General features: G+C 63.5%; 54 protein-coding genes and 1 pseudogene (1 of these 55 only partly in view). 31 read left to right on the top strand and 24 right to left on the bottom strand.

The features are described 5' to 3' along the window. The first annotated feature begins 83 nt into the window (after window positions 1-83). From XI03_RS28880 to XI03_RS28900, 5 genes are all read left to right on the top strand, one after another. Entirely contained in the window at window positions 84-977 is an 894-nt protein-coding gene (locus XI03_RS28880) for a DUF7947 five-stranded beta-barrel domain-containing protein (RefSeq protein WP_271594032.1), read from the top strand. A 419-nt stretch (window positions 978-1,396) separates the two neighbouring features. Beyond that, entirely contained in the window at window positions 1,397-1,891 is a 495-nt protein-coding gene (locus XI03_RS28885) for a hypothetical protein (protein ID WP_271594033.1), read from the top strand. 280 nt (window positions 1,892-2,171) lie between these two features. Next, window positions 2,172-2,822, top strand: a complete 651-nt coding sequence (locus XI03_RS28890) for a hypothetical protein (RefSeq protein WP_271594034.1) — start codon at window positions 2,172-2,174, stop codon at window positions 2,820-2,822. After that, window positions 2,789-3,802 (top strand): beta-ribofuranosylaminobenzene 5'-phosphate synthase family protein, encoded by a 1,014-nt coding sequence (locus tag XI03_RS28895; protein WP_271594035.1) that lies wholly within the window; start codon window positions 2,789-2,791, stop codon window positions 3,800-3,802. The genes XI03_RS28890 and XI03_RS28895 overlap by 34 nt, the downstream gene beginning before the upstream one ends. Next, window positions 3,799-5,400, top strand: a complete 1,602-nt coding sequence (locus XI03_RS28900) for a non-canonical purine NTP pyrophosphatase (RefSeq protein WP_271594036.1) — start codon at window positions 3,799-3,801, stop codon at window positions 5,398-5,400. Before XI03_RS28895 ends, XI03_RS28900 begins: the two co-directional genes overlap by 4 nt. Before the next feature lie 547 nt (window positions 5,401-5,947). Here the strand turns inward: XI03_RS28900 and XI03_RS28905 are convergent. Then, on the bottom strand, window positions 5,948-6,157 hold the full coding sequence (locus XI03_RS28905) for a hypothetical protein (protein ID WP_271594037.1): 210 nt from the start codon (window positions 6,155-6,157) through the stop codon (window positions 5,948-5,950). A gap of 94 nt (window positions 6,158-6,251) precedes the next feature. Further along, the gene (locus tag XI03_RS28910; RefSeq protein WP_271594038.1) at window positions 6,252-6,695 is read right to left on the bottom strand and encodes a TspO/MBR family protein; all 444 of its coding nucleotides are present in this window, start codon (window positions 6,693-6,695) and stop codon (window positions 6,252-6,254) included. 43 nt (window positions 6,696-6,738) lie between these two features. Here XI03_RS28910 and dinB point away from each other — a divergent pair, with 43 nt between their 5' ends. Continuing rightward, window positions 6,739-7,839, top strand: coding sequence for a DNA polymerase IV (gene dinB, locus XI03_RS28915; protein ID WP_038949392.1), 1,101 nt, complete (start codon window positions 6,739-6,741; stop codon window positions 7,837-7,839). A 105-nt stretch (window positions 7,840-7,944) separates the two neighbouring features. Next, complete coding sequence (locus XI03_RS28920; protein ID WP_271594039.1) at window positions 7,945-9,357, top strand: sensor histidine kinase; 1,413 nt, start codon at window positions 7,945-7,947, stop codon at window positions 9,355-9,357. A gap of 99 nt (window positions 9,358-9,456) precedes the next feature. Here the strand turns inward: XI03_RS28920 and XI03_RS28925 are convergent, their stop codons facing one another. The 7 genes from XI03_RS28925 to XI03_RS28955 all read right to left on the bottom strand — a co-directional run bounded on the left by XI03_RS28925 (window position 9,457) and on the right by XI03_RS28955 (window position 13,653). After that, window positions 9,457-9,750, bottom strand: a complete 294-nt coding sequence (locus tag XI03_RS28925) for a hypothetical protein (RefSeq protein ID WP_018319488.1) — start codon at window positions 9,748-9,750, stop codon at window positions 9,457-9,459. 202 nt (window positions 9,751-9,952) lie between these two features. Continuing rightward, entirely contained in the window at window positions 9,953-10,246 is a 294-nt protein-coding gene (locus XI03_RS28930; protein WP_028139571.1) for a DUF1330 domain-containing protein, read from the bottom strand. Between the two features lie 26 nt (window positions 10,247-10,272). Then, a complete protein-coding gene (locus XI03_RS28935) occupies window positions 10,273-10,959 on the bottom strand; it encodes a DNA-3-methyladenine glycosylase I (RefSeq protein ID WP_038949395.1) in 687 nt (228 codons plus the stop codon). Between the two features lie 284 nt (window positions 10,960-11,243). Beyond that, the gene (locus XI03_RS28940) at window positions 11,244-11,780 is read right to left on the bottom strand and encodes a GNAT family N-acetyltransferase (RefSeq protein ID WP_271594040.1); all 537 of its coding nucleotides are present in this window, start codon (window positions 11,778-11,780) and stop codon (window positions 11,244-11,246) included. Window positions 11,781-11,902: 122 nt separating this feature from the next. After that, complete coding sequence (locus XI03_RS28945; protein ID WP_271594041.1) at window positions 11,903-12,643, bottom strand: di-trans,poly-cis-decaprenylcistransferase; 741 nt, start codon at window positions 12,641-12,643, stop codon at window positions 11,903-11,905. A gap of 31 nt (window positions 12,644-12,674) precedes the next feature. Beyond that, window positions 12,675-13,049 (bottom strand): winged helix-turn-helix domain-containing protein, encoded by a 375-nt coding sequence (locus XI03_RS28950; protein WP_271594042.1) that lies wholly within the window; start codon window positions 13,047-13,049, stop codon window positions 12,675-12,677. After that, on the bottom strand, window positions 13,036-13,653 hold the full coding sequence (locus tag XI03_RS28955; RefSeq protein WP_271594043.1) for a hypothetical protein: 618 nt from the start codon (window positions 13,651-13,653) through the stop codon (window positions 13,036-13,038). Before XI03_RS28955 ends, XI03_RS28950 begins: the two co-directional genes overlap by 14 nt. A 201-nt stretch (window positions 13,654-13,854) precedes the next feature. Between XI03_RS28955 and XI03_RS28960 the strand changes: the two genes are divergently transcribed. Beyond that, window positions 13,855-15,102 carry a S1C family serine protease gene (locus tag XI03_RS28960; RefSeq protein ID WP_028139563.1) on the top strand — a complete coding sequence of 416 codons (1,248 nt, stop codon included), beginning with the start codon at window positions 13,855-13,857 and terminating at the stop codon, window positions 15,100-15,102. A gap of 55 nt (window positions 15,103-15,157) precedes the next feature. Here the strand turns inward: XI03_RS28960 and XI03_RS28965 are convergent, their stop codons facing one another. Together XI03_RS28965 and XI03_RS28970 are read right to left on the bottom strand one after the other, a co-directional pair. Beyond that, window positions 15,158-15,436 carry a DUF3551 domain-containing protein gene (locus XI03_RS28965; RefSeq protein ID WP_271594044.1) on the bottom strand — a complete coding sequence of 93 codons (279 nt, stop codon included), beginning with the start codon at window positions 15,434-15,436 and terminating at the stop codon, window positions 15,158-15,160. Between the two features lie 149 nt (window positions 15,437-15,585). Then, complete coding sequence (locus XI03_RS28970; RefSeq protein WP_028139561.1) at window positions 15,586-16,560, bottom strand: Bug family tripartite tricarboxylate transporter substrate binding protein; 975 nt, start codon at window positions 16,558-16,560, stop codon at window positions 15,586-15,588. Between the two features lie 125 nt (window positions 16,561-16,685). Here XI03_RS28970 and XI03_RS28975 point away from each other — a divergent pair, with 125 nt between their 5' ends. After that, entirely contained in the window at window positions 16,686-17,096 is a 411-nt protein-coding gene (locus XI03_RS28975) for a VOC family protein (protein WP_271594045.1), read from the top strand. 237 nt (window positions 17,097-17,333) lie between these two features. Beyond that, window positions 17,334-18,914: an AMP-binding protein gene (locus XI03_RS28980; protein ID WP_271594046.1), complete on the top strand. Its 1,581-nt coding sequence runs from the start codon at window positions 17,334-17,336 to the stop codon at window positions 18,912-18,914. 108 nt (window positions 18,915-19,022) lie between these two features. Here the strand turns inward: XI03_RS28980 and XI03_RS28985 are convergent, their stop codons facing one another. The 3 genes from XI03_RS28985 to XI03_RS28995 form a co-directional block, all read right to left on the bottom strand. Next, window positions 19,023-20,117 (bottom strand): HD-GYP domain-containing protein, encoded by a 1,095-nt coding sequence (locus XI03_RS28985; protein WP_038949405.1) that lies wholly within the window; start codon window positions 20,115-20,117, stop codon window positions 19,023-19,025. A 375-nt stretch (window positions 20,118-20,492) separates the two neighbouring features. Further along, a complete protein-coding gene (locus tag XI03_RS28990) occupies window positions 20,493-22,787 on the bottom strand; it encodes a xanthine dehydrogenase family protein molybdopterin-binding subunit (RefSeq protein WP_271594047.1) in 2,295 nt (764 codons plus the stop codon). Next, on the bottom strand, window positions 22,784-23,275 hold the full coding sequence (locus tag XI03_RS28995; protein ID WP_271594048.1) for a (2Fe-2S)-binding protein: 492 nt from the start codon (window positions 23,273-23,275) through the stop codon (window positions 22,784-22,786). The genes XI03_RS28990 and XI03_RS28995 overlap by 4 nt, the downstream gene beginning before the upstream one ends. A 365-nt stretch (window positions 23,276-23,640) precedes the next feature. On the opposite strand from XI03_RS28995, the gene XI03_RS29000 reads away from it, so the two are divergent. Both XI03_RS29000 and XI03_RS29005 read left to right on the top strand, forming a co-directional pair. Then, window positions 23,641-24,405, top strand: coding sequence for an alpha/beta fold hydrolase (locus XI03_RS29000; protein ID WP_271594049.1), 765 nt, complete (start codon window positions 23,641-23,643; stop codon window positions 24,403-24,405). 25 nt (window positions 24,406-24,430) lie between these two features. Beyond that, window positions 24,431-24,769: a hypothetical protein gene (locus tag XI03_RS29005; RefSeq protein WP_271594050.1), complete on the top strand. Its 339-nt coding sequence runs from the start codon at window positions 24,431-24,433 to the stop codon at window positions 24,767-24,769. 47 nt (window positions 24,770-24,816) lie between these two features. Here the strand turns inward: XI03_RS29005 and XI03_RS29010 are convergent, their stop codons facing one another. Continuing rightward, window positions 24,817-24,954 carry a hypothetical protein gene (locus tag XI03_RS29010; RefSeq protein WP_157158790.1) on the bottom strand — a complete coding sequence of 46 codons (138 nt, stop codon included), beginning with the start codon at window positions 24,952-24,954 and terminating at the stop codon, window positions 24,817-24,819. Window positions 24,955-25,014: 60 nt separating this feature from the next. Here XI03_RS29010 and XI03_RS29015 point away from each other — a divergent pair, with 60 nt between their 5' ends. After that, window positions 25,015-25,686, top strand: a complete 672-nt coding sequence (locus XI03_RS29015; RefSeq protein ID WP_095424957.1) for a dienelactone hydrolase family protein — start codon at window positions 25,015-25,017, stop codon at window positions 25,684-25,686. 228 nt (window positions 25,687-25,914) lie between these two features. Next, complete coding sequence (locus XI03_RS29020) at window positions 25,915-26,397, top strand: hypothetical protein (protein ID WP_038949410.1); 483 nt, start codon at window positions 25,915-25,917, stop codon at window positions 26,395-26,397. A 1-nt stretch (window position 26,398) separates the two neighbouring features. Here XI03_RS29020 and XI03_RS29025 read toward each other — a convergent pair whose 3' ends face one another. The 3 genes from XI03_RS29025 to XI03_RS29035 form a co-directional block, all read right to left on the bottom strand. Continuing rightward, window positions 26,399-27,133, bottom strand: coding sequence for a polysaccharide biosynthesis/export family protein (locus tag XI03_RS29025; RefSeq protein WP_271594051.1), 735 nt, complete (start codon window positions 27,131-27,133; stop codon window positions 26,399-26,401). A 153-nt stretch (window positions 27,134-27,286) separates the two neighbouring features. Further along, the gene (gene msrA, locus XI03_RS29030) at window positions 27,287-27,943 is read right to left on the bottom strand and encodes a peptide-methionine (S)-S-oxide reductase MsrA (RefSeq protein WP_271594052.1); all 657 of its coding nucleotides are present in this window, start codon (window positions 27,941-27,943) and stop codon (window positions 27,287-27,289) included. 151 nt (window positions 27,944-28,094) lie between these two features. After that, window positions 28,095-28,412 (bottom strand): hypothetical protein, encoded by a 318-nt coding sequence (locus tag XI03_RS29035; protein ID WP_271594053.1) that lies wholly within the window; start codon window positions 28,410-28,412, stop codon window positions 28,095-28,097. Window positions 28,413-28,790: 378 nt separating this feature from the next. On the opposite strand from XI03_RS29035, the gene rpsT reads away from it, so the two are divergent. From rpsT to XI03_RS29100, 13 genes and pseudogenes are all read left to right on the top strand, one after another. Next, window positions 28,791-29,057, top strand: coding sequence for a 30S ribosomal protein S20 (gene rpsT / locus XI03_RS29040; protein ID WP_018319466.1), 267 nt, complete (start codon window positions 28,791-28,793; stop codon window positions 29,055-29,057). A gap of 1,243 nt (window positions 29,058-30,300) precedes the next feature. Next, window positions 30,301-31,710, top strand: a complete 1,410-nt coding sequence (gene dnaA, locus XI03_RS29045) for a chromosomal replication initiator protein DnaA (RefSeq protein ID WP_028139548.1) — start codon at window positions 30,301-30,303, stop codon at window positions 31,708-31,710. A 260-nt stretch (window positions 31,711-31,970) separates the two neighbouring features. Continuing rightward, window positions 31,971-33,089 (top strand): DNA polymerase III subunit beta, encoded by a 1,119-nt coding sequence (dnaN, locus tag XI03_RS29050; RefSeq protein WP_018319464.1) that lies wholly within the window; start codon window positions 31,971-31,973, stop codon window positions 33,087-33,089. A 210-nt stretch (window positions 33,090-33,299) separates the two neighbouring features. Further along, window positions 33,300-33,663, top strand: a pseudogene (locus XI03_RS29055) (endonuclease domain-containing protein). Window positions 33,664-33,751: 88 nt separating this feature from the next. Then, entirely contained in the window at window positions 33,752-34,888 is a 1,137-nt protein-coding gene (gene recF / locus XI03_RS29060; RefSeq protein ID WP_212475298.1) for a DNA replication/repair protein RecF, read from the top strand. 119 nt (window positions 34,889-35,007) lie between these two features. Continuing rightward, window positions 35,008-35,751 carry a hypothetical protein gene (locus tag XI03_RS29065; RefSeq protein WP_038970644.1) on the top strand — a complete coding sequence of 248 codons (744 nt, stop codon included), beginning with the start codon at window positions 35,008-35,010 and terminating at the stop codon, window positions 35,749-35,751. Window positions 35,752-35,908: 157 nt separating this feature from the next. Further along, window positions 35,909-38,065: a hypothetical protein gene (locus XI03_RS29070; protein WP_095424958.1), complete on the top strand. Its 2,157-nt coding sequence runs from the start codon at window positions 35,909-35,911 to the stop codon at window positions 38,063-38,065. A gap of 72 nt (window positions 38,066-38,137) precedes the next feature. Beyond that, window positions 38,138-38,839: a hypothetical protein gene (locus XI03_RS29075; protein WP_442869753.1), complete on the top strand. Its 702-nt coding sequence runs from the start codon at window positions 38,138-38,140 to the stop codon at window positions 38,837-38,839. Window positions 38,840-39,122: 283 nt separating this feature from the next. Further along, complete coding sequence (gyrB, locus tag XI03_RS29080; RefSeq protein WP_028139542.1) at window positions 39,123-41,558, top strand: DNA topoisomerase (ATP-hydrolyzing) subunit B; 2,436 nt, start codon at window positions 39,123-39,125, stop codon at window positions 41,556-41,558. 196 nt (window positions 41,559-41,754) lie between these two features. Then, the gene (locus XI03_RS29085; RefSeq protein WP_028139541.1) at window positions 41,755-42,222 is read left to right on the top strand and encodes a hypothetical protein; all 468 of its coding nucleotides are present in this window, start codon (window positions 41,755-41,757) and stop codon (window positions 42,220-42,222) included. Between the two features lie 140 nt (window positions 42,223-42,362). Further along, complete coding sequence (gene murA / locus XI03_RS29090) at window positions 42,363-43,658, top strand: UDP-N-acetylglucosamine 1-carboxyvinyltransferase (protein ID WP_152102187.1); 1,296 nt, start codon at window positions 42,363-42,365, stop codon at window positions 43,656-43,658. A gap of 260 nt (window positions 43,659-43,918) precedes the next feature. After that, on the top strand, window positions 43,919-45,313 hold the full coding sequence (locus tag XI03_RS29095) for an MATE family efflux transporter (protein ID WP_271594055.1): 1,395 nt from the start codon (window positions 43,919-43,921) through the stop codon (window positions 45,311-45,313). Further along, window positions 45,310-45,798, top strand: coding sequence for a DUF2867 domain-containing protein (locus XI03_RS29100; protein WP_271594056.1), 489 nt, complete (start codon window positions 45,310-45,312; stop codon window positions 45,796-45,798). Before XI03_RS29095 ends, XI03_RS29100 begins: the two co-directional genes overlap by 4 nt. Window positions 45,799-45,834: 36 nt before the next feature. On the opposite strand, the gene XI03_RS29105 is transcribed toward XI03_RS29100, so the two are convergent. Together XI03_RS29105 and XI03_RS29110 are read right to left on the bottom strand one after the other, a co-directional pair. After that, window positions 45,835-46,329, bottom strand: a complete 495-nt coding sequence (locus XI03_RS29105) for a septal ring lytic transglycosylase RlpA family protein (RefSeq protein ID WP_028139537.1) — start codon at window positions 46,327-46,329, stop codon at window positions 45,835-45,837. 306 nt (window positions 46,330-46,635) lie between these two features. Further along, complete coding sequence (locus tag XI03_RS29110; RefSeq protein ID WP_152102184.1) at window positions 46,636-47,751, bottom strand: FUSC family protein; 1,116 nt, start codon at window positions 47,749-47,751, stop codon at window positions 46,636-46,638. A gap of 118 nt (window positions 47,752-47,869) precedes the next feature. Here XI03_RS29110 and XI03_RS29115 point away from each other — a divergent pair, with 118 nt between their 5' ends. Next, a complete protein-coding gene (locus XI03_RS29115; protein WP_271594057.1) occupies window positions 47,870-49,237 on the top strand; it encodes an MmgE/PrpD family protein in 1,368 nt (455 codons plus the stop codon). A gap of 7 nt (window positions 49,238-49,244) precedes the next feature. Here XI03_RS29115 and XI03_RS29120 read toward each other — a convergent pair whose 3' ends face one another. Continuing rightward, window positions 49,245-50,672 (bottom strand): serine hydrolase domain-containing protein, encoded by a 1,428-nt coding sequence (locus XI03_RS29120; RefSeq protein ID WP_271594058.1) that lies wholly within the window; start codon window positions 50,670-50,672, stop codon window positions 49,245-49,247. 146 nt (window positions 50,673-50,818) lie between these two features. Continuing rightward, window positions 50,819-51,880: a helix-turn-helix domain-containing protein gene (locus XI03_RS29125; protein WP_271594059.1), complete on the bottom strand. Its 1,062-nt coding sequence runs from the start codon at window positions 51,878-51,880 to the stop codon at window positions 50,819-50,821. A 322-nt stretch (window positions 51,881-52,202) separates the two neighbouring features. Between XI03_RS29125 and XI03_RS29130 the strand changes: the two genes are divergently transcribed. From XI03_RS29130 to XI03_RS29140, 3 genes are all read left to right on the top strand, one after another. Then, window positions 52,203-53,120 (top strand): pirin family protein, encoded by a 918-nt coding sequence (locus XI03_RS29130; protein ID WP_271594060.1) that lies wholly within the window; start codon window positions 52,203-52,205, stop codon window positions 53,118-53,120. A 63-nt stretch (window positions 53,121-53,183) separates the two neighbouring features. Further along, window positions 53,184-54,098: a phosphoribosylaminoimidazolesuccinocarboxamide synthase gene (locus XI03_RS29135; protein WP_095425334.1), complete on the top strand. Its 915-nt coding sequence runs from the start codon at window positions 53,184-53,186 to the stop codon at window positions 54,096-54,098. A gap of 256 nt (window positions 54,099-54,354) precedes the next feature. After that, window positions 54,355-54,630, top strand: a complete 276-nt coding sequence (locus XI03_RS29140; protein WP_080670069.1) for a hypothetical protein — start codon at window positions 54,355-54,357, stop codon at window positions 54,628-54,630. 51 nt (window positions 54,631-54,681) lie between these two features. Here the strand turns inward: XI03_RS29140 and XI03_RS29145 are convergent, their stop codons facing one another. Both XI03_RS29145 and XI03_RS29150 read right to left on the bottom strand, forming a co-directional pair. Then, window positions 54,682-56,175 carry an NAD-dependent succinate-semialdehyde dehydrogenase gene (locus tag XI03_RS29145; RefSeq protein ID WP_271594061.1) on the bottom strand — a complete coding sequence of 498 codons (1,494 nt, stop codon included), beginning with the start codon at window positions 56,173-56,175 and terminating at the stop codon, window positions 54,682-54,684. A 119-nt stretch (window positions 56,176-56,294) separates the two neighbouring features. Continuing rightward, window positions 56,295-56,356, bottom strand: the end of a protein-coding gene (locus XI03_RS29150; protein WP_271594062.1) for a hypothetical protein. The gene runs 259 nt beyond the window's last position; only the last 62 of its 321 coding nucleotides appear in the window; the start codon falls outside the window, past its right edge; its stop codon occupies window positions 56,295-56,297.

Raw genomic sequence — 56,356 nt, forward strand, 5'->3', positions numbered from 1 at the left:
CAATCGGATTCTAAGCCGATCATCTAAAGGTAGACGAAAGTAGGGGCGGCAACTATCATTCTCTAGGGGGAGGGACACAGGGAATGCAGGGGCCAATCTTCGACGCGATACCCGTAACTTACCGGGGTCTTCTCGCGGATCAGCATCTCGTTGACGCTCAACAGTTCGGCAAGTCGCTTATCGGGGTGACTAAGCTAGCTAACAGCGTTTGTCATGAGATATTTCACGAAGAGATCACCCATGATCCGCGGTCATATCAAATCCGATTTTGCGTGGGGCCCAGTAAGGAGAATGGCCTCGTCCAAGAGATATTCGCCGTCGTCACTTCCGGCCAAATGCCGCTCTATACCCCTATCTTACTGACGGTCGGCAAGAAGCTGACGGAGCTTTTAGTAGGCGCTGTGATTGAGAAGGCGCTTGGTAAAAAGAAAGATACCAGCAACGCTGTCGACAAAATTCACGAACTAGCGATGGCACACAACGACTTTGCCCAACAGGTCCTTCGCGGACAGATGCGAGACAAGGCGGCGCTGATCAAGATCATCAATGAACTTCATCGCGAAAATAGAGCGTCGTTGCGGCAGATACCGGAGCCCGTCGGAAGAACTGTGCGGTCGTTGCAGATCGGCAGCAGTCGCCATTCGTCGGTCATCGACGAACCAGCCGCCGAGGTGCTGCGCTCACCAGAGCTACTTACACTGGGTGAGCCGGTCACTTACGATGTGAAAATCCATGGCGTGTTCAAGACGAACGGCGCTTGCCGGATTGAGATCCTGGACCAAAAGAAAATTGTTTCTGGAAAGATCGCCGACGCTACTCTCGATGCGCCTCACAATGTCTATACGAAGGCGCTCGATGAGGGAGCGGTTCTCCGCGTTGTCGCTCAACCGACGATGAAGGACGGCACGCTGCACCGACTTTTTATTACTGGCGCGAAGATCGCGCCGAAGAAACGCGGCAAGACACAGGGACATTAGCGGCCCCCACGCGTTGCTCGTAACAAGCTTCCGAATTTGGGTGACGGACACGCTAACGACGCAAGAATGGAGCTACGCGGAATGGGACTGTTCGACAAACTTTTCGGTAGTGCCCGTACCACTCAACCATCTTCGGCAAGCCGTGAGCCAATCCCAAGAGGGGGGCGAGCGGAGTTCATTTCTCCAACTGATGGCTCGATAGTGCGCTCGGAGCACACTGCGTGGAAGATTGACACCCAACCTCACCGAAGCGCACCAGCTTCGGCTCCCATCGGCGACCGCAGCGGCCGCCCCAAAACTGGCGCCTGAGGTTGCCAATTTGCTATCTGCGCGTCGATTTGCTTAACGAACCAAATTGATTTGGCTTCTCTCGGGAGTAGAATGACGCTTTTCATGCAGCTTGTTCGAACGGAAGCACAATGGATTTGGCAACCATCAAGGCCGGGCTCGACCTAGCCAAGGCCGTGAAGGAATGGGTACCTAGCAACCGCGACGATCACACGGTTCGTCAACAAATCTGCGATGCTTTGCGCACTTTTTACTTCATGCCGCGCGGCATCGTTTTACTTTTGAAAAAGGTCGATGCAGATGAACGCATTTCAGAAGAAGAACTCTCACAGGCGCTACTAGACTTCAATGATCGCGAGCCAGCCGTCGCGAGAGCCAGCGACCACCTCCTGTTTGAAAGACTCATCAGAGAACGAGGCTTGAGCCTGCGAGCAATCCAAAACCTAGAATTGGTCCGTGCGGGTAAAATCAGTCTCCGCCGGGATATTCAACGGGAGATCAATTATTACGGGAGGGGCAGGACGAAACCTAATAAAGAACGGGTCAGACTTCTCTTAAGCGAAATAGACAGGCTAAACACACTAATCATTGAAGTCGAGGAAGCAGTTCGCGCGCATCAAAGATAAAGATAGAGAGATACGCTGACCGCCCTAGGAGTGACGATTTTCATAGTGGGCATCAGACCTAAGTCTAGATCCCCGCCTCGCAACTTTACGTCGCGTAGTTTATAGATACTCATTGTGATGGCCTCCTAAGGTACTGAGGTCGGCTAACTGAGGGGGCGGGACGGTGCTTAAGGCGGTGGGCCGGAGACTATGGTCGCGTCTCGGAGCCATTTGGATTTTGTCCCATACCGTTATGGTTCTACTGGGAGCGCTCTTTCTCGGGACCTGGTCGCGTTCTTGGATGGGAGCTGGGCTCGCCGAGGGAATAGGCGGTTCATTGATTGCCTCGGGTATAGCCGGCGTGTCGCTATTCCTCTACGTATCGTTCACCGACGCCCTGCGGACGCAACTCGAAACGATTAGTAAGGCTGGGCTTTTTGCTATTTACCCAGGCCGCTCCGTTCAAATTCGAGAGGCCTATCAGCATCGGCTCGATGTTGCCCGAAGGATTGACCTGATCGGCTATGGACTATCTTCCTTCAGGCAAGACTTTTTGGAGCATTTTGTCGATTGGTCACGACGTGCTCAAGTTCGCATCTTGCTAATTGATCCGGATTTTCCCACTCCAGCGCATAGTCTCGTAGATCAGCGTGACCGCGAAGAGCACCATTCTCCAGGCAAAACCAGAGGCGACATTCTCGCATTTGAAGACGCGGTCTCGAAGCTCTCCGGTCTAAGGCGAAGTCAGTTCAAGGTGCACAGGGTCGCCTGCATTCCTGCGATCAACGTGCTTCGCATGGATGATGAGATTTTTTGGGGGCCGTATCTGCTGCACCAACAAAGCCGTAATACTCCAACGCTCTTGGTGTCGCGCGGCGGCTTTCTATTTGATTCTCTTGAGAAACACTTTGAGGCGCTATGGAGTTTAAGCACGCCCTCACCTCTACGATGAAGCACGTTATCGCACGACCACGTGTTCATATCGGCTTAGCCGACATGGGGAACGCATCTCCTCGTTCGTTCGGTGGAGTTGGCTTCTCGCTCGACTGCGAACCGACCATCATTGAATTTGAGAAGTGCCAAACGGTCAAGATTGTCGGAACAGAGGCGCTCGACACAAGGGCTCAACATGAGATTTTCGCGCTTACTGAACGATTGAAGTCTGTTCGGCAGGGCATTGGCTTCAACGCAACGATTCGATCAGTTCCTAAGCAGCACGTTGGCTTGGGAAGCAAGACATCGCTCGCGCTTTCGATCATTGCTGGCGCAAACGCAATCAATGAACTCGGTTTCTCTAGTGATGAAATGCAGCGGCTTAGCGGTCGAGGAGCGGCTTCAGGTGTAGGACTTCATGCGTTCTTTCAGGGTGGCATAGTTTGGGATGTCGGGCATCGTTTTTCCCCAGGGATGCGCCTCTTGCCTTCAAGCACGAAGATCGCGACAGATATTCCGCCGCTGCTGGCGCGATTAGCATTTCCGACAGTGTGGCAAATTGCTCTCCTTTTGCCGGACGAGCCGACGATGTCGGGAGACGATGAGGCCACATTCTTCAGCGAAAATGCGCCAGTGCCAAAGGAGGAGGCGCTCGAAACGATGGCTATACTCTATCACGGAGTGCTCCCATCATTCGCGCTTAGCGATTACAACACTCTCTGCTCGTCACTACGAAGTTTGCATCAAGTAGGCTTCAAAATGCGAGAAGTGCAGAGGTGTAGCGCGCGAACTCAGTCTTGCTTAAGGACGCTTTTTGACCATGGTCTTGCAGCTGGAATGAGCAGCGTTGGCCCTTTGCTGTATATCATCCTGCCCTGTTCGGACCGCGAACGCCTCGGTTGTGTTAGATCAGTTAGTTCGGATTTTGGTGTTCCAATATTAAGCGTGGCGTCCGGCTGGAACGCAGGCTACGAGCTCCGGGCAGGGGCATGGCGATGAGACCTCAATACGGAAACGCCTTGCGATTTGATCGCGTGCTTACGGTCTATTTCTATACGTCGAACGCCGATAAGCTGCTCCAGGCTAAGCTGATGTTCATGCGGCACGGATATGCACTCCGTCACTATAGGGGCCGGCGAGAGCCATACGATGAGGACTATTCACTTGAAACAAGACAGCTGCTCGATCGCGCCATAGAGCAGGTTAACGCGGAGTTCGGTGTACGCTCGATATTTTTCGTTGAGGATACCTCTCTGAGAATCGAAGCTCTGAGCGAGGGCGCGACAGATTATCCCGGGCTAGCGGTTAAAGAGTGGTTCTCCTCAGCATCGTTTGAGGCGCTGGATCGTGAGCTTAGGAAGAAGGGCAATGACAGAAGAGTTGTAGTCAAATCCGACATTGCACTTTATTTGCCAACTCTTTCTCGCAAAGTCTTCTTTCATGGAGAAACGGAAGGGGCGATTGCGACCTCTCCGCCTGCATTTTCGCCCTCAGCTCAGTATCCCTGGCTAACGCCAGATACCTTTAATGGATGGTTCATCCCGCAAGGCGCCACAAAGCGGCTGGGAGAGATGGAGTTCGAAGAATCGTTGACCTTCGATTTTAGGGCGAAGTCGTTGTCTGCTCTCATCTCTCGTCTTGAAGAACTGAACTTGGCGCTGAACATTCCGCCCAACTTCTACATCGTTCGACGGCCCGCTTTGCCTCCTATTGCTGAGCAACAATTATTGTTCAAAGAGCTAATGCAGGAGGACAAGCCTTCTCAGGTGCTGGTCGTCATCGGCAACAAGTGCGCTGGAAAGACTACGCTGAGCGATTACCTCATCGCTAGAGACGACGTCATGGTTTTTGAAGCGAGCTCTGTACTGCGCAGCCTCGCAAGTGAAGCTGATGAGCAGGTCGAAACAGCGGATGACGCATATAGGTTCCTATTCGCTCATGGCTTGGACTGTGTCGCGCATACTATCGCAAAATACATTGAGCGCAGTCCGGCAAGTCTCAATGTGGTAACCGGTCTACGAACAGTTGAGGAGGTCTCGCTACTAGTCGAACGCTTCCCCAGCGCGCGGATCGTCTTCGTTGATGCTGACGTTCGGACCAGATTCGAGCGCCATGTTCGCCGGGCGCGGGACAAGGACGTAAAAACGTTCGTTGACTTTGTGAAGCAAGACGAACAACAGGCCCGCTTTGGCGTGCTGAGGGTTCCTACAGAGATAGCAACCGATGTGGTTCGCAACGATGGTACACTAGAGCTCTATAAGGAGAGGATTGATTCGCTGATCGTGACCATGACTGGTAAGCACAGGGCTCCTACTCAGTCGCGCAATCAGAAGAGCGAACTTTATCGTACATTGAACGCGCTTCGAGCCCTCGGCTCGGCTGCAACGTGCGCTGCAATTTCGGAGAAGGCGGCTGAATTGGGAACTCCTGTTCGCAAGTACAATACGAACCGTGCCCTCAAAGCAGTTCCAGAGTTCGCAGAGAGGGTAAAGCGATCAGAGGAATTGCTAAGGTACAAGTTGACCGCACGCGGAGAAGCGCTTCTTCAGCTATTGGAGAAATTCGATCATTTTCAAGGTCACCGGATAGCACTTTAATTCGCTATCGTCCTGAGCGCCAATTGTTGGTGTTACCCCGGGACCACGGCAAGATTGTTGCATATGGGCTTGAGCGCCATCGAAGCACTTTTCGCATTAGAGATATTATCGCAAAGGAATGCTGCCTTCCAAAAAGTAGCGGGTCGGATTGTCGGTACAGCTGGCTTTGCCGCGAACGGCGGACCAGTATTTGCACAGTTCCGGCCAGACTTCGCGCAAGAGTTCAGATGCCAGATTCGACGAAATTTTTCGTAGACGTATCTAATAGACCATTAGGGCAAAACTCCCCCGTACGGGCCTCCATCAGCTTGTCGCGGTCACAGCACGGTCACAGCAGTCACACCAATTCTGCCTTCCGTGACTTGACCTATGGGAGAGCATGCCCTTAACTCATTGTCGGTGATCGCCTGTCTTTCAAGGACTTTTGAGACCTAGCACCAGAGAGACGCCAAGCCCACCGAACCGGTCGAGTTGCCCTCCGAAGGCAAAGGTCACACGTTCGAATCGTGTCGGGTGCGCCAGTCTTGCGGCCGTTTCAGGCCGACGCTCACGTCAGCACCGCGATAATCGCCTGGATCTGATCGGAAGCCGACGTAACCAATCCGTCATATGACGTCTGGCCGTGTGCGGCGGCGTTCAGGATGCATTCCGCCACGGCCGCTTTCAGACCGAACACCGATTGATGGGCCGGTACGCTCGCCATCACGGTCTCCAGCGCTTGACGCATCGTGTGAATGAGCTCGGAGCTGTATTGCATTGGCTGTCCTCCGTGGGCTCATATTAGGTCGCGTGACCATGCTTGCCACTCACAAGCCTGAGATTGCTCTTTGAACTGGTTGAGGTTGAATGTCTCAATTCAAACGCCAGATGGCCGCATTGAGCACGCCGGCAAACGCGACCCAGGCGGCGTAGGGCACGAACAATGCGGCGGCCAGCCTGTCTCGTGATGCCTCGAGACCGATATAGGTCACGATCGCGACGAACAGGCCGATGAGGATGACGAGCGCGGCGCCGATCTGGTGCATCGTGAACATGACCGGAGACCAGGCGAAGTTCAGCGCGAGTTGCGTCGCCCAGACCAGCATTGCCCGGCCCGACGGCTCACGGCGAAAGGTCCGCCAGCCCGCGATGGCGATCATGATGTAGAGCAGGGTCCAGGCCACCGGAAACGCCCAGTTCGGTGGCACGAAGGCCGGTTTTGCGAGGCCGGCATACCAGTCTCCGGGGAGATTGGTTGCGCCGATCAGCCAGCCGATGCCGACCACGCCCACCACGAACAACAACAACTGAAACATCCATCACCTCGCGCATCGCATCGCGCAATTGTATCATCTTTCCATGAGCGAATCCGACACGGTGACCGGCGAAGCCTCGCCCGTCCGCAAGATCATCCATATCGACATGGATGCGTTCTATGCATCGGTGGAGCAGCGCGATAATCCGGACCTTCGCGGCAAGCCGGTCGCGGTCGGAGGCTCCGCGGAACGCGGCGTCGTCGCGGCCGCCAGCTACGAGGCGCGCCAGTTCGGCGTTCGCTCCGCGATGCCTTCCGTCACTGCGAAGCGGCAGTGTCCCGATCTGATCTTCGTCAGGCCGCGCTTCGAGGTCTACAAGGCGATCTCCAGGCAGATCCGCGACATCTTTGCCGAACACACGCCCATCATCGAACCCTTGTCGCTCGACGAGGCCTATCTCGACGTGACGGAAAACCTGCAAGGCATCCCGCTGGCGCGCGACATCGCGCTGAAGATCCGCGGGAAGATCAAGGCCGAGACTGATCTCAACGCGTCGGCGGGCATCTCTTACAACAAGTTTCTGGCCAAGCTCGCCTCCGATCATCGCAAGCCCAACGGTCAGTTCGTGATCTCGCCGGAGATGGGCCCGGCCTTCGTCGAGACGCTGCCGGTCGGCAGGTTTCACGGCATAGGCCCGGCGACGGCTGCGAAGATGAATGCGCTCGGCCTGTTCACCGGCCTCGACATCCGCAACCAGACGCTGGAGTTCATGAATGCGAATTTCGGCAAGTCGGGCGCCTATTACTACTGGATCTCGCGTGGTGTCGACGATCGTCCGGTCCGGGCCAACCGGATCCGCAAGTCCATCGGCGCGGAGACCACGTTCTCGACCGACCTCGCCGAATATGGCGCGCTGGCGGCCGAGCTCAAGCCTCTCGTCGACAAGGTCTGGCGGCATTGCGAGGCGACCGGCAATCGCGGCCGCACCGTCACGCTGAAGATCAAGTTTGCCGACTTCGAGATCATCACGCGCAGCAGGTCCGTCGCGGCGGCCGTTGCGGGGCGGGACGATCTGGAACGGCTGGCGTGCGGCCTGCTCGAAGTCGAGATGCCGCTACCCAAGCGCGTCAGGCTGCTGGGTGTCTCGCTGTCCGCGCTCCAGACCGGGGACGATGCGGAGCCGCAGCTGACCTTGGGCATTTGAACGGGGCCGACAGGCCCCTCGGCAAACGCGACATCTTTATCCGCGACGCGGCGCAAAACCTGTCGTAGAGACAGTAAAACACGATTTTTCGCGATTGATGCTGGAATGCTCGCCTTATTGATACGCCTCGGATTGCGCTTCGAAGACCGCATCGAGGAGCGCCGGTTTGTCGACCAATACGTCCGAGGCAGTCTCGGGTGGACGCAGATCGCGATGCTGCTCGGCGCCGCCACCTATGCCGGCTACACCCTCTGGGATTGGGTGCTCTATCCCGAAGTCGTTCCGACCACGCTTGCCATCCGTGGCGGCACCGCACTGTTCGTGCTGCTCCCGCTGACCGCGTTACTGTCACGGCGCTTGATGAAGCCATGGGCAGAGACGATTTTCCTCGTCTATTGCGTCATTCCCGGCTGCATCCTGCCGAGCATCTATCTCGTCCTGCCGTCGGGCTTCACCTTTGCCGCCCCCGGCATGATGATGATCATTCTGTTCGTCTCCACCATGCTGCCCTTGCGGATCGGCTCGCTGGCGATTTTCTGCCTTCTGTCATGGCTGGCGCTGCTGGTCGCCGAGACGTTCGCACCGGCGATGCCGGTGGGCCTGAGATTCATCAATCATTCTCTCGTCGGCAACGCCTACGCATTATCGCTCTACGCCGTGGCTGCGCGCGAATACCGGGCGCGAAAGCAATTCCGAACGTCGGAGGCGCTGCAGCGGGAGAAGGAGCGTTCGGAGAAATCGCTGCGCGATCTGCGCGCGACCCAGGAACATCTGGTGCAGGCAGAAAAGCTCGCCTCGCTCGGTCGATTGGTGGCCGGTGTGGCTCACGAGGTCAGCACCCCGCTTGGCCTCGCCCTGACGACCTCGACGGCCATGCAGACCGATCTGCAGACAATGGCCGACGCATTGGGCGGAGCGTCGGTCCGGCGATCCGATCTGACCAAGGGAATTGACAGGCTCAAACAGGGGCTCGACCTGACCTTCGACAATCTGCATCGCGCATCCGAGATGGTGCACGGCTTCAGGCAGGTCGCAGTCCACCAGGCCGACGAGGACCGGCGCGCCTTCGAGCTCAAGGATTGGCTGGCTGAGCTGATGTCCAAGCTTGGGCCGCTGCTATCGCACCATGCTCTGACGATTGACGTCCAATGCCCGGCAGGCATCAAGCTCAACAGCTACCCGGGAGCACTCGCGCAGGTGATCAGCAATCTCGCCCTCAATACCGCGGGGCATGCTTACCCGGACAAGAGAGGCGGCAGATTCGCGCTCACAGTCAGCCAGCCGGACGCGAAACGGGTCCGGCTGGTCTGCACCGACGACGGCGTTGGGATATCCGAGGAATTGCAGGCGCAGATCTTCGATCCGTTCGTCACGACCGGCCGCGAGAGCGGACATGCCGGCCTCGGGCTGCACATCGCATTCAATTTGGTGGCCTCGTCCCTGAACGGGCGCCTGCGCCTCGAAAGCAAGAGGGGTCCAGGGACTCAGATCGCGATCGAGATCCCGATCGATGCATGAAACTGCGATCGCTGGAGCCGCCTCGGAGAGCGGCGCGCGGCCGACGGTGACGGGATTTTCAACCCCGCCACCGGTAAAGCTCGACCCGCTCGGGGGCAATCAATGTCTCACGTGCTCGAACACGACGATCACGCCGGTCGGCTCGGGCTCGTGCGCCATCAGGCGCGTCAGGTCGGAATCACCCCAATCGGCGAGGCTGACGACTTCGCCGCTCTGGCGATCGGCACCGAGCGATGGTGTGGGCTCGAGGACCTTGAGGCCCATCTCGTCGACGAAGAAGGTATGCTCGCCGAACATGCTGTTGAGCTGCGGCATGGCCGGATGTTCGTCGGGCAGCACCTGAGCGCCGAGTTGGTTGACGGTCTGCTTCACCTGTTCGGATGTGAGCTTCATGAGCTGCTCCGTTTCTGTATACGGTTTCGTTGGCCCGGGGCGGGAGCACGCGTTCCCTACGCCTTTGTCCGCCTGGCTCGATTCCGAACAGGTGCTGCGCACAAATGTTCCCAAAAAATGTATTTCGTGATCGCGCGTTGCATCTGCCGCGCTCGCGGCACGAGATCGCCACAAGATACACACGATTTATCCGCGGGCGGGTCTAATCGACGGCTTCGACGATCCGGATGTCGCGGTCCGCACCGTCTCCGAGCAGATCGTGAGCTGCCTGGTAGGCCGGGCTTGCATACGCCGCCTTGGCGCGCTCGACGCTGTCGAACTCGATGAGAACCACGCGCTCCATTTGGCCGAGTTCGAAGGCCGCAGCCGGCATCCCGCGTGCGAGCACGCGGCCGCCCGCCGCTTCGATCGCCGGACGCGACAGTTTGGCGTAAGCCGCCATCGCATCGGGATTCTTGATCGCGCGGTAGGTGGCAACCCAATAGGCTTTGGCCATTTTTCTTTCCTGGCTTCGGGGACCTGCTACGCGCTGCGGCTTTCACCGACCGAGAGCGCGCAGATGCGTGACAGATATGTGTAGGGCAGACCGGTCTCCTCGGCCCAGGCATTGAACTGCGCCTGCACCTTGGCGAGATCGCCCTTCGACTTGACCTCTTCGGCAATGTCGAGACCGGCATCGCGCAGGCAAGCTACCACGTCCCCGGACGTCACAAAGCCATCCCACCCGACGAAGCGCAGCAGCATCTGCCCGGTATTGCCGCCGAGCCGGCTGCCGCGCCTGGTCATGAGACCGAGCAGGCCGATCTCGTCGGACGAGGGCCACTTCGCCAGAAATTTGCCGAAGCTGCCATGCTCCTTCGCGATCTCCTGCACGAAGGCGGCGTTGTCGCGCACCGACATGATCTTGGCGCCATTGCGCACGATACGCGCATCGCGCAGCAGGCCTTCCCAATAATCCTCGGGCTGGAAGGTGAGCTTGGCCGGCTGGAAATGCAGGAAGGCGTCTTCGAAGCCGTCCCATTTCGTCTCGATCACGCTCCAGGCAAAGCCGGCGCAAAACACGCGCCTGGTCATTTCGGCGAGGACGCGGTCGTCGCCGAGCTTGGCCAGCCGCTTGAGGTCCGGCTTTGCCGGCATCAATTTCTCCAGCGCCTTGGGCCCGCCCTTGCGCTTCTCAGCGCGGGCACGAATGGTCTTGAAGGAGGTCATGCGGACATCCGCGTTGATGGATCGTCAAGACACCAGAATTGGCTCAAGAGGTCCAGCACCGCGGAGGTGAAGTCCGTGATGCCGGCGCGCCAAGCGCACGTGGTCGGGTCCTCGGACAAGGACGTCGCCGCTCGCAAGCGGGAGCGGGTGGATAGCGGTTGATTTCATCTCAAAGTTGTTATTGGATGCCGCTGCCAGTGAAGCGGCCTCAGTCACCGCCTCGCTGGGACTGCGGTTTGCGTGGCCCTTTCGGCCCTCATGCGAGGATCGATCTTTGTGTCTCCCTATCGAGACAGGCGTTTTGCGAGATGAACCGACTGCCAGTCTCCCTGCCCGGTGTCGTTGAACCCAGCCTTCCTGGCGAGGCTGCGCATTTCGGCATTCGTGCGCGCGGTCTCGGCGGCGATCATCTCATGGCCGAGATCGATCGCGCGCGTTTCCATCGCCGTCATCATCTGAAAGCCGAGCCCCATGCGCTGGAAGGCATCGGCAACGGAGATGGCAAATTCGCCATGCCGAGCCATCGCATCGTACGCGTATAGCGTTTCGCCGATGATCCTGCCCCGTCCCTCCTCCCTGAGCTCGGCGAGCAAGGTGAAGTGGTCGCGGCCACCGCTCTTGGCGACGCATTCGGCCGCGACCACGGAGAGATCGGTTCGCGCGCCCATGAAGCGCTTGCTACGCGATGTCGTGGAAAGGCTGGTGAAATAGACCGAGAGGCTCTCGACATCGGATTCGCTGGCGGTCCTGATGCAGACCATGCCCTTCGTTTCGGCCAGTTCGACCGGCTCGATGACGGCTCCCGGAAACAGCTGTGACATGCGTGATGCTTTCGGCAGGTTGCTGGGACTTGCAGACCTAGCCGAGGCCGCGCGCCGTCCGCTTGGACGGAGCTGCCAATCATGCGGATGAAAACGAACAGCTCGTTTTCATGTGCCGCGCGTCACACACGGGAGAGCGAAGGCACCTCCTCGGGCACGATCGCCTGAAGGCCGCCGAAGCGGCGCTCGCGGCCGTGGAAGGAGGCCAAGGCGGCGGCGAGATCGCTCGGGTCGAATTCGGGCCACATCCGCTCGGTGAAGTGCAGCTCGGCATAGGCGCCTTCCCAGAGCAGGAAGTCCGACAGCCGCTTCTCGCCCGAGGTGCGGATGATGAGATCGACGTCGCGCAAGCCGGCTTCGCCGGTGACGAGCTGCGAGAAGGCTTCGCGGGTAAGGCTCGTCAGCGCGGCCGCCTTCGCCGCGGCATTGAGGATGGCGTCGCGCGCGGAATAGTCGACGGCGATACGCAGGTGCAGCGTCGAGCCTTCAGCGGTCGTCTCTTCGGCGCGCGTGATCGCGTTGGCGATGCCGTCAGGCAACCGGTCGCGGCGGCCGATCACGGTGAGGCGCACGCCGTTCTTGACCAGGCTCTGCACCTCGTGGGCGAGATAGAAGCGCAGCAATGTCATCAGCGCCGCGACCTCGGCCTTTGGTCTCCGCCAGTTGTCGGTGGAGAAGGCATAGAGCGTCAAGGTGCCGATGCCCTGTTTTGGCGCGGCCTCGACGATGCGGCGGATGGCCTCGACGCCGGCCTCGTGGCCGCGCACGCGCGACAGGCCGCGCCGCGTCGCCCATCGTCCGTTGCCATCCATGATGATGCCGACATGAAGCTTCTCGTTGCGGGACGCAAGGTCACTTTGCATTGCAAAGTCTCCGGTCAAAAAGGGGGGAAGATCAGGTCGAGACGATACCGAGGCGGCCGAGCGGCGGCGCCTCGCGGCCGGCGGCTTTCGCAGCGTCGCGCACCAGGCGCTCGAGCACGGCGAGATAGTCGAGGAAGCGGCGGCGCCCGGTCTTGGTGAGGCGGCAGCTGGTGTGCGGGCGGTTGCCCTCGTAGCCCTTGGTCACCTCGACGAGGCCGGCCTCCTGCAGCACGCCGAGGTGCCGGCTGAGATTGCCGTCGGTGAGGCCGCAGAGCTGTTTAAGGTCGGCGAATGCCAGCCCCTTGGGATGCGCCATCAACGAACTCAGAAGCCCGAGCCTCGCCTTCTCGTGGATCACGCGGTCGAGCCCTTCATAGGAGAAGGGCGCGCTGTCAGTCTTCGACATCATGGTCTCCGGATGCGACATAGAGAATGCCCGCCATCACCGACTGCCCGATCACGAAGGGCAGGCCCATGGTCCACGGCGACAACGTGTGCGTCTGGCTCGCGAGCACCACCACGGCGAAGCCGGACACGAAATACCAGGCACCGGCGAGCGCAACGGTGCGCGGCAGCGAGCGGACGGAAGCGAAAATGCCGAGCGATACCAGGATCTGCCACAGGCCCGGGAGCAGCCAAAGCGTCTCGGCCGCGAACTTCCACATCACCACCGCGAGCAGCACCCCGGCAACGCCTGCCGGCAGGAACTGCTCGACCGCCTGGTGGATCATCGCGTCGGCCAGACCCGAATGATGGCGGTGCGAACGCGCACGCATCTCGATCCCGATGATCAGGCCGGACAGCGCGGCGGCTATGAACCAGCCGAGGAAAAAGCCGAGCGGCTCGCCGGTGGGATCGCCCAGCAGCCAGAATTGCAGGATCGCGGTGAGTAGCGCGACAGCGCCGGTCGCTGCCATCGTTGCCGGGCCATAGCCGCGGAACGCCGTACCAGCCGCAATCTGGCTGCGAATCGCCACGATGTCGGCCAGTGCCTTGTCGAGATCGCGCATTGGCAACGGCAGAACCTCGCTTCGCCCGTGTCTCCGGGATTGCTCGTCCCGTTACTTTGTGATGCAAAGTATATGGCATCGCAAAGCAAACGCAAGCTCGAAAGTTGCTGCAAGAGGATACCGCCGGCCCAGACAACTGCCGGTTGCGCATCCCCTACTCCCGTAGATAAGATGCGGTCCAAAAGCGTCCCGGGGGCTGGTATGTGGCTTAAGTCATTAATTCTCGGATCTTTATTGCAAATTGGTATCGCCGGAGCCGCGAATGCGGCGGGCCCGTTCGGCAGCGTCAATGTCGGCAATTGGATCGGCGGCGCCTTCAGCAACGACCAGACCGGCGCCTTCTCCCATTGCGCCGCGACGACGCCTTACCTCAACGGCGTTATCCTGGTGGTCGGCTACAACGCTGTCGGCACCTGGTCGCTCGCCTTTGCGAGTCCCAGCTACCGCTTCAAGCAAGGTGAGAACGCCGCGATCGACGTCATCTTCGACGGACAGGAGCAGGCGAGGCTGTTCGCCACGGCCAATCAGCCGAACATGCTCACGGCGGTCATGCCCGCCAACGTGGTGCGTACATTTCAGAAGGCAAGCCTGATGGTCGCAACCAGCGGCCGCACCGTGCTGAATTTCGATCTGACATCGACCGGGCCGGTGATCGCGGCATTGGCGAATTGCGTGAGCAAGGTGAAAGCCGACGGGCTCGACAAGGCCGGCGACTTCACTAAGGGGGCGGCCAAACCGGCCGCCACGGCGGAGAAGCAGCCATCACCGCCGGCGGGCAGTAAAGTTGCCAGGGCCAAGACCGGCACCGGCTTCGTGGTGAGCGCGAACGGTCACATCGTCACCAATCACCATGTGATCGACGGCTGCGTTGGCGACATCAAGGGCAATCTCACCGGTGAGGTCTCGATGGTGCTGCGCGTCGTGTCGAGCGACGCAAGCAACGACCTCGCTCTCCTGCAGGCGCCATCGACGACGACATTCAAGGACTTTGCGCGGATTCGCGACCGCTCGATCCGCTCCGGCGATTCCGTCATCGTCATCGGCTTTCCGTTCCATGGCTTGCTCTCGTCGGACTTCACCGTGACGACCGGCATCGCGAGCTCGCTCAGCGGCATGCGCAACGATACGCGCTTCCTGCAGATCAGCGCGCCGGTGCAGCCCGGCAATAGCGGCGGCCCGCTGTTCGACACCACCGGTCAGATCGTGGGCGTGGTCACCGCAAAGATCCCGGCATTGCGCATCGCCGCCGCGACCGGCAACATTCCGGAAAATATCAACTTCGCCATCAAGACCGGCGCGCTGCGTGACTTTCTCGACAATTCCGTGGTGCCCTACCAGACGGCCGAGCCGAAGGGTGAGCTCAAGACCACCGACATCGCCGGAAACGCCAGGCCGTACACGATGCTGATCTCGTGCAACGCGACGGAGCAGGCGGAAGCGAAACGATAGCGGCGCGAGCCGTAAGCCGGACGGAGCGACATCCGGCTACGAAGTCAGTCGATCCTCAATACGGAGCAACAGGCCGCACGCGCCGCGGCGGCCGCGGTTGCGCCGGCAGCCCTTGGCCGTAGGCGAAGCGCGGATTGCGATCGCAGTACAAGAGCCGGCCGGACACGCTGGCCTGGCATTGTTCATAGCTGCTGTAGGTGCATTCGCCGGGATAATCAAATTCGCCGCCCTGGGCGCACCATGGATAGTCGCGCGCGGCCGCGGGCGTGACGGTGGCGAAGCCGGCCAGGACCGCCGCACTGAACGTCAGCAGCACCAATTGCGTCTTGCGCATGATCCAACTCCTCTCTAGCTGGCCCGAGATACGGCGCCATCCCTTATCAGGTTTCGCAGCGCCGTTTTATTCCAGATCAACGAAACAAAGCACGCAAGAAAAAAGCCCTGCCGGACTGCAGGGCTCCTATCCTCACGATCACAAGACCGCTACTCGACCTTCAGGCCGGCGAACTCGACGACCTTCTTCCACTTCTCGGTCTCGGCCTTGATCTCCTCGCCGAACGCCTCGGGCGTCTGCGCCCGCGGCTCGCCGCCGAGCTCGACCAGACGCTTGGCCATGTCGGGCTCCTTGATCACCGCGTTGACCTCGGCGTTGAGCTTGGCGATGATTTCCTTCGGCGTGTTCTTCGGCGCGCCCATGCCGAACAGTGCGCTGGCCTCATAGCCCTTGACGGTGTCTGCGATCGGCTGCACGTCAGGCAGCTGCGGCGAGCGTTCCGTGGTGGTGACGCCGATGGCGCGGAGCGAGCCGGAGCGGATGTGCTGGATGATCGAGGGCATGTTGTCGAAGATCACCTGCACCTGGCCGGCGAGCATGTCGGTGATCGCGGGCGCCGCGCCGCGATAGGGCACGTGCTGCATCTTGCAGCCGGTCATGGCCATGAACATCTCGCCGGACAGATGCACCGAGGTGCCGTTGCCGGACGAGGCCATGTTGACCTTGCCGGGATTGGCCTTCACGTATTCGATGAACTCGGCGACGTTCTTGGCCGGCACGTCCTTGTTGACGGTCATCACGTTCGGCACGCGCTGGAAGGAGGCGACCGGCGCGATGTCGCGCACGAAGTTGAACTTCAGATTGGTATAGAGCGAGGCGTTGATGTAGTTGGCCGGATTGACCAGCTGCAGCGTGTAGCCGTCGGGCTCGGCATTGACGACCGATTCGGTGGCGATATTGTTGCCGGCACCCGGCTTGTTCTCGATCACGAATTGCTGGCCGAGCTTTTCCGACAGGCGCTGGCCGATCAGCCGCGCCAGGATGTCGGTGGCCCCGCCCGGCGGATAGCCGACCACCCATTTCACCGGGCGGGCCGGATAATCGGCGGCAAGGGCCTTCGACAGCGGGGTGGCTGCAAGCGGACTGGCGGCGAGCAGGCCCAGCGCGGTACGGCGAGTGATCATCTCAAGGGTTCTCCCAACGTGTTGTTCTTGAAGCCAGATAGCTTGAAGCCGGCGTCCGCGAGGTTGTAACAAAGCTTGCCGCAGGCGCAAAGTGGGCGGGGCGCATCGCGACGAAAGGATAAGGCATGGTCATCAAGGTCGAAGCCCTCGATCATCTCGTGATCAACGTCGCCGACGTCGCGGCCACCGCGGAGTGGTACGGCAAGATTCTCGGCATGGAAGTCAAGGTGTTCGACCCCGGCGGCGGCAAAGCGCCGCGGACTTCGCTGGTCTTTGGTAACCAGAAGATCAACGTCCGGCCGCGCGATGCCGACAAGGTGGAGTGGTTCACCGCGGACCACCAGACCGCCGGAAGCGAGGATCTCTGCTTCCTCACCTCCGCCACGCCCAATGAGGTGGTGGCGCATTTGCAGGCACACGGCGTCGCGATCGAGGAAGGCCCGGTTCCCAAGCAGGGCGCGCGCGGCACGCTGCGCTCGGTCTATTGCCGGGATCCGGACGGCAGCCTGATCGAGATTTCGTCGTACGAGGATTGAGAGAGGGTGGGCTCGCTGCCCGCCCCAAACACCGTCATTGCGAGGAGCTCTTGCGACGAGGCAATCCAGACCGCCCCCGCGGAGACGGACTGGATTGCTTCGCTGCGCTCGCAATGACGGGGAGAGAGCGTGCATTTCCGCGTCCCCGCGGATCTTCTCGCCGCGCCGTCCGGTGGCAGGAAGACGCAATCATCAAAAGGCAGCCGCCATCAAGATGCAGGCTGCACGGGAGGAATCATGTCGCTTCAACAGACCCCAGCCGGAATCGTCGGCCCATTCGACGGGCTCGACGTGCCCTGGCTCTTGAGGATGCGTGCCGAGGTCCGGCGTGATCATCCGTTCCTGATCTGGGCGCCGTTCGATGCGCCGGCGCGGCGCTGGAGCTATGGCGAATTTCACGAGCGGGTCGGCGCGCTCGCGGCAGGGCTGGCACGGCGCGGCGTGAAGCCGGGCGAATATGTGCTCATTCATCTCGACAATTGTATCGAGGCGATGCTGGCCTGGTTTGCCTGTGTCGAGCTAGGGGCCATCGCGGTCACCACCAACACGCGCTCGGCGCCGGCCGAGATCGCGTATTTCGCCGATCATTGCGGCGCGGTCGCCGCGATCACGCAGCCGGCCTATGCGGAGATCGTCGCGCAGAATTGCCGCAACATAAGCTGGATGGCGGTGATCTCGCACGATGCAGGGGCGGCGCCGGCGCTAGGCGTCTCGCGGGGCGACAGTTTTGAATCCCTGTTCGCCGACAGCGCCGACCGCCCCAGGCGCGCGGCCGATCCGCTGGCGCCGTGCAGCGTGCAGTACACCTCGGGCACGACCTCGCGCCCCAAGGCGGTGCTGTGGACCCACGCCAACGCGCTGTGGGGCGCGAAGATCAACGCCGCGCACGAGGACCTGCACGCAAGCGACGTGCACCAGACCTATCTGCCGCTGTTCCACACCAATGCCCTCGCCTACTCCATGCTGGCGACGCTGTGGGTCGGCGCCACCTGCGTGATCCAGCCACGCTTCTCGGCCAGCCGGTTCTGGGGCGTCGCGCGCGAGCACGGCGCGACCTGGACCTCGACGATTCCGTTCTGCATGAAAGCGCTGCTCGAGCAGGAGATCCCGAGGGATCACAAATTCCGCCTGTGGGGCACTGCGATCAACGAACCGCCGGCCTTCGCGGCGTTCGGCGTCAAGGTCATCGGCTGGTGGGGCATGACCGAGACCATCACCCACGGCATCGTCGGTGAAGTCGACCAGCCCAACATACCCATGTCGATCGGCCGCGCCGCGCCGGAATATGAAATCCGCATCACCGGCGACGACGGCCGGCCGACCGAGGTCGGCGACACCGGCAATCTCGCGATCAAGGGCATCCCCGGCCTGTCGCTGTTCGCCGAATATCTGCACAACGAGAATGCGACGCGCGAGAGTTTTGACGCGCACGGCTTCTTCCTCACCGGCGACCGCGTCGAGCGGCTCGCGAACGGCTACATCAAGTTCGGCGACCGCGCCAAGGACATGCTGAAGGTCGGCGGCGAGAACGTCGCGGCCTCCGAGATCGAGCAGGTGATCGCCCTGGTGCCGGGCGTGCGCGAGGCGGCTGTCGTGGCCAAGTCGCATCCGATGCTGGACGAAGTGCCTGTGGTCTTCATCATCCCGCAAGGCGGTGTCGCCGGTGCTGCGGCTGATCTGCACGAGCGCGTGATGGAAGCCTGCCGCAAAGGCCTCGCCGACTTCAAGCTGCCGCGCGAGATCAGGTTCGTCGACGACATGCCGCGCTCGACACTGGAGAAGGTGGCGAAGGCGGAGCTGCGGAAGATGGTGGGGTGAGGACGGTGCCGTAGGGTGGGTTAGCGAAGCGTAACCCACCACTTCTGTCTCTGCGGATACTAAAGAGGTGGGTTACGCCTTCGGCTAACCCACCCTACGGCATCTCGCCTAAAACGACCCCAACGCCACGGGCCTGAACGCCTGCAGCAGCTGCTGATCGAGCTTGCCGCCCATGCCTTCCATCATCCCGAACGCACGGGAATGCGTGAAGGGCATGCGGTAGGCGCGTTTCTCGACCAGCGCGGCGTAGATGTCGACGATCGTTGTCAGACGGACGATGTCGCTGATCTGGTTCGACGACAGGCCGTTCGGATAACCTGAGCCGTCGAGGAATTCGTGGTGATGCAGCACGACGTCGAGCATCTCCGGCGGGAACCCGCCTTGGGCTGCGAGCGCGTCATAGCCGCGGCGCGGATGCTGGCGGACCTCGGCCATCTCATCGTCGGAGAGCTTGCCGGGCTTGTCGAGCAGCGCGGAGGGAACGAAGGCCTTGCCGACATCGTGCAGCAGCGCGGCGCGGGTCAGGCGGCGCTGGTCGTCCTCGCGCATGCCGAGGTGCTGCGCAAAGGAGACGGCGAAGCCGGTGACGAACAGGCAGTGCCGGTAGCTGCCGACATGGTGGCAGCCCACCGTGGTGAGCCATTCGCGCAGCGAGGAATGCTTGATCGCCTTCAGGATCTTGCTCTCGGCGGCGATCACGTCGTCGAAGGTCAGGGGCACGCCGAGCGGCAGCTTCTCGAACATCTTCGCCAGCACCGCGTGCGCCGCCTCGACGCCGCGGTTGAGCGTCTTGCCGCGGTCGGTCGCGTCATAGGCGGCGGTGTCCGGGAAGGCAGCGCGGATGCGCTGAAGGATGGCGTCCGCCTGGAGCGGCCGCGAGATCGTGTCGGTGGCGCCCAGCGCCCAGGCCTGCATGGTGCCGTGATGCAGGGCATCGGCGAGCACGAACAGCCGCGGCATCGAACGATAGGCATCGCCGCGCAGCTTGTTGCGCACGCGCTGCACGCTTTCGGGCGAGCGCAGGTTGATATCGACCACGAGGCCGGAGAGATCGCGCGAGGGCTGCTCGGGAATCCCCTGCGTCGTCACCGTCGAGACATCGCCGACCGCCTTCAGGATGCTGGCGAGCTCGGTGCTCTCGTCGCTCCGGTCGGAGGCGAGCAGAAGCCGGCGTTTGGCGGCGGTTTTGGCTGAGGCGTTCATGACTTCCCCAAAGCACGGGATTGGATTTGGCGTCAGCCTAAGCCGGATCAGGTTCTCCGGCCCTTAAGAGGCGTGCTCAATGGAACTTTGCGGAATTGGGCGCAATTTTACGGATGTGGGTTCCAGAAGGGGGAACTCAAAAATCGCGAAAACAACCCCATGCACAGTAGGAAGCCATTGATGGATAAGAGGAATTCTCACCGTCATGGCCGGGCTCGTCCCGGCCATCCACGGCCTTTGGCCCCGGAGCACGAAGAACGTGGATGCCCGGGACGAGCCCGGGCATGACGGCTTGTGGGGATACGGATCACCACAAACAAATCCGCCGGAGGTTGGCCTCCGGCGGATCGTCTCATCCTGCAATCACGCTCGGCGTTACGCCTTCATGCTCGCCTTCACGGCTTCCGCCGTGATCGGCAGTGCCCGCACGCGGGCGCCTGAGGCGTTGAAGATGGCGTTGCCGATGGCGGGGGCGACCACCGTGACCGCGGGCTCGCCGACGCCGGTGGCCTTCTCGCCATTGGCGATCACGGCAATGGCAACCTCCGGCATCTGGCTCATGCGCAAGGGCGTGTAACTATCGAAATTGGTCTGCTCGATGCCACCGTCCTTCAGCGTCGCCTTCTCGTACATCGCCAGCGACAGGCCCCACAGCGCCGCGCCCTCGACCTGGGCACGGATATTGTCGGGATGCACCTGCGTGCCGACGTCGGTTGCGACCGTGAGCTTCTTCACGGTGACCGCGCCCGACGGCGCCACCGCGACATGGGCGACGCACGCCGTCCAGCTTGCGGTCGCGCGCTCCTGCGACGAGACGCAGGCAACCCCCATGCCCTCGCCTTTCGGCAATGGCCTGGTGCCGTAGCCCGACAGTCCCATCGCGGCGAGCAGTGTGTTGCGCAGCCGCTGCGCGCCGCCGTCGTTCTTGCCGGCGCCGTCGAGCAGCGAGATGCGGAACTGCGCGGGATCCTTGCCCGTGGCCGCCGCGATCTCGTCGATCATGCTTTCGACCGCCCAGAAGGTCCAGCCCGGCGCCACCGAACGGAGCTGGCCGGACGGCGTGGCGTTGTGCGCGAGCTCGTTCTTGATCGCGCGCACATAATGGTTGGGCACGGTGTAGAAGAAGTCGGCGCCGTTCACCGTGAAGCTGTCGAGCGGACCCTTCTTGTCGACCGAGGGCGTCAGGAAATCGGGGATTCCCCAGCGCGCGGTCGGCCAGGCCGAGACCACGTCGTGGCTGAGCGCGACGAGCTTGCCGTCGCCGTCCACGCCGGCCTTGACCTTTTGATAGGTGAGCGGACGCGAGAAATCCATCGTCATGTCGTTCTCGCGCGAGTAGATCACCTTGACCGGCTTGCCGACCGCCTTCGCCGCCTGCACCGCCGGAATCATCATGTCGGCATCGAGCCTGCGGCCAAAGCCGCCGCCCAGCCAATGCTGATGCATCACGACGAATTTCGGATCGATCCCGGCCGCACCCGCAGCGATCGCGCCGGAGCGTGTCGCGAACTGGTTGCCGGAATAGATGTGCAGGATGTCGCCCTTGAACTCCGCAGTGGCGTTCATCGGCTCCAGCGGCGCATGGATGTTGATGCTGGTGGTGTACTCCGCCTCCACCACCTTGGCCGCCGAACCGAAGGCCGCGTTCGGATCGCCGTCCTTGACGAAGAACTGGCCGGAATCCTCCAGGCCCTGAAGCCGCTTGGCCTCGTCCAGCAGCGACTGGCTCGACAGTTTTGCGTTCGGACCGCCGTCATAGGCGATCTTCAGCGCATCCGCCGCCTTGCGCGCGTTGGCGTAGGTGCTCGCCACCGCGACGACCCAGCCGGAGGTGGTTCCGGTCTTGTCGTCGAGGATGACGGCTTTCATGAAGCCGGGCACCTTCTTGGCATCGCTGTCGTCGACCGACTTCACCGTCGCGCCGAAGCGTACCGGCGGGGTCACCACCTTGCCGTAGGCCATGCCCGGCAGCATCACGTCGATGCCGTACTTGGCCGTGCCATTGGTCTTGGAGGGGATGTCGAGCTGCGGCACCGACACGCCGATCATGGTGTATTGGTCCGGCGTCTTCAGCTTGATCGCCTTCAGCTCGTCCGGCGTGAAGGTCTTGGTCGCCTTGCCGCTCTTGACGATGTCGGCAAACGACATCTGCTTCCTCGACTTCGGATGCGAGACGATGGAATCGCGCACCACCAGCTGGTCCTTGAAGTAGGGCGGCAGCCCCATGGCTGCAGCGGCGGCCTCCGTCAACGCAATGCGACCGGCCGCACCCGCCCGGCTCATCGCCTCGAAGTTCATCATGGTCGACCAGCTGCCGCCGGTGATCTGTGCGCCGAGCACGGGATCGTTGAACTTCGGATCGTTGGAGGCGAGCGCGACGCGCATGTCACTCCATTTCGCGCCCAACTCCTCGCAGACGATCTGCGCCATGGTGGAGGCGATGTGCTGGCCCATGTCGGCCTTGCCGCAGGTCACGGTGACGAGACCATCCGGCGAGATCGCATACCAGACGCTCGGCTCGAAATTGGCGGGAGCCGCAGCCGACGCGGAATCGATGCCGGGCACGCCGGCATAGCCGAGCACGAGGCCGCTTGCGGCGGTGCCGACGAGGAAGGAGCGGCGGCTGAGATCGGTCGTCGCGGGGGTGACGTTCTTGACGTGCTTATTCATGTTGGCCTCCGTTCGTTGCCGGAGGCGGACGCGGTGCGCATCTCGGATGCGGCTCGCATGATCGCCTTCTGGATCCGCGAATAGGTCATGCAGCGGCAGAGGTTGCCGTCCATATGCGCCACGACCTCTTCCTTGGTCGGATTGGGATTCTTCGACAGCAGCGAAGCTGCCTGCATGATCTGCCCGGACTGGCAGTACCCGCATTGCGGCACCTGCTCGGCGACCCACGCCTTCTGCAAGGGATGATTGCCCTTGGCGGAAAGGCCTTCGATGGTGGTGATCTTCTTGCCGGCGACATCGCCGACCATGGTCTGACACGAGCGTACGGCTTCGCCGTTGACGTGCACGGTGCAGGCCCCGCACAGCCCGGCACCGCAGCCGAACTTGGTGCCGGTCATCTGCAATTGCTCGCGGATCGCCCAGAGGAGCGGCGTGTCGTTCGCCGCATCCACGGACATACTCCGCCCGTTGATGGTGAGTGTTGGCATAGGCGTCTTCCCCTGCCGGTGCATGAAGCCGCTTACGGCGGCAACTTGAATAGCGGACGCCCACCGGGCTGGCGTCAGCCTTGGCGGCGAGAATGATCGGGTTCGCGTGCCGTGGCAAATGCAATTTGGAACGAGTCGAAAAAACCGCCTCTGCACTTGCTCGTTGTGCGCCGCGCCAACGGCGCCGACGCAGCCACTGGACACAACAGCGCGTGCGTCAGACATGCGTGCCATCGCTTTCAGGCAGTTTCTTCCAGGTAACTTGGCGAAGTAGAATGCAGCCAACCGCGAACCTTACCCTCCCCTGGAGGGGGAGAGTGAAACACTGAGATTGCGGCTAGAACAAAAAGAAAGGGGCGGAAGCAATGCCAAGGATCGATCGCGACGGCGTCAATATCTACTACGAAGTTCACGGCGACGGTCCGCCGCTGCTGCTCACCCACGGCTATTCCTCGACGTCGGCGATGTGGCACGGGCAGGTCGATGCGCTCGCGAGGGACCACATGCTCGTGCTGTGGGACATGCGCGGCCACGGCCAGTCCGATTATCCCGATGATCCCAACGCCTATAGTGAAACTCTGACGGTCGGCGACATGGCGGCGATCCTCAACGCTGTCGGCGCTGAGCGCGCGATCATCGGTGGTCTCTCGCTCGGCGGCTACATGTCGCTCGCGTTCTATCGCAACTATCCGCAAGCCGCCCGTGCGCTGCTGATCATCGACACGGGGCCCGGCTTCAAGAAGGACGACGCCCGCGATGCCTGGAATGCGCGGGCACTCGGCACCGCCGACAAGCTCGATCGCGAAGGTCTCGACATGCTGAAATCGGCCACCCGCGAGCGCGCCACCGCAAGCCATCGCGACGCCAGGGGATTGGCGCTCGCCGCGCGCGGCATGCTGACCCAGCGCGACGCGCGCGTGATCGAGCTGCTGCCCGACATCAGGGTGCCCTGCCTGATCGTGGTCGGCGCCGACGACACGCCGTTCCTCGCCGCGTCCGATTACATGGCGGCAAAAATCCCCGGCGCACAAAAGGTCGTGATCCCCGCGGCCGGCCACGCCGTCAACATCGATCAGCCCAAGGCTTTTGTTGACGCGGTCGAGCCTTTCCTGAAGAACTTGCCGGCATAGGCCGGACAATCAGGGACGCAAGACCATGATGCGAGCGATCTTCGCGGCGGGCGCAACAGCGGCCCTGTTGTCGGCAGCGCACGCCGAACCCTTCGGCACTGTGCCGCCGCGCCAGCCCTTCGTCACGACCTTTTCGAACAATACGCCGCTCGCCTTCGGCATGGATGCCGAGCAAACCGCCCGCGCCCTCGGGCAGCCGCTGCAATATGTGCGCGGGCGTCCCGGCAACGAGATCTATCTCGCGCTGCGCAACATCGGCGGCAGCGGCTTGATCCCCTACCGCCACCGCCTGTTCCTGCAATTCCGTCATGGACGGCTGGCAGGATGGAAGGAGGATTACGGCGAGAACTGGATGTGGGAGTAGGTGTTGCCGCTCACGGCCTCGGACCACGGCGCATGACGAGCGGAGCTTTACGCTGAAGTTTCGGCTTCGTCATGGCCGGGCTTGTCCCGGCCATCCACGATCTTCCGTGCGGCACCAAGAACGTGGATGCCCGGGACATAGGCGAGCGAAGCGACGCCGTCCTTCAGACGGCTATGCCCGGGCATGACGAGATTGTGGAACGAGCGAATTTCCCTATCGACGACCAACCAAGAAGGACAACCCGCGTGGGACACGACATCAAGCTGACGGCCTCCGACAATTTCCAGTTTGGCGCCTATCGCGCCGATCCCGGTGGTACGCCGAAGGGCGCGGTGGTGGTGATCCAGGAGATCTTTGGCGTCAATCACCACATCCGCTCGGTCTGCGACCGCCTCGCCGGGGAAGGCTATGTGGCGATCGCGCCGTCGATCTTCGACCGCACCACGCCGGGCTTCCAGTCGGGCTATTCGCCCGATGAGATCGCCGAAGCCCGCAAGTTCGTCGCCAGCCCCGATTGGGCGGCGATGCTGCGCGACACCCAGGCCGCGATCGATGCGGTGAAGAGCGTGGGCCCGGTGGGCATCATCGGCTTTTGCCTGGGGGGCAGCATCGCCTTCGTCGCGGCGACGCGGCTGTCGGGACTGAAGGCTGCGATCGGCTATTACGGCGGCGCGGTCGTGCGCTTCGCCGACGAGACGCCGAAGGCGCCGACGCAACTGCATTTCGGCGAGAAGGATGCGGGCATCCCCCTGACCGACGTCGAGACCATCAAGTCGAAGCGGCCGGACGTGGAGGTGTTCGTCTATCCGGGCGCCCAGCACGGCTTCCATTGCGACGAGCGCGCGAGCTACGACAAGGCCAGCGCCGACATCGCCTGGCCGCGCAGCATGGACTTTTTCGCGAAGCATTTGAAATAGGGCGCGTCTCTTTCGTCTGTCATTCCGGGGCGACGCGTCAGCGTCGAACTCGGAATCCATCGGGCGTCAGCGATGGTGGCGCGATGGATTCCGGGGCTCGCGCTATCGCGCGCCCCGGAATGACAAGAGGAGAGAGTTGCGCCATCTCAAAGCAGGAATCGGGTGGCTGCATCCTGCCGCCCGGCGATAGAGCTGGCCAATCGAGCCAACTCACGCCGGGAGATCGCCATGCCGCAAGCCATCACGCACCTCGTCATCCGCAATCCGTTCGGAACCATGGATGTCCCCTCACCCGATGATTACGAAGTGATGGCTTATGCCGCGACGGCCACGCTGCCTGGCGGTGCCGCGGACGGCAATGCGCCGGCGTGGGCAGCGATCGCAGCGCCATCCGATCCGCTCGAAGGCATCTGGGCGAGCCGCTGGAACGGCGGCGCCGATCCGACCATCGCCGGCGACACGGCGGAGACGTGGAAACAAGGGCGCGCGGAAGTGCGCATCACGGGCAGCCGTATCTATCTGCGCTTCGACTGGGACAATGGCCGCCGGCACGGGCTGATCGAGGCCGCACGCGAGGGCGCGGATCGGCTGGTCGGAAAATACGTCAACCTGACCACGCCGGCGATCACACGGCCATGGGTCGGACGCGTCATCGACGCCAACAGGATCGATGGATGTTTTCCTGACGGGCGGCTGGATTTCAGGCGGTGAGCTAGAACCAGCGCTCGCCGACGAACACGGTGTCGCCGGGGTTCAAGGGGGTGCCGAGCGGCACCACGGCGCGCATGGAGCCGCCGTTCTCGGTGTGCGTGATGGTGACCACGTCGCGCTTGGCGCGGGGCGAGAAACCGCCGGCGATTGCGACCGCACTCTCGACCGTCATGTTCGGCACGTAAGGATATTGGCCGGGCGCCGTGACTTCGCCGAGAATGAAGAACGGGCGATAGGCCTCGATCTCGACCGCGACCGAGGGCTCGCGGATGTAACCGTTGCGCAGGCGCGCGGCGATCTCGCCGGCAAGGCCCGCCGTGGTGCGGCCGCGGGCCGGCACTGCACCGATCAGCGGCATAGTGATGGATCCGCCGGCGTCGATGGCATAGCTGTTGGTGAGACCTTCCTGGCCGTAGACCACGACGCGGAGCTTGTCGCCGGCGTCGAGATGGTAGGAAGCGTCATAGCGCATCGGCGCAGCGTAGCCGACCGGCATCGGTGCGGGCGAAGAGGCAAAGGAATTACGCAGCGCGCCGATGGCGCCGCCGCCGTCAGCGACGACAACCGGCTGCGGCGCACCGTAGGGCTGGCCATAGGCCATGGAATCGAGATCGGCGCGCGGCTGCATCACCGCGACGGGGCCGGCGGTCTGCATGCAGCCGCCAAGGGTCAGCGCGGCGGACGCTGCCAGGGACGCTGCCAAGATCGACCATCGAAACGCGCGTGCAACCGGCACCGGACCAATCCCTCGAAACGAGACGGCTTAAGTGATGCACCGGTTATGGTTAATAAAGCGTTGAGCGGGGCGGGGTGCTTTGCGGGCGCGATAGCTGCCGCACACTCCGTCATGCCCGGGCTTGTCCCGGGCATGACGAACTTCTGGTGAGACCTACGCGCTCACGCCGACGCCGATCGGGCAGGACACGCCGGTGCCCCCTAAGCCGCAATAGCCGGCGGGATTCTTCGCCAGATATTGCTGATGGTAGTCCTCGGCGAAATAGAATTCGCCTGATGGCGCGATTTCGGTGGTGATGGCACCGAGGCCTTTTGCAGCAAGCGCCTTCTGATAGAGCGCCTTCGACTCGTCGGCCGCCTTCTTCTGCGCATCGGAATAGGTGTAGATCGCGCTACGATATTGCGTGCCGACATCGTTGCCCTGACGCATGCCCTGCGTCGGGTTGTGGCTCTCCCAGAACGTCTGCAGGAGCTTCTCGTAAGACAGCTTGTTCGGATCGAACACGACCAGCACCACTTCGGTGTGACCGGTTCGTCCCGAGCAGGTCTCTTCATAGGTCGGGTTCGGCGTGTGGCCGCCGGCATAGCCGACGGCGGTGGAGTAGATGCCATCGCCGAGCTGCCAGAACTTGCGCTCGGCGCCCCAGAAGCAGCCGAGCCCGAACACGGCCTGCTCGAGGCCGGCGGGATAAGGCGGCTTGAGCTTGCCGCCGTTGACGAAATGGGTGGTCGCGGTCGGAATGGCTTGCGCACGGCCAGGCAGCGCTTCAGTTGCGCTCGGCAATGCGGTGGTCTTGCGCATGAACAGCATGATTGGATCTCCGCAGACGAGCCGTCCGTCGCCCGAGCCAGATGCTCAGGCGGCGTGCTCGCGATCAGGTGGGAATATAGGGATCTACGCTGGCGAGAGCGGCCTTGTTACGCCGCTCGCCTCGCGAGCGCTCAATCCCGGGAATTGAGGATCAATCCCGGGAATAGCCGATCAGCGGTTTCCGCGGCCGGAACAGGATCATCAGCAGGATGCCGAGAATGCCGAGGACGGCGAACACCGGCTGATCCAGCAGCAGGCGGATCACCGAGGTCCAGAGCCAGGGCGCCTTGGCCTCGATCCAGGTGCGGAATGCCGATTGGCTGGCCTGATTGATGTCGTTCCAGAACTGGCCGAACCGGGTGAATTTGAGGGTCTGGTCGGCCACCCAGCGGGCGCCGTCATAGACCATGAAGATGAACCCGCCAGCGAGCAGCAACAGCCCAATCAGTCGGAAAAAACCGCGGATCATGCCTCACCTTATATGGTCGTCCGATCGGAGGAGCCGACAAAACGCCGCCAGCCAATAGCCGGGAGACGGCAGAAATTCAACCTCTTCAGGGCGTTACGACGCCCCTGGAGCGCCCCGGGGGCCGCTTTTCCAGCCTGGAAAGCGTTGACGGTGCCGAAGACCCTCTCTATAAGGGCGCCAACTGGCGGCGGGCGCAATCCTGCCGCCGCTGTTCTTTGAGCAGTTGCAGGCTCCTTGGGCTTAGAGCTCTTTGCGGCCTCATGTTCCGGGGACAGCCCAGCAACCGAACACCCTAAATCCGAGCGTCGATTCCGCGGTCAAGCAAGCCGGCGCTACCCGACCAAGACGCGACCGGTACCCGCAAAGGATATTGAGACCATGGCCAATACCACTTCCGCCAAGAAAGCGACGCGCAAGATCGCCCGCCGCACCGCCGTCAACAAGTCGCGCCGCACCCAGATGCGCGGTGCCGTGCGTAACGTCGAAGAAGCCATCGCGACCGGCGACCGCGCCGCTGCCGTGAAGGCGCTGGCGAATGCCGAGCCCGCCTTGATGCGCGCCGCCCAGCGCAACATCATTCACAAGAACAACGCCAGCCGCAAAGTCTCGCGCCTCACCGCGCAGATCGCCAAGCTCGCCAAGTAACGAGCCAGGTAACGGCGAACCAATCGGTCGGCCGATCCGATCGAACATCGCACGCGTCAAACAGCCCGGCATCGCGCCGGGCTTTTTTGTTGCCAGTCATATTCACTCAACCGGTCACGCCACAGTCGATCTTCGATCGGAAGGTTTGCACCGCCTGCGCTATTCTTCGTTCCGTAGTTCTACCTGCCGATGTCTTGCAACAGTGGAAACTTTCACCGCGTTGCAAAAACCCCTGTGCTGCGGGGCTAAGATGAATTCGCGCACGCAGGAGTTCTGCACACCGTAGATTCACCGGAACGCGCGTGGCTATGGAGTTACCCTGTGAAACGAGACTCAAAAAGCGATGTCTCGCTAATCACTTATCGACATAGCGACCGCAAGCATTTGGAAAATTCGCCGACACGTCCGGCGCGTGACGAATTTGTAAAAATTTTTTTAGCAGTGACGGAGAATTGTCACATGATGCCCGGCATTCTCGATTCTGTGCACGAATCCAAAAACTTGCTTCCGAGCCTGTGAACAACTCCCGCGCGGCGTTAACCGAGGTCAAGTTTTTTGACGCCTCAAGTGTGAATCAATTTCGTTGCGAGTCTTTCCGCATAGTGTATTCCTTAAGTCGTCAGCGGCGCCCACGATCTTCAGACCAGCGCGGTTTAGGAAACGGGGCGAGCGTGCAAATCGGCGGCGGTGTGCACGTAGGCGACGCTTCAAAAAGCGAATGTCGGATCAAAAACCCATAGCAATATGGGAATGGTATCTCTTTGTCTGAATGTCTCCAAGCGGGATCTTGCGTATCCCGATCGCGCGAGACGCACGGACATCGCAAAGTTACCCCGACACGAGCGATGGCGAAGCCGAGCGGACGAACAGTGCAGACGGGCAGGGCATCAGCGATTTTTCGTCGCGGGTGTCTTCAGAAGCAGGACCTTGTCGTGAGCGATCACGGCAGGACGGGGAGGTATCATGGCCTACGGATTCAACGCGGTATTGACACAAGTTCCATCGTTCAACGATGCCGTCTCCGATCCGTCCAGCGTTCAGCCTCCCACGTGCGAGGGCGCGTCGAGTACGCGCTGACCTCGCGAACTCTCCATCTCCGACATCGCTGATCTGACCCGCGGCGTTTGCGCCGAACGGTCGAGCTATGCCTGACGATGGACTCGCTTGAGGTCGCGCCATGACCAGGGAACCCCTGCATGGCGCTCACAACGCAACCTTATCTCTCAAGAGAAGTTTTTTGACGATGACAATGGAACAGGATCGCTGGTCACGCGTGAAGGGTCGGCTGCGCTCGACCGTCGGCGAAGACGTTTACACGAGCTGGTTTGCGCGCATGGATCTGGAAGGCGTGCAGGACGAGAGTGTGCGCCTCTCGGTGCCGACCCGGTTCCTGAAGAGCTGGATTCAGGCTCATTATGCCGAGCGCGTGTTGTCGTGCTGGCAGGCCGAGATGCCGGAAGTGCATCGCATCGACCTCACGGTGCGTTCGGCCGTGCGCCCGGTGATACAGCCGAAGGAAGCCCCCGCGCCGGTCGAGACGCGACGCACGCCCACACCGGAGCTGCGCTCGACCGCGACCGCGCCGGTGTCGGCCAATCACGATGCGCTCGGCGGCTCGCCGCTCGATCCGCGCCTGACTTTCGCGAGCTTCGTCGTCGGCCGTTCCAACACGCTGGCGCATGCAGCCGCGCGTCAGGTCGCCGAAGGTCGCCGCGGCGACCCCGTGATGTTCAACCCGCTCTACATCCATGCCGGCGTCGGCCTCGGCAAGACGCATCTGCTCCAGGCGGTGACCTGGGCCGGCAATTCCGGTAACGAGCGCAAGGTGCTGTACCTGACGGCAGAGAAATTCATGTACGGCTTCGTCGCCGCGCTGAAGACGCAGACGGCGCTGGCCTTCAAGGAAGCGCTACGCGGCATCGACGTGCTGGTGATCGACGATCTGCAGTTCCTGCAGGGCAAGTCGACCCAGGCCGAGTTCTGTCACACGCTGAACGCGCTGATCGATGCCGGCCGCCAGGTCGTGATCGCCGCCGACCGGCCGCCGTCCGATCTCGAAAGCCTCGATGACCGCGTCCGCTCGCGGCTCGCCGGCGGCCTCGTGGTCGAGATGGGCTCACTCGGCGAAGAGCTGCGTCACGGCATCCTCAAGTCGCGCGTCGCCGCGGCCCGCGCCCATCATGCGACCTTCGAGGTACCGGAGGAGGTGCTGCATTATCTGGCGCGCACCATCACCCATAACGGCCGCGACCTCGAAGGCGCGATCAACCGCCTGCTGGCGCACTCGAAGCTCAACAACCGGCCGGTGACGCTGGAGATGGCGGAGCACGAGGTGCGCGACCTGGTCCGGCCGCAGGAGCCCAAGCGGATCAAGATCGAGGACATCCAGCGCGTCGTGGCGCGGCAGTATAATGTCAGCCGCTCCGACCTGCTCTCCTCGCGCCGCACCGCCAACGTGGTGCGCCCGCGCCAGGTGGCGATGTATCTCGCCAAGACGCTGACCCTGCGCTCGCTCCCCGAGATCGGCCGCCGCTTCGGCGGGCGCGACCACACCACGGTGCTGCACGCCGTGCGCAAGATCGAGGCCCTGGTCTCCAAGGACACCGCGCTGTCCGAGGAAGTGGAGTCGCTGAAGCGCCAGCTTCAGGAATAAACGCCTAAGGCACTCCTGCCATTCTACCGCCGCCCCGGCCATGCCTAGGCGGCGGTTTTCATTTGGGCGGTAAATCGTGGGAATCGTGCGGAACTGGCCCCCGATCCCTTGAATCCGGGGGCCATCCGAGCCACCTTGCGCGACCCTGGCGGCTTTGGTCATATCGGTTGGATGGCCCTGACCTGCCGGGGTCATCGGTGCCGCGGCGGGGCTTTTCGACCGCCCGGCGTCTTCATTTTGGGGATCGGGCGAGTAGTGCAATGAAGGTTACGGTCGAACGCGCGCAACTCCTGAAGTCACTGGGCCACGTCCACCGCGTGGTCGAGCGCCGCAACACGATTCCGATCCTCGGCAACGTGCTGGTCCGGGCCGAAAACGCCAAATTGTCGCTGAAGGCAACCGACCTCGATCTCGAGGTGACGGAGACGCTGCCGGCGGAAACCGCGACCGCGGGCTCCACCACCGTGCCAGCGCACATGTTCTACGACATCGTGCGCAAGCTGCCCGACGGCTCGCAGATCGTGCTGGAAGCCGACGGCGACCGCGCGGTGCTGGCGATCCGCGCCGGCCGCTCGCGCTTCACGCTGCAGACCCTGCCGGAGAATGATTTCCCGGATCTGGCCGCCGGCGACATGTCGCACTCCTTCTCGCTCGCCGCCAAGGACGTCAAGCGGCTGATTGACCGCACCCAGTTCGCGATCTCCACCGAGGAGACCCGCTATTATCTCAACGGCATCTACCTGCACGCCGCCGGCACGCCCAAGGCCGCCACCTTACGCGGCGTCGCCACCGATGGCCACCGCCTCGCCCAGCTCGATTTGGTGCAGCCGAAGGGCGCCGAGGGCATGCCCGGCGTGATCGTGCCGCGCAAGACCGTCGGCGAGGTGCAGCGCCTGATCGAGGATACCGACGCCGAGATGACGATCGAGCTGTCGCAGGCAAAAATCCGCTTTACGATCGGGAACGTCGTGCTGACCTCGAAACTGATCGACGGCACCTTCCCCGACTACGGCCGCGTCATCCCGCAGGGCAACGACAAGGAGCTCGTCGTCGACAAGAAGGACTTTGAGAACGCTGTCGACCGCGTCTCGACGATCTCCAGCGAGCGCGGCCGGGCGGTGAAGCTGTCGCTGTCGCCGGGCAAGCTGGTGCTGTCGGTGACCAATCCGGATTCCGGCAGCGCGACCGAAGAGCTCGAGGTCGAATACGCCTCCGACGCCCTCGATATCGGCTTCAACTCCCGCTATTTGCTCGACATCGCAGCCCAGATCGAAGGCGACGTCGCAACGCTCAGGCTTGCCGATCCGGGCTCGCCCACCCTGGTGCAAGACCGCGACGACAAAAGCGCATTGTACGTGCTGATGCCGATGCGGGTGTGAGGGACGTGCTCCTCCTCTCGGGATACCTTGTACGCGGAGACAACCCCTCGCCCGGCTTCGCTGCGCGAAGCCACCCTCTCCCACAAGGGGAGAGGGTGAAGCTACAGCCTTCCCTGTCGCCACAAGCGCGACGCACATTGTTGTGCCCTCTCCCCTTGTGGGAGAGGGCATCTCCGCTGGCGGATACACACTCAGTCGGGTGAGGGGTTCGTGCCGCAGGAGCCATCCCATCGGCCAGTCGCCAAGCGTCTCCGCCAATTCGCGAAGAACGCGGCACGAACCAACCGATGCTGAAACCGCAATGTGGCGCTTGCTGAGGGATCGTCGGCTCTCCACTTTCAAGTTTCGCCGACAGGTACCGTTCAAAAACTACATTCTCGATTTCGTCTGCTTCGAGAAGCGCCTCGTGATCGAGATCGACGGAAGCCAACACTCGGAATCGCAGCGAGACGCGACGCGTGAGGCGACGCTTGCTGCCGAAGGGTTTTGGACATTGCGCTACTGGAACAACGACGTGCTACAGCAGCCCGCTTCTGTATTGGAGGATATCCTTGCAAAGCTTGCCGGGCGGTAAGATACCCCTCACCCGTCGCCTCACTGCGTGAGGCGCCACCCTCTCCCACAAGGGGAGAGGGGAAGAATCGCGCCAGAACGAATAACTGATGACCCCCTCCCGCATTCATCGCCTGACGCTGACGCATTTTCGCAATTATCGGGCGGCGGGGCTCGAGACGGCGGCTGACATGGTGGCGCTGGTCGGGCTGAACGGGGCGGGCAAGACCAATTGCATCGAGGCGATCTCGTTTCTGTCGCCGGGCCGGGGCTTGCGGCGGGCGACGCTGGAAGACGTCGCCGACAACCAGGGGGACGGATCCTGGGCCGTCTCCGCGCAGGTCGAGGGCGCGCTGGGGCTGGCCACGCTCGGCACTGGCATTGATGCACCGCGCTCTGACGCCGCCGTAAGCCGGCGCTGCCGCATCGACCGCGAGCCGGTGGGGTCCGCGACGGCCTTCGGCGACCATATCCGCATGGTGTGGCTGACGCCGGCCATGGACGGGCTGTTCATGGGCGCAGGCTCGGAACGGCGGCGCTTCTTCGACCGCCTGGTGCTGGCGATCGACAACGAGCATTCCAGCCGCATCAACGCGCTGGAACGGTCGCTGCGCTCGCGCAACCGCCTGCTCGAAACTCGCAATTACGACGACCATTGGTGCGACGCGATCGAGCGCGAAACCGCGGAGCTTGCGGTCGCGGTCGCGGCAACGCGCGGCCAGACCGCGGCAAGGCTCACCGGCATGCTGAATGCACGCGCGCAGGCCTCCGCCTTTCCCTCGGCGCAGATCGCGCTCGACGGCTGGATGGAGAACGCGCTGCTGACCGAGACGGCGACGTCGGTCGAGGACCGCTACCGCCAGATCCTGCGCGACAACCGGCCGCGCGATGCCATCGCCGGCCGCACCACCGACGGCCCGCATCTCACCGATCTGCAGGTGATCTATGCGCCGAAAAGCATGCCCGCGCGTGATGCGTCCACGGGCGAGCAGAAGGCGCTGCTGATCGGCCTCGTGCTCGCGCATGCGAGTCTGGTCGCCGAGATGACCGGCATCGTGCCGCTGCTGCTGCTCGACGAGGTCGTCGCCCATCTCGATCCGAACCGACGCGCGGCGTTGTTCGACGAGCTGCGCAAGCTCGGCGCGCAGGTGTGGCTGACCGGCGCGGACCCGGCGGCCTTCGCCGAGATCGGCGCTGGAGGCGAAGTCTTCGACGTCGAGAGCGGACAGGTCTCGTCGCGACGCTAGGCCTCCGGGTTGAACCCGCTCTGTTCCATCAGCGACTAGCTGTCTGAAGCGGCGCCGACGGTGTCGCCGTTGTGCAATCGCGCAGTATTTCACACGCGCGCGATGCTTGGAGCGTAGGCATGACGACGGTAAGGCATGGGGCAAGAGCTCCTGCGCGATGGCAACTTCTTGCGTGCGGCCTCGCTCTGTTCGCGAGCTGCCTTCTCGCCGCAAGCGCCGGCGCCTGGGTATCGAATTTGTCGCCACTGTTCTCAGTCGCGCTCGCGCCGGATCCCGATGCGCGGCTGCCCGCGCCGACCCGCTACCTCTATCGAGGCACCCACACCACGGTGATGCCCGGCGTCGAAGCCCCGCTCCGCACCAGGCTCGAAACCACCGTGCCCGCAGAGCTCGGCGACGTCCTCAGCTTCTATCGCACGGAGCTCGGAAAGCTTGGCTGGCAGGAACAGCCTGATGGCGCGGTGATCGCAACCGATCACGCCCAGCTCGCTTTCGCCTCCCCGCTGGGGCCGGCCGCACTCCAGCTCGCCCGCAAGGACAGCAGCACCTCGATCCATCTCGTGCAGAAGAACGCCGATGCGGCGACCCGGGCCAATATCATGCCCGAACCCGGCCAGGCCAAGCTGGTGTTCAGCAATATCAGCGGGAGGGACGCGGCGCTCACGATCAACGCACGAACCGTCAAACGCGCCGCCGGCGCCAATGCCGTGTCGCTGGATCTGGCGCCCGGCAAGTATTCCTACGAACTGACCGTACCGGACCATTCAGCCACCACGAACGTCCTCACCCTTGCCGCCGGCGATACCTGGGAGCTCACGATCGGGCGCGACGGCGACGCCTGGCCGCCGCTCCAGCTGTATTGAGCCATGCCTGCCTGATCAGGCCCGTGACGCCGCTCGTACGCCGTCCGTTGAACCTCTCCGGTTCCCATCGCGACTTCTCGTCTGAGGCCGCGCGCCGAGGTGTCGCAGTCTGCCCATGCGCAGGGCGACGGCGCGCGCAACACCCAGGAGTTTGACGATGCCGATGATCCCGCTTGGGGCGCAAGTCCCGGCAAGATGGCTGCTGCTTGCCTGCGGCGTTCTCGCGATGGCGAGCACGTCGTATCCCGCGGACGCGGCAGACGAAAGCTTCGTCGACGTCCATACGCTGCCGCGGCTGGACGGCGCGGTGGAGGATACTTCGCACCCCGACACCTATCGCGTCATCTACACTGTGCCGACCGCGCTTGCCGCCACGTCGGACGCCACGAAGAAGCTGCTGAGGGCCGACGGCTGGGTGCCCTATGTGTATCCGCTGGACGAGAAGAGTGCCGCGCTGACCTTCAAGAAGGGTCGGCTGGGGCTGCGCGTCTCCTTCACACAGGCGCGCGGGCGCTCCGACCAATCCGCCGTGTTCTACACGCCGAACCGGATCTATGCGAACGTGCCGTTCCCGGACGGCGCGACCGATCTCGCGTTCGACGAGACCCGACCCTATCTCGGCTGCATCGCGCCCGGCGCGTTCGATGCGACCTCGGAGTTCTTTGCGAAGGAAATGGCGGCGATCGGCTGGCGCAAGCTCACGCCTGAAACGTCCTCGCGCTGGCCGAACGCCGATCTTGACGGGACCGTCCCGAACGGCGTGCGCGTCTTTTACGATCACCCCGATCGCGACGCGACGCACATCTACCAGAAGCCAGTGATGCTGACCCTGACACGACGCGACGACGGCCGCACCAATGTCGACATCCGGGTGGCGCCGTTCGCGCTGCCCCAGGAGCTCGAGGCCGACGATGACATGGCCGGCCTGCCGCGGCCGAAGCTGACCAAATCTGCAAGGGGTCTTGGCAGCGCGAGCTCCAACAAGCGCGAGATGTCGGCCGCCGCGATGGCCGAGCTGCCCGCCGTGCTCGCCTTCTATCACCGCGAGCTCGCCGCGCGCGGCTGGCGGGAAGACGGCAACGCGCCGCTCGCGCCCGGCGACGAGATCGCGATCAATGTCTCATCGGCGGAGGAAACCGGCGTGCTGCGGCTCGGCCGCAAATATGATTTCACGATGATCAGTCTGACCGCGCAGGTGAAGGACTCCGCACTTGCGGCCCGCGCCAAGGCGAAGAAGGAGGCGGACGCAAGGTTCCTCGGCGATGCTTTGGGGGCGGCTCAGCAGCTCATTGCCGCCGATGAGGCCAGGCGCAAGACGCAGGCGGCCGCCCTGTCGGATACGCCGCTGAATGCGCTCGCCGACAGCAAGACGCCGGTGCCGCTGCCCGAGACCGCCGAGGGCGTGAAGTTCGAAGGCAATGACGGCCATCTCGAATTCTCCTCCACCTCGAGTGTCAAGGCGCTCACCGCGTTCTATCGCGCGTCACTCAAGCCCGCCGGCTGGAAGGAGCAACCCTCCGTCATCAACCAGCCCAACATGGCGATGATGGAATTCTCCAAGAGCGGCAAGTCGATCTCGATGACCGTGATGCAGATGGGCCCGAAGGTGAATGTCCGCGCCGACGGATCGGGGCTGGTGATGGCCGCCGCGAAGCCGACGGCCGCCGCCGAAGTGCAGGCCAAATCCTCCGAGCCGCTCAAGCCCGACCCTGAATCCCAGCTCCCCGTGCCGACGCAGCGGTCGTCGACCTCGCTCGCCACCACCAAAATGCCGGGGAGCGAGATGCCGTTCCGCCGCGAGCTGGCAGCCAGCATCGCGGCCCCGCTCGGCGATGTCCTGGCCTTCTACCGGGCCGAGCTTTCCAAGCTCGGCTGGCAGGAAAAGGCCGACGGCGCCACCGTGTCCGCCGAACGCGCACAGATCGACTTCACCTCGCCGCAAGGCCCGGCCGTGCTCAAGCTCGGCCGCGCCAAAGGCGAGACCACGGTCAGCCTGGCGCAGAAGAATCCGGATGCCGCTGTGAAGGCCGACATCATGCCGAAGCCCGGCCAGGCCAGGCTGATGCTCGGCAATATCGGGACGAAGGAAGCCTCGCTGACAATCAACAAGCAGACGGTGAAGATCGCGGCCGGCGCCGGCGGTCCGCAATCGCCGAAAGGCCCGATGCTCGACCTGCTGCCGGGCACCTACCAGTACGCCCTGCGCATGCCCGGGCGCCCGGCCCACACCGAAACCCTCACCGTCGCCGCCGGCGACGCCTGGGGCCTCCTGGTGGGGCCGAGCGGCGACGTGCTGCCGCTGCAGATGTACTGATCTACCGGGCCCCTGATGCCGGGAACGAACATGACGACGATAAAGCCTGTGATGAGAGGTCCGGCACGCTGGTTGCTGCCGCTGTGCGGTCTCGCCCTCCTCGCGGGCGGCCTGATCGCCGCAAATGCCGGCGGATGGATACCGCATCTATCACCGCACACTTCGGCTGCACTCACGCCGGCGGATCCCGACGCCGACATGCCAGTGCCGAAGCAATACAGCTCCTCCAGCTCCAACACCACCCATGTGACCGGCATCGAAATCCCGCTGCGGGTCGGACTCGAAGCCCATGTGCAGGCCCCGCTCACTGCTGTGCTCGCCTTCTACCGCACGGAGCTCGCAAAGCGCGGCTGGGAGGAAAAGCCTGACGGCACTGTGGTTGCCGCCGATCACGCTAAGCTCGCCTTCGTCTCCCCGAAGGGCCCGGCAACATTGAAACTTGGCCGTGCGAAGGACGAGACCATTGTCGAGCTGGTGCAGCGGAATACGGAGGCCGTGGCCAAGGCCAATTTCCTGCCGATGCCAGGACGAGCGCGGCTGATCTTCGGCTATCTTGCGCCCGGCGTGGCTTCGCTCGCGATCAACGATCAGACCATCAAGATCGCGGGCGGCGAAAATCACGCACAAACACTGGATCTGCCGCCCGGCACGTATTCCTACCAGCTGGTCGTGTCGGGCCATACGTTGCGCACCGATACCATCACCGTGGCCGCAGGCGAGACCTGGTCCCTCCAGTTGGGTGACGACGACAGGAAGCCGGATCAGATCTACTGACCCCACAGACCTGTTCCCGGGCGCCACAGCACCTCGGAACAGGTCGCTGCGACCCCGCAAAATCCACGCCTTTGAAGGCTAAAAAGGGGGTCTCGAATCGGGCTTTTCGCGAGCCCCAGAATCGGCCTTCGAACACCTTGAAAACCGGCCCAAAAACCCCATTTAGTCAAAGGGTTGCCGGAAGATACTTTGCGCTAGGCGCAATCTCTCTTTCATGGCACAAATAGCTCGCAAATCAGCGCCTTTTGCGCGGCTGATTCGGGCGACATCTCGAAGGCCTCTCATGACAGAACCTGCTCGGCAGACACCTGCCGAAAACGAGCCCTCCAATCCGAGCGATTACGGCGCGGAATCGATCCGCGTGCTCAAGGGTCTCGATGCCGTTCGCAAGCGCCCGGGCATGTATATCGGCGACACCGACGACGGCTCGGGCCTGCACCACATGGTCTACGAAGTCGTCGACAACGCGATCGACGAAGCGCTGGCGGGCCACGCCACGCGCGTCGACGTCGTGCTCAATGCCGACAATTCCGTCACCGTGCGCGACGACGGCCGCGGCATTCCCGTCGACATCCACAAGGGCGAAGGAATCTCGGCGGCCGAGGTCATCATGACCCAGCTGCACGCCGGCGGAAAGTTCGACCAGAACTCCTACAAGGTCTCCGGCGGCCTGCACGGCGTCGGCGTCTCCGTCGTCAACGCGCTGTCGAGCAAGCTTGGCTTGCGAATCTGGCGCGACAACAAGGAGCACTACATCGAGTTCGCCCATGGCGATGCCGTCGCACCGCTGGTGGTGGTCGGCGACGCGCCGGGCAAACGCGGCACCGAAGTGACGTTCCTCGCTTCGGGCGAGACCTTCAAGAACATCGAATATGATTTCGCCACGCTCGAGCATCGGCTGCGCGAGCTCGCCTTTCTCAATTCCGGCGTCAACATCGCCCTCTCCGACATGCGTCACGCAGTGGAGAAGCGCGAGGAGATGCACTATTCCGGCGGCGTCGAGGAATTCGTCAAATATCTCGACCGCAACAAGAAGGCGATCGTGCCTGCGCCGATCATGGTGCGCGCAGAAGCCAACGGCATTGGCGTCGAGGCGGCCTTGTGGTGGAACGACAGCTACCACGAGAACGTGCTGTGCTTCACCAACAACATCCCGCAGCGGGACGGCGGCACCCATCTCGCCGGCTTCCGCGGCGCGCTGACGCGCCAGGTCAACGGCTATGCCGAGGCCAATGCGAAAAAGGAAAAGATCGCGCTGACCGGCGACGATTGCCGCGAAGGCCTCACCGCCGTGCTGTCGGTGAAGGTGCCCGATCCGAAATTTTCGTCGCAGACCAAGGACAAGCTGGTGTCCTCGGAAGTGCGCCCCGTGGTCGAGAACGTGCTCAACGAGGCGCTCCAGGCCTGGTTCGAGGAGCATCCGAGCGAAGCCAAGATGATCGTCGGCAAGGTGATCCAGGCCGCCGCCGCGCGTGAGGCTGCGCGAAAGGCGCGCGAATTGACGCGCAAGAGCCCGCTCTCGGTCTCCTCGCTGCCCGGCAAGCTCGCCGACTGCCAGGAGAAGGATCCGGCCAAATCCGAACTCTTCATCGTCGAGGGTGACTCGGCAGGCGGCAGCGCCAAGCAGGGCCGCAACCGCGAATTCCAGGCGGTGCTGCCGCTGCGCGGCAAGATCCTCAACGTCGAACGCGTACGCCCCGACAAGATGCTGTCGTCGGAACAGATCGGCACGCTGATCACCGCGCTCGGCACCGGCATCAGCGACGAGTTCTCGATCGAGAAGCTGCGCTATCACAAGATCATCGTGATGACGGACGCCGACGTCGACGGCGCCCACATCCGCACGCTGCTGCTGACCTTCTTCTACCGGCAGATGCGCGACATCATCGACGGCGGCTATCTCTATATCGCCCAGCCGCCGCTCTATAAGGTCTCACGCGGCAAGTCCGAGCAGTATCTGAAGGACGAGCGGGCGCTGGAGGACTATCTGATCGACGCCGGCCTCGACGACTGCGTGTACATCCCCGGCACCGGCGGCGACCGGTCCGGCCGCGATCTGCGCGCGCTGGTCGACGACGCCCGCGTGGTCCGCAGCATCCTGCGTAACCTGCACAGCCGCTATAACCGCAAGGTGATCGAGCAGGCTGCCATCACCGGCGTGCTGAACAAGTCGATCTACGGCAATCCCGAGAACGCTGCGGCCGCTGCACAATACATCGCGAGCCGGCTGGACAATCAGGCCGAAGAGGTCGAGCGCGGCTGGATCGGGCAATATGTGGAAGGCCAGGGCTTCCAGTTCGAGCGCACCGTGCGCGGCGTCAAGGAAGCCGCTGTGATCGACGATGCGTTCCTGGGGTCGGCCGAAGCCCGCAAGCTCGACGAGTACACAACGAAGCTACAGGACGTCTACGCCCGCTCCGGCAAGCTGCGGCGCAAGGATACCGAGCACATGGTCCATGGCCCGGTCGACCTGTTCGAGGCGGTGACCGAGGCCGGCCGCAAGGGCATCTCACTGCAGCGCTACAAAGGTCTCGGCGAGATGAACCCGGAGCAGCTCTGGGAGACGACGCTCGACACCGACGTGCGCTCGCTGCTGCAGGTGAAGGTCAAGGAGGTCGACGAGGCCGACGACATCTTCACCAAGCTGATGGGCGACGTGGTCGAGCCGCGCCGCGACTTCATCCAGGAACATTCGCTGAGCGCGACGATCGACATCTGAGGGCTCGCTGCTTCCACAGCGTCGTGGCCGGGCTTGTCCCGGCCATCCACGTCTTACCCCGCCAAAGAACGTGGATGCCCCGGACAAGCCCGGGCATGACGGCTAGACTAATCCCAGCACCCTGAACCTCACCACCCGCCGTCGCGACGAAGTGGCATGATCCCGTTGGCCGGTTCCGGCCGGGAAGTGTCGTGCCATGACCGCCTCTGCAACAACCAGTTCCGCCCTCCCCTCCCGCCGCCTCGGGGTGATCGGCAGCATCATCGGCGTGCTGGCGCTGATCGCGGCCGTATTGCCGCATTGGGTCATACCTGCGATTTACCCGCCACCGCCGGCGGACAAGGTGATTGTCGACACCGGCCATCGCCTGAAGGATCGCCTGATCGCGCGCGTCAAGGGCGTCGAGTACCAGGCCCCGCCGCGGGAGAAGTCGACCGGGAGCCAATTGAGGGAGGCGTCCTCGATCGCGGCGATCTCACTCGGTCTGCTTGCCATCCTGCTCTCGGTCCTCGCCCTCGTGTTTCGCGAAGAGAGGCTCCTGGCAGGCGTCGCGGCCGCACTTGGGGCCGGCGCCATTGCCGTCGAAATCTCCTTCCTGGCGATGGGCGTGCTGATGCTGATCGTCATCCTTTATGTGGTGGCCAATATCATCGGCTTGTTCTAAACGCCGGATACGGCGGGCCCATTCAGGCCAACGCGCGGCCTTCCGCCGCGACAAGTGCAGAATTGCTACCCTGCTCAATTCTCGGTAGTTTCCGCTCCCGAAGCAGCCCGCCCCAACGCAACAGGACGGAGAAAACCGACGTGGCGCCCATCCAATATATCGTCGAGGGCGGTCACCGGCTCTCGGGCTCGATCGAGCCATCCGGCAACAAGAATTCAGCGCTGCCGATCATCGCCGCCGCCCTGCTCACCGAGCATCCGGTGACGCTGGAGAACGTGCCGCGGATCCGCGACACCGAGACGCTGGTCGAACTGATCCGCTCGGTCGGCGCGGCGGCGGAATGGACCGGGCGCAACACGCTTCACATCCATGCCAAGAGCATCCGCGCCGCCGATCTCGACCCTGAGCTCTGCGTGCGCATCCGCGCCTCGATCCTGCTCGCCGGCCCCCTGCTCGCGCGCTGCGGCGAGGTGATGCTGCCGCCACCCGGCGGCGACGTCATCGGCCGCCGCCGCCTGGACACCCATGTGCTGGCGCTGGAGCAGTTGGGCGCCAAGGTCACCGCGACCGACCGGCTCGAATTCCGCGCACCCAAGCTTGCCGGCGCGGACGTGTTCCTGGACGAGCCGAGCGTCACCGCGACGGAGAACGCGCTGGTGGCGGCGGTCGCCGCCGACGGCGTCACCCACTTGCGCAACGCGGCCTCCGAGCCCCATGTGCAGGACCTCGCCAACTTCCTGGTCGCGCTTGGCGCGAAGATCGAGGGCATCGGCACCAACACCATGATCATTCATGGGCCGGCAACGCTGGGAGAAGCGACCTATCGGATCCAGCCCGACCATATCGAGGTGGGCTCGCTGATCGGGCTTGCCGCCGTGACGCGCTCGCCGCTTCGCATCACGCGCGCCGGCGTCGAGCATCTGCGCTCGATCCGCATGGGTTTCGAGCGGCTCGGCATCGTCTGCCGGGTCGAGGGCGACGACCTGATCGTGCCGTCGAACCAGACACTGAAGATCCAGGACGATTTCGGCGGCCACGTGCCGAAGCTGGAGGACCAGCCCTGGCCGGCCTTTCCGGCCGACCTGATGTCGATCGCGATCGTCACCGCCACGCAATGCGAGGGCGTGATCCTGATGTTCGAGAAGATGTTCGAATCCAGGATGTTCTTCGTCGACAAGCTGATCGCGATGGGCGCGCGCATCGTGCTGTGCGACCCGCACCGCGCCATCATCGCAGGGCCCAGCCGCCTGCACGGCGCGACCATGACCTCACCCGACATCCGCGCCGGCATGGCGATGTTGCTGGCCGCCGTGTGCGCCCAGGGCACCTCCACCATCAACAACGCCGACCAGATCGAGCGTGGCTACGAGCGCATCGAGGAACGGCTGAACGCGCTGGGCGCGAAGATCACGCGCGTGCCGGAGCGGAGGGGCTGAGGGTTCTGTCTTCCTTCTCCCTCGTGGGAGAAGGTGGCGAAGCACATAGTATCGTAGGGTGGGCAGAGCGACTTGTCCGCCGTAGCTCGTAGAGCGAAGGCGGAAGCGTGCCCACGCCCTCTGTTGCAATATTGGAAAGGTGGTGGGCACGGCGCGCCTTTGCCCACCCTACGAGACCGAGCTAACGGATAGGGAGCACCTCACCTCTCCTCGCTCTCACAGGCCATGTTTTCGTCGCGCGGCCGTGCTAATGAGCCGCCATGCTCGACACCGTCCAACATCATTCGCAGCCGCAAGCCGGCGTGCCGCAGAACCATCTCGCCGAAGAGTTCGTCGAGACGCTGCGGCTGGCCGTGCCGATGATGCTGACGCAGCTCGGGCAGATCGCGATGATCACGACCGATCTCGCGCTGATCGGGCGGCTTGGCGAGGATGCGGTGGCCGCGGCGGCGCTGGCGCACACCGTCTATTTCGTCAGCTTCACCTTCGGGCTCGGATTGATGGCTGCGGTGTCGCCGCTGGCGGCGCAGGCGTTTGGCGCCGGAGATGTCAGGCTGATCCGCCGCTCCTTGCGCGTCGGCCTGTGGGTCGCGCTGCTGATCTCGCTGCCGATGATGGCCTCGCCGCTCTATGGCGAGCGGATCCTGCTCGCGCTCGGACAGGCGCCGCAGTCGGCCGCGCTGGCCCAGCGCTATCTCAACGGCCTGGCCTGGGGCATCGCGCCGGCGCTCGGCTTCATCGCGTTGCGCAGCATGATGAGCGCGGTGAACCGGCCGCAGCCGCCGCTCTGGATCACGCTCGCGGCGATCCCGGTCAATGCCGCGCTGGTCTATGCGCTGATCCACGGCCTGTTCGGCCTGCCGGAGCTCGGCCTGTTCGGCGCCGGACTTGCGACCACGATCGTCAACCTCGGCACGTTCGTCGCCGTGCTCGCGATCGCAGGGCTGCGCAAGCCGTTTTCGGACTACCGCCCGCTTGCCCGCCTGTGGCGGATCGATTGGCCGCTGATGCGTCAGCTGATCGCGATCGGCGCACCGATCTCGTTTTCGCTGCTGCTGGAATATGGCCTGTTCTCCTCGGCAGCGCTGCTGATGGGGTTGATCTCGACCGCCGCGATTGCCGCGCATCAGATCGCGCTGCAGATCACCGCCGTGCTGTTCATGGTGCCGCTCGGCATCGGCATGGCGGCCACCGTGCGGGTCGGCCACGCCTTCGGCCGCGGCGAGCCGGCGGCGGTGAAGCGCGCCGGGCTCGTCGCCGCCTTGCTCGGCATGGCGTTGGTCTCCGCCCTGACGATCGCCATCATCCTCGGCCGCTACCAGTTGGGCCGGCTGTTCTTCGGCAGCGGTGAGGCGAGCGCGGCCACCATCGAGCTGACCGCGACGCTGCTGCTGGTCGGCGCCACCTTCTTCATCGCCGATGGTCTGCAGACCATCATGGGTGGCGCGCTACGCGGCATCAACGATACGAGAATGACACTGCTGTTCGCGGCAATCGGCTATTGGGGCATCGCCTTTCCCATCGCCTGGGTGCTGGCCTTCAACGGGGGGCTCGGCGCGGTCGGTGTCTGGGTCGGATTTTCCCTCGGGACATTCGTCTATGCCGGGCTCTTGATCTTGCGCTTCCGGATGCTGACGCGCAGACTGGCGAGATGAACGGGGCCGTCCGCGAAGTCACGCCTGAGGTCGATGCCAACACGCTGCTGGCAGGCGCGCAATTCGTCGACGCGTTTCGCGTCGAGATCGGCGCAGCGACGGTGAATGCCCGCGAGGCCTGCACCCGGATGGTGCTGCACGGGCCGCGCTGGATCGACGTGCTGCTGCGCCTGCGCAACATTGTTGTGACGCCGTTCGGGCTGAAGACGTCGGGCGAAGGCGCACCGGCGCCGCACGGATTGATCGGCCTCTTTCCGGTGGTCGACGAAACGCCCGACCGTCTGGTCGCGGGTTTCGACGACTACCACCTCGACTTCCGCATCGTCGTCGACGTAGCCGGCGACGCCGCGGGCCGACAGGTCACATCGACCACGCTGGTGCGGACACACAATCTGCTTGGCCGGACCTACCTCACGCTCATCATGCCCTTCCACAAGCTCGTGGTTCGCAGCATGATGACAGGGATCATGGAGCCGGCGCGATGAACCGTCCGGGCCGACATTGACGAACACCGCCCGCGTTCAGCCCACCGGCCCCGGGGTCCAATTGTCCCCTGCAAGCGGACTAACTCTCACATCGGGAATGACCCCGAGGTCCATGCTTGGATCGAAATGGCGCATCGTCCGCTCATTGAGGTCAATGATGCGGCCAGGTCTCAGTGGCCCCACGTCATTTATCTTGACGATGACCTTCTTGCCCACGGCTTCGACGAGGGCATATTTCGGCCTCGCGCCAAATTGAACCCCGCCGAATTTGCGACGCAAGCTCGTCTTGATGGCAGCCGTCCAGGCAGAGGGATCATAACGCTCGCCGGTGGCTGTCTTCGGACCGCCCTCCTCCTTGCCGGGCTTGAACGGATTGTACGTGGACGCCGCGCCAACGATCGCATCGCCGGAGGCGGCATCGACGACGTCACTTGAGTGATCCCCACGTGTTTCACTTCGAGCAACGGCAACAGAGAAGGCGAGCGCAACCAGGGCGCCGCAAATTGCGACGCTCGAGCGGAATAGCATCATAAGTCCTGTGATTTTTTAGATTGTCCGGTTCCAGAACCGCAAACGTGGTCAAGCGAACGCAGAAGCGTTCATGAACTTGCGCCAATCGTTTTGCGGATTCGAGCCAACCCCTGGCTACGGAACCGTCGTGGGAACCGGAGTGGTCCTCACGTAGTGTTTTAGCTTCACGCTGACTAAGACAGAGATTGCGTCAGCAGCATGACCCGATGGAACCTGGCGCGTGCAGCGTCTCAGGCAGCCGATCAGCCAAGCCGCGCGACGTGCGCATTGCTGTCGAAAGCCGACGTTTACGAGGACACGCCGAACTCACTCCGCAACGCGCGCGGTCCTGTCGTCCGAGACCTCCGACCATTCGCCGACGACGCGGTCGAGGTCGCACAGATTCTGGTGCATCTGCTCAAGTGAGAAACCGAGTGCGAAGAAGCGCTCGGCAGTGTCGCCGGCATGGCCGCGGATCAGGCCGTCGTGGCGCACGGCGGCAACCGCTTCGGCGTAGTGCTGAAGCGCGACGTGGACCGGATGGATCGGCGGCGCGCCGGCTCCTTCGCGCAAGGCCGCTGCGGCCGACCGCAGGAAGCGCGCGATCACGGTCGAGACTTCCGTCAGGGGTGCTGCGAGCCGCGTCTGCACCTCGATCGGCAACGGCACCACGGTGGCGCGGCCAATCATCACGACGTCATGACGCAACCGCAGGACCGTTCGCAGCAGCGGCCCGGTGTCCGGACCGCTCGACAGCCGCGCGGCGCGCTCGCGCTCGGCTTCAGTGCCGATGGCATTGAGACCAACCATCGCGGTGCCGATCCCGTCCTGGATCCGGTGCAGCGCGTCGTTGTCGCGGCCGCGGGTGAGGCCCGCGAGCAGCTCGGTGAAGGCATCGGCGATCAGCTCGAGCAGGATCGCGGCGCTGGCACGGATCTGCCGTACCGCGCGCGAGGGCAGCACCAGGAACGAGACCAGCAATCCCGTGATGGCGCCGACCGCGACCTCGCTGACACGGTCGATCGCCGAGGTCATGGGATCGGAATGATGCATGGTCGGAACCAGGAGCACGATCACGGCGGTCACGGTGGCGGCGCTGAGGCTCGGATTGATCGCGGCGATGAAGGCGAGCGGCGCGACCGACAGCACCAGGAGCCCCAGCAGGCCCGCTTCGCTGGAATAAGGAATCAGGATCGCGATGGCGCCGCCATAGATGGCACCGCCGATGGTGCCGAGCATGTAGTCGCGCGTCGCCTTCAGCGAGCGGCCGACGCTCATCTGGGTCACGATCAGTGAGGTCAGCACCGCCCAGAGCGGCAATAGCAGATGCAGCGCGGTGGCGAGCGCATAGGCCGCGGTCGCGGCGACCGTGACCCTGATCGCCAATCCCAGTTGCGTCCGCCGCGACCTGATCCGCTCCCACACCTGTCCTGCGAATGCCATGGTCAGACGTCCCAATCTTCTCAGGCCAAGCAAAAGCATGGCTGATGCCCGCGGCCCCAAGGCCGCTTGAAAGGCCAAATCAGCCCGCCTAACTTGCGCGCCAAAACGAGGAAACACGATGGCCCACGAAACCGCAACGCTCGCCGCCTACGTCTTCAACCTGGAATACCAGGATATTCCGGCCGAGGTGCTGGATCGCGCCAAGGTGCTGACGCTGGACTTCCTCGGCAGCGCGATCCGGGCCAGGCGCGAGGCGGAATCGACCCCGTCGATGCTGAAAATGCTGGAGGCGCTGGCGCTCGACACCAAGGGCGAGTCCACCGTGTTCGGCGACTCCAAGACCTGGACGCCCGCGATCGCGGCGCTGCTCAACGGCGCGCTCGGCCATTCCCTCGATTTCGACGACACCCACGCCGATTCCTCGCTGCATCCGAGCGCGCCGGTCGTTCCGGCCGCCTTCGCCATCGGCGAGATGGTCGGCGCTTCGGGCCGCGACGTGCTGACCGCGATCGTCGCGGGTTATGAGGTCTGCTGCCGGCTCGGCAACGCGCTCGATCCGACCTCGCATTATGCGCGCGGCTTCCACCCGACCGCGACCGCCGGCACCTATGGTGCGGCCGCGGCGGCCGGAAAACTGCTCGGCCTCTCCGAGCAGCAGCTCATCGCCGCCTTCGGTGTCTCCGGCAGCCAGGCCGCCGGCTCGCTGCAATTCCTGGTCAACGGCGCCTGGAACAAGCGCTACCAGGTCGGCGCCGCCGCGATGAATGGCGTGATCGCCGCGACGCTGGCGCGCAACGATTTCGTCGGCGCGACCGAATCGGTCGAGGGCAAGCACGGCCTGCTCGCCGGCTACACCGACGATGCGCATCCGGACAAGGCGGTCGCCGAGCTCGGCAAGACCTACGAGACCATGAAGATCGGCGTCAAACCGTATCCGAGCTGCCGCTACACCCATGCCGCGATCGACGCGCTGATCGCGATGCGTCGCGAGCACAATCTGACGCCCGACCAGGTCAAGCGCGTCGAGATCGGCCTGCATCGCAATGGCATCACACTGACCGGCGATGCCGCCACCAAGCGTCATCCGACCTCGATCGTCGGCGGCCAGTTCTCGATGTTCTTCACCGGCGCGCTCGCGCTCGACCAGGGTTCGTTCGGCTGGGACGACTACAACCGCCTTGGCGATGTCGCCATCGACGCACTCGCCGACAAATTCGACGTCGTGCAGGACGACCGGCTCGAGGTCGGCCGCACCCATCCATTCGGCGCCCGCGTGAGCATCACGACGGACGATGGCGTGCATGAGCGGCTCTATGCGGATCCGTCCGGCGAGCCGAATTCGTTCCCGGACGCGCAGGCGATGCAGCAGAAATTCCTGACGCTCGCGCGCCCCGTGCTCAACGCGCGCGCGGAAAAATTCGCGGATGCGATCATGACGCTGGAGCGTTTCGACCGTGTGGCCAAGGCGACGGAGCTGGGGCGATAACAGCCGCCTAGTTCGTCCCCGCCAGCTTCCCCTTCTCGCGCGTTGCCGCAATCACATCACGCACGAGATCGAACACGCCATCCGCCCCCAGCGGCCCGTTCGGCGAGCGACCGAGCCGCACGATCACCAACTTCTCCGACGGGATCATGATCGCGTACTGCCCGATCGTGCCCTTGGCGAAGAAGGCATCGCGCGGCCAGCCGTGTGTGATGCGAAACTTTGCACCAATGCTGTCGCCCTGGTTGGTCCAGAAGCCGGCGCCGATGCCGACCCAGGCATGCGGCGTGGCTGACGCTGAGTAATTCACCCAGCCCTCGGGCAGGATACGCTTGCCGCCGGCTATGCCGTCGTTGAGATAGAGCTGGCCGAAGCGCGCCCAGTCGCGCGCGGAGGCCAGCATTTCGCCGGATCCCTCGATCGTGCCTGACGCGTCGAGCTGAAGCGTGACGTTGACCATGCCGAGTGGCGCGAACAATTCGCGGCGTGCGAAGCGGAGCGCATCGGCGGGCTTGCCGCCGGCGGCATCACGCAGCAGATGCGCGAGGATGAGGAAGTTGCCGTCGTGATAATTCCACGCCGTGCCCGGCGCGGTTACAAGCGGCGCGCGCTCGGCAAAGCTGGCCATATCGTCTTCGGCGTATTTCATGGTGTTGACCGGTTCCAGCGCGGAGCCGAGCGAGGCCTCCAGCGAGCTTCCGAGCGCAATGCCCGCGGTGTGACGCAGCAATTGATCGACGGTGATGGGATGACGCGGATCATCCAGATTTTGCCAGGCGGCGATGGGCGCGGGGCCGTCGAGCTTCAACTTGCCCTGTCGCACCAGAATGCCTGTCAGGGCCGACATCACCGACTTCGTCATGGAGAAACCAAGCAGTTGCGTCTCCGGCCCGATACCCTCGGCATAGCGCTCGGCGATGATTCGGCCGGCCTTCATGACAACGATAGCGCGGGTGCGGCGATAAGGCGGCTGCGGGGGCTCGGCAAAGGCGCGGTCGAGCGCGGCTGCCAGGCCCTCGCTCTGCGGCGGCACGATCCCCGGGCCGGCGATCTCGGGGAGCAGCGCGGGCTGCTTGTCGTCAGGCGGCAACGCGACATCGGCGATCCCCTGCCCGTGCTCGAGCGTGCAACCAAGTCCCTCGCGATAGACGGCATGGCTGCGGCCGATTCCGAACAGGGACACCGTGACATCCTTGCGCGTGCGATCGATCCGAACATCCATCGCCCAGGTGAGCAGATCCGCGCCCGGCATCGCGTCGGTGGTCTCGGCGAGGTCGCGCGTGGGATCGAGGCCGGAGACGAAGGTCTCCGCGCAGAGCGTGTGGGCGATGAAGCCGGTCGCAACCTTCGGCACGTCGCGGGCGCGTGCGGCGCCGAGCGCGAGGCCCGCACAGGCGATGGTGGTGGTGAGGAGAATGATCTTGCGGCGGCGAGTCACGGGCTTTCTCCGGCTTTGGGACGAGTGCGGGAGAGCAGGCCGGATGCAGGCGATACGCGCTCGCCGGATTTGGAAAACGACCTCGTCGAAAGTGATCGAGGCTAGTCGATTTCGGAATTCTTACGTGATTTCAAAGGTCTAAAAATCTAGGCCGCATTCACCTTCAGCCGCCGATATTCCGTCGGCGTCACCCCAGTCACGGCCTTGAAGGCGCGGTTGAACGGACCCAGCGACTGGAAGCCGGCGTCCATCGCGATGGTGATGACGGGAACCTCGGCCTGGGTGGCATCGGCGAGCGCAGCCTTGGCCTCCTCGATCCGGTGATTGTTCAGGAACACATTGAAGTTGCGATAACCGAGCCGCTGGTTGATCAGCCGGCGCAGCCGGTATTCCGGAATTTTCAGCCGGCCCGCCAGCACGCCGATGGTGATATTCTCCTGACGATAGATCCGCTCGCCCGCCATCAGTCGCATCAGGGCGTCGATGAGTTTTTGATCGGCGGATTCATCGGCCGCAGGCTGACTGAAAACAACCGGCGGGGCGGGCGCCACCGCGGCCGGAAACAGATCCGCCCCATCGATGCGCATCATGGCATAGACGATCGCCGCGACGGTGCAGGCGAGCGCGCCGGCATTGACGGTTTCGGCGACATCGCCGACGTGGTGGCCGACGACGGCGATCTGGAGCACCGCGTTCAGCCCGCCATAGAGCGCGGTTGCACAGACGACGAAGACACGAGCGCTGCGGCGGCGCTCGACCAGGTCAGCTGTCCAGGAGGCGATCATCTGCCCGACCGCAAGGGCGATGAAACCGAGCACGATCAGATTGACCACCGTCACCGAGAAGCGCACATGGCCGCTGGGCGCAATCCAGACGCAGCCTGCGAAGCTGAAGGCCGTCACCAGCGCCCAGACCCATCCGTGCCACCAGCGGAGGTGAAACTCGTCGTCAAACAGGGAGCGTGTGAACAGCCAGAACACTACGATGGTGCCAGTCGACAACGCGATCAGCGGTGCATGCCAGAGCGGGACCCGCGACGTGACATCCACCGAATAGCTCACCGCATGCGCGGCCGAGCTGAGCGCGAAGGCAGCACCGAGGCGGGCTGCCAGCACGTTGCGAAAGTCGTGTAGCAGCGACGCCGCCAGCATCAGTAGCAGAGCGACGCTGGCGGCGCGAAAGGCGAGGTCGATGGCGGCAAGGCTCATCAGGTGATGCGATCGGTCGCAGTTGAAGTCGGACGAACATCGTTCGTTGCGTCCGTTTTTTCAAGGACCATGCGTTCACAACCGTCATCGCCCGGTTTCACGGATCGTAGGGTAGGCAAAGCGAAGCGTGCCCACCACTTCGTCTCGATCGGAGAAAGCTGGTGGGCACGGCGCTGACGCGCCTTTGCCCACCCTAAGGCCTGTCATCGCCGACCGCGGAGTACGGCGCTATCACACCTGTGGCGTCGGGCCCGCCTTTGTCGCGACGGCGATGCGGAATTCTGCTACCGTCGCGACCAAGAAAGCCAAAAGGAGCCTACTCATGAGCTGGCAACCCTCCAACGATCCCGTGCTCGGCGATCCCATGTCCTGCGATGCGCTCGATCTCGTCATCGTGCCGCGCACGCGCGATCTCGGCGACGGGTTCGCGGTGCGGCGTGCGCTGCCGCATGGCAAGCGGCAGATGGTCGGGCCCTTCATCTTCTTCGATCATTTCGGACCGGTGCAGTTCGTCTCCGGCAAGGGCATGGACGTGCGGCCGCATCCGCATATCGGCCTTGCCACCGTGACCTATCTGTTCGATGGCGCGATCATGCATCGCGACAGCGAGGGTAACGTCCAGGAGATCGCGCCCGGCGCGATGAATTTGATGACGGCCGGGCGCGGCATCGCGCATTCCGAGCGCACGCCGGATGCGCAGCGCGCCTCGGGCCAGAAGATGCTGGGCCTGCAAAGCTGGATCGCGCTGCCGGCGGGATCGGAAGAGATCGCGCCGTCGTTCCAGCATTACGGCGCCGGCGATTTGCCGATGATCTCCGAGCGCGATTTCACCGCACGGGTGATCGCGGGCTCGTCGTTCGGCATTACGTCGCCCGTGACCATGGTCTCGCCCTGGTTCTACACCGAGGTCACGGCCGCCGCCGGCGCGAGCGTGCCGCTCGATCCCGATCATGAGGAGCGCGCGATCTATATCGTCGACGGCGAGGTCGAGATCGCAAACGAGCGCTACGAGGCGCCGCGGCTGCTGATCTTCCGCCCGGGCGACCGCATCACCGTGAAGGCGCTGAAAGCGACCCGGATGATGTTTCTCGGCGGCGATGCACTGGAGGGGCCGCGCCACGTCTGGTGGAATTTCGTATCCTCCAGCAAAGAGCGGATCGAGCAGGCCAAGCAGGACTGGAAAACCGGCCGTTTCGCCGGGGTTCCGCAGGAACATGAGTTCATTCCGCTGCCGGAATAGGCTAATCCGGTGTCCGGCCGCGCCATCCGGCGCGGCCGGATTTCCTGTCGCAAGGCCCTGACGATGACCACCATGCTCTCCAGCGACCTGCCCCTGACCAAGATCGGACGCGGCAAGGTGCGCGATATTTACGCCGTCGACGACGAGCGCCTGCTGCTCGTCACCACCGACCGCATCAGCGCCTTCGACGTGGTGATGGGCGAGACCATCCCGATGAAGGGCGCGGTGCTGACGCAAATCAGCGCGTTCTGGTTCAACGAGCTCGAAGGCGTGGTGCCGCATCACATGATCAGCGCCGATACCGACGAGATCATCGCGGCCGTGCCGGCGCTGAAACCGCACCGCGCCGAGATCCTTGGCCGCGCCATGCTGTGCAAGCGCACCACCGTATTCCCGATCGAGTGCGTGATCCGCGGCTATATCTCGGGCTCGGCCTGGAAGGAGTACGCCGCCAGCGGCACGCTCGCGGGCGAGAAGCTGAAGGCCGGCCTCGTCGAGAGCGAGAAGCTCGAGCCTTCGATCTTCAGCCCGGCGACCAAGGCCGAGACCGGCCATGACGAGAACATCACGATTGCGAAGATGCGCGAGGTCGTCGGCGACGAGGTCGCCTACACGCTGGAAAGCATGACGCGTGCGATCTACACGCTCGGCGAGGAGCTGGCGCGCGAGCAGGGCATCATCATCGCCGACACCAAGTTCGAGTTCGGCCAGGACAAGGACGGCCGCATCATCCTGATCGACGAGGTGATGACGCCGGATTCCTCGCGCTTCTGGGCGGTCGATGCCTACAAGCCCGGCCAGCCGCAGGCGAGCTTCGACAAGCAGCCCTTGCGCGACTATCTCGACGTCGAGCGCCGTGCCGGCCGCTGGAACGGCGACGCCCCGCCACCGCCGCTGCCGGCAAGCGTGGTGGACGCGACCAGCAAGCGGTATCTCGAAGCGTATCGTCGCGTGACGGGGACGGAACTGAAGATCTAGGCGTGGTTGCTGCCACACGCCCCGCCTCCTGCGGCGGCCGTCATTCACACTTCGCTGTCGTCCCGGACAAGCGTAGCGCAGATCCGGAACCGTCCGACGAGCAGAGAATTCGGATTTAAGTGGAGCTCGTCCTTAGGTCGGCGCTTTGGCTCCATCTGGGCTGCGATCTCGACTCCATTGATCCAGATCAAACCGGGAGCCAACGATAAAAGGAAGCTGATCACCTCGGCTTGATACAACAACGAGGGAGGTTGCCATGAGGCTGGTCGGCATCAGGCGAACGCTACTTTTTGCAGCCGTTCTGGGCTGCGGAATTTTTGGCTCGACCCAATGGTCAAACGACGCCGGCACCGTGTTCGGCGTTTCAAGCGCCGAAGCCAGGGTCGGTCGGCCGGCAACTCCCGCGAGCGTTGCCGGCGTCGCACGTCGAACCACGCGACGCGCGGTCGTAGGGGGAGCGGCTGTGGGTGCGGCAGCTGCCGGCGCAGCATGCGTCCGCGTCTATGTGAACGGCGCCTACGTGTGCCGCTGATGCATTCGCGCTGGCGATTCCAATCGCCGGCGCGGGACCCTCGATTGCCGGTCAGACCCCCGCCATCATCACGTATTTGATCTCGACATATTCTTCCATGCCGTGACGCGAGCCTTCACGGCCGAGGCCGCTTTCCTTGACGCCGCCGAACGGCGCGACTTCGGTGGTGATGAGGCCGGTGTTGACGCCGACCATGCCTGACTCCAGCGCTTCGGCCACGCGCCAGACGCGGCCGAGATCGCGGGAGTAGAAATACGACGCCAGGCCGAACGGCGATGCGTTGCACATCGCGATCACATCGGCTTCGTCCTTGAAGCGGATCACCGGCGCGAGCGGCCCGAAGGTTTCTTCCTGCGATACCAGCGAGTCCGACTTGACGTCGGCCAGCACGGTCGGCTCGAAGAAGGAGCGCCCGAGCTCGCTGCGCTTGCCACCAGTGACGACCTTGGCGCCGCGCTTGACCGCATCCGCGATGTGGCGCTCGACCTTGTCGACCGCCTTCATGTTGATCAGCGGCCCCTGCGTGACGCCGCTCTCGGTGCCGTCGCCGATCTTCATCGCGGCGACCTTCTTCGACAGCTTCTGCACGAACTCGTCGTAGACCTTGTCCTGGGCGTAGAGCCGGTTGGCACAGACGCAGGTCTGGCCCATGTTGCGATATTTCGAGACGATGGCGCCTTCGACCGCGGCGTCGATATCGGCGTCGTCGAACACGACGAAGGGCGCGTTGCCGCCGAGCTCAAGACCAAGCCGCTTCACGCCGACGGAGGCCTGCTGGTAGAGGATCTTGCCGACCGCGGTCGAGCCGGTGAAGCCGACGAAGCGCACTGCCGGATGCTCGCACAGCACCTTGCCGATCGGCGGCGCATCACCGGTGATGATGTTGAGCACGCCCTTGGGGATGCCGGCCTTCTCTGCGAGCACGGCCAGCGCCAGCGCCGACAGCGGCGTTTCATTGGCGGGCTTGAGCACCACGGTACAGCCGGCGGCGAGCGCCGGGGACACCTTGCGGGTAATCATGGAGTTCGGGAAATTCCACGGCGTGATCGCGCCGCAGACACCGATCGGCTGCTTGATCGCCAGCAGCCGCGCATCGGGCCGCTGCGTCGGAATGGTCTCGCCGTAGACGCGGCGAGCTTCCTCCGCGAAGAACTCGATATAGGCCGCACCGATATCGACCTCGCCGAGCGCCTCCGAAAGCGGCTTGCCCTGCTCGGAGGTCAGGATCAGCGCGAGATCCTCGCGGTTGGCGATGATCAGCTCGAACCATTTGCGCAGGATGTTGGAGCGCTGCTTGGCGGTGTGCTTGGCCCAGGCCGGAAACGCACGCTGAGCGGCCTCGACCGCCTTGGTCGTCTCGTCCGCACCGAGCTGCGGCACTTTTGCAAGCTCGACGCCGGTCGCGGGATTGTTGACGGCAAAGACCGGCGTGCCGACCCAGGCACCATCGATGTAGCAGGCCTCCTTCAGGAGCGAGGGGTCTTTCAACCGGTCGCGCAGGGTGGCGGTGGCTTGCGTGGCGCGTGCGGCAGCGGGCGGGGTCATGGCGTTACTCCTCGAACGATCATTTCGGGGCGATCGGATCGGCCGGAATATAGGGACAAGCAGCGCGCAATGCACCGTCCCACAACGCACATCTGATGGGAGCTAAACCGGCAGCGGCCTTAGGCCGCGCCGCTCATATAGGTCTCGCGGCGGCCGATCATACGTTCGGCCGCGGCCTTGG

The organism is Bradyrhizobium sp. CCBAU 65884 (assembly GCF_028128835.1).
GTDB lineage: Bacteria > Pseudomonadota > Alphaproteobacteria > Rhizobiales > Xanthobacteraceae > Bradyrhizobium > Bradyrhizobium ottawaense.

What these genes read in the sequence shown, in the direction of transcription:
- XI03_RS28880 (WP_271594032.1), top strand. Translation starts at nt 84, where the DNA reads ATGCAGGGGCCAATCTTCGACGCGATACCCGTAACTTACCGGGGTCTT.
- XI03_RS28885 (WP_271594033.1), top strand. Translation starts at nt 1,397, where the DNA reads ATGGATTTGGCAACCATCAAGGCCGGGCTCGACCTAGCCAAGGCCGTG.
- XI03_RS28890 (WP_271594034.1), top strand. Translation starts at nt 2,172, where the DNA reads ATGGGAGCTGGGCTCGCCGAGGGAATAGGCGGTTCATTGATTGCCTCG.
- XI03_RS28895 (WP_271594035.1), top strand. Translation starts at nt 2,789, where the DNA reads ATGGAGTTTAAGCACGCCCTCACCTCTACGATGAAGCACGTTATCGCA.
- XI03_RS28900 (WP_271594036.1), top strand. Translation starts at nt 3,799, where the DNA reads ATGAGACCTCAATACGGAAACGCCTTGCGATTTGATCGCGTGCTTACG.
- XI03_RS28905 (WP_271594037.1), bottom strand. Translation starts at nt 6,157, where the DNA reads ATGCAATACAGCTCCGAGCTCATTCACACGATGCGTCAAGCGCTGGAG.
- XI03_RS28910 (WP_271594038.1), bottom strand. Translation starts at nt 6,695, where the DNA reads ATGTTTCAGTTGTTGTTGTTCGTGGTGGGCGTGGTCGGCATCGGCTGG.
- dinB (WP_038949392.1), top strand. Translation starts at nt 6,739, where the DNA reads ATGAGCGAATCCGACACGGTGACCGGCGAAGCCTCGCCCGTCCGCAAG.
- XI03_RS28920 (WP_271594039.1), top strand. Translation starts at nt 7,945, where the DNA reads ATGCTCGCCTTATTGATACGCCTCGGATTGCGCTTCGAAGACCGCATC.
- XI03_RS28925 (WP_018319488.1), bottom strand. Translation starts at nt 9,750, where the DNA reads ATGAAGCTCACATCCGAACAGGTGAAGCAGACCGTCAACCAACTCGGC.
- XI03_RS28930 (WP_028139571.1), bottom strand. Translation starts at nt 10,246, where the DNA reads ATGGCCAAAGCCTATTGGGTTGCCACCTACCGCGCGATCAAGAATCCC.
- XI03_RS28935 (WP_038949395.1), bottom strand. Translation starts at nt 10,959, where the DNA reads ATGACCTCCTTCAAGACCATTCGTGCCCGCGCTGAGAAGCGCAAGGGC.
- XI03_RS28940 (WP_271594040.1), bottom strand. Translation starts at nt 11,780, where the DNA reads ATGTCACAGCTGTTTCCGGGAGCCGTCATCGAGCCGGTCGAACTGGCC.
- XI03_RS28945 (WP_271594041.1), bottom strand. Translation starts at nt 12,643, where the DNA reads ATGCAAAGTGACCTTGCGTCCCGCAACGAGAAGCTTCATGTCGGCATC.
- XI03_RS28950 (WP_271594042.1), bottom strand. Translation starts at nt 13,049, where the DNA reads ATGTCGAAGACTGACAGCGCGCCCTTCTCCTATGAAGGGCTCGACCGC.
- XI03_RS28955 (WP_271594043.1), bottom strand. Translation starts at nt 13,653, where the DNA reads ATGCGCGATCTCGACAAGGCACTGGCCGACATCGTGGCGATTCGCAGC.
- XI03_RS28960 (WP_028139563.1), top strand. Translation starts at nt 13,855, where the DNA reads ATGTGGCTTAAGTCATTAATTCTCGGATCTTTATTGCAAATTGGTATC.
- XI03_RS28965 (WP_271594044.1), bottom strand. Translation starts at nt 15,436, where the DNA reads ATGCGCAAGACGCAATTGGTGCTGCTGACGTTCAGTGCGGCGGTCCTG.
- XI03_RS28970 (WP_028139561.1), bottom strand. Translation starts at nt 16,560, where the DNA reads ATGATCACTCGCCGTACCGCGCTGGGCCTGCTCGCCGCCAGTCCGCTT.
- XI03_RS28975 (WP_271594045.1), top strand. Translation starts at nt 16,686, where the DNA reads ATGGTCATCAAGGTCGAAGCCCTCGATCATCTCGTGATCAACGTCGCC.
- XI03_RS28980 (WP_271594046.1), top strand. Translation starts at nt 17,334, where the DNA reads ATGTCGCTTCAACAGACCCCAGCCGGAATCGTCGGCCCATTCGACGGG.
- XI03_RS28985 (WP_038949405.1), bottom strand. Translation starts at nt 20,117, where the DNA reads ATGAACGCCTCAGCCAAAACCGCCGCCAAACGCCGGCTTCTGCTCGCC.
- XI03_RS28990 (WP_271594047.1), bottom strand. Translation starts at nt 22,787, where the DNA reads ATGAATAAGCACGTCAAGAACGTCACCCCCGCGACGACCGATCTCAGC.
- XI03_RS28995 (WP_271594048.1), bottom strand. Translation starts at nt 23,275, where the DNA reads ATGCCAACACTCACCATCAACGGGCGGAGTATGTCCGTGGATGCGGCG.
- XI03_RS29000 (WP_271594049.1), top strand. Translation starts at nt 23,641, where the DNA reads ATGCCAAGGATCGATCGCGACGGCGTCAATATCTACTACGAAGTTCAC.
- XI03_RS29005 (WP_271594050.1), top strand. Translation starts at nt 24,431, where the DNA reads ATGATGCGAGCGATCTTCGCGGCGGGCGCAACAGCGGCCCTGTTGTCG.
- XI03_RS29010 (WP_157158790.1), bottom strand. Translation starts at nt 24,954, where the DNA reads ATGCCCGGGCATAGCCGTCTGAAGGACGGCGTCGCTTCGCTCGCCTAT.
- XI03_RS29020 (WP_038949410.1), top strand. Translation starts at nt 25,915, where the DNA reads ATGCCGCAAGCCATCACGCACCTCGTCATCCGCAATCCGTTCGGAACC.
- msrA (WP_271594052.1), bottom strand. Translation starts at nt 27,943, where the DNA reads ATGCTGTTCATGCGCAAGACCACCGCATTGCCGAGCGCAACTGAAGCG.
- XI03_RS29035 (WP_271594053.1), bottom strand. Translation starts at nt 28,412, where the DNA reads ATGATCCGCGGTTTTTTCCGACTGATTGGGCTGTTGCTGCTCGCTGGC.
- rpsT (WP_018319466.1), top strand. Translation starts at nt 28,791, where the DNA reads ATGGCCAATACCACTTCCGCCAAGAAAGCGACGCGCAAGATCGCCCGC.
- dnaA (WP_028139548.1), top strand. Translation starts at nt 30,301, where the DNA reads ATGACAATGGAACAGGATCGCTGGTCACGCGTGAAGGGTCGGCTGCGC.
- dnaN (WP_018319464.1), top strand. Translation starts at nt 31,971, where the DNA reads ATGAAGGTTACGGTCGAACGCGCGCAACTCCTGAAGTCACTGGGCCAC.
- recF (WP_212475298.1), top strand. Translation starts at nt 33,752, where the DNA reads ATGACCCCCTCCCGCATTCATCGCCTGACGCTGACGCATTTTCGCAAT.
- XI03_RS29065 (WP_038970644.1), top strand. Translation starts at nt 35,008, where the DNA reads ATGACGACGGTAAGGCATGGGGCAAGAGCTCCTGCGCGATGGCAACTT.
- XI03_RS29070 (WP_095424958.1), top strand. Translation starts at nt 35,909, where the DNA reads ATGCCGATGATCCCGCTTGGGGCGCAAGTCCCGGCAAGATGGCTGCTG.
- gyrB (WP_028139542.1), top strand. Translation starts at nt 39,123, where the DNA reads ATGACAGAACCTGCTCGGCAGACACCTGCCGAAAACGAGCCCTCCAAT.
- XI03_RS29085 (WP_028139541.1), top strand. Translation starts at nt 41,755, where the DNA reads ATGACCGCCTCTGCAACAACCAGTTCCGCCCTCCCCTCCCGCCGCCTC.
- XI03_RS29095 (WP_271594055.1), top strand. Translation starts at nt 43,919, where the DNA reads ATGCTCGACACCGTCCAACATCATTCGCAGCCGCAAGCCGGCGTGCCG.
- XI03_RS29100 (WP_271594056.1), top strand. Translation starts at nt 45,310, where the DNA reads ATGAACGGGGCCGTCCGCGAAGTCACGCCTGAGGTCGATGCCAACACG.
- XI03_RS29105 (WP_028139537.1), bottom strand. Translation starts at nt 46,329, where the DNA reads ATGATGCTATTCCGCTCGAGCGTCGCAATTTGCGGCGCCCTGGTTGCG.
- XI03_RS29110 (WP_152102184.1), bottom strand. Translation starts at nt 47,751, where the DNA reads ATGGCATTCGCAGGACAGGTGTGGGAGCGGATCAGGTCGCGGCGGACG.
- XI03_RS29115 (WP_271594057.1), top strand. Translation starts at nt 47,870, where the DNA reads ATGGCCCACGAAACCGCAACGCTCGCCGCCTACGTCTTCAACCTGGAA.
- XI03_RS29125 (WP_271594059.1), bottom strand. Translation starts at nt 51,880, where the DNA reads ATGAGCCTTGCCGCCATCGACCTCGCCTTTCGCGCCGCCAGCGTCGCT.
- XI03_RS29130 (WP_271594060.1), top strand. Translation starts at nt 52,203, where the DNA reads ATGAGCTGGCAACCCTCCAACGATCCCGTGCTCGGCGATCCCATGTCC.
- XI03_RS29135 (WP_095425334.1), top strand. Translation starts at nt 53,184, where the DNA reads ATGACCACCATGCTCTCCAGCGACCTGCCCCTGACCAAGATCGGACGC.
- XI03_RS29140 (WP_080670069.1), top strand. Translation starts at nt 54,355, where the DNA reads ATGAGGCTGGTCGGCATCAGGCGAACGCTACTTTTTGCAGCCGTTCTG.
- XI03_RS29145 (WP_271594061.1), bottom strand. Translation starts at nt 56,175, where the DNA reads ATGACCCCGCCCGCTGCCGCACGCGCCACGCAAGCCACCGCCACCCTG.